Source organism: Castellaniella denitrificans (assembly GCF_027214045.1).
In the GTDB taxonomy this organism is placed as follows: Bacteria; Pseudomonadota; Gammaproteobacteria; order Burkholderiales; family Burkholderiaceae_B; genus Castellaniella; species Castellaniella denitrificans_A.
This window is the reverse complement of the sequence record NZ_JAPWHE010000008.1, coordinates 1-55,579: the sequence shown is the minus strand read 5'-3', so window position 1 is coordinate 55,579 and position 55,579 is coordinate 1. Positions and strand designations below refer to the sequence as shown.

Here is a 55,579-nt window from a genome sequence, read left to right as displayed (position 1 = left end):
CCGACGTGCTGCGCGAGGACCCGGACGTCGCCGCCTTCGGCATGAGCAGCAATGCGCCGACCTTCAATACCGGGCGTTTCTTCATCAGCCTGAAGCCGCGCGAGGCCGGGCGGCGCGCCAGCGCCGACGAGGTCATCCGCCGGCTGCGGCCGCGGCTGGAGCACGTGCCCGGGGTGCGGCTGTTCATGCAGGCGGGCCAGGACATCAACGTCGGCGGGCGCCTGTCGCGCACCCAGTACCAGTACACCCTGACCAGCGCCAACCTGGAAGAGCTGAACACCTGGGCGCCACGGTTGCTGGAACGTTTCCGCGGCCTGCCGCAACTGGCCGATCTGGCGACCGACCAGCAGAACGGCGCCAACACCGCGATGGTCACGATCGACCGCGGCCGCGCAGCCATGTTCGGCATCACGCCGGCCATGATCGACGGCACGATCTACAACGCCCTGGGCCAGCGCCAGGTGGCGCAGTATTCCACCCAGATCAACAGCTACCAGGTCGTTCTGGAAATCACCCCTGAACTGCAGTCGGATCCGGCCGTGTTCTCGCACCTGTACGTCAAGTCGCCGCTGACCGGCGAGCAGGTGCCGCTATCCAGCCTGACCCGGGTGGACACGTCGAAACCGGGCTTTCTGTCGATCAACCACCAGGGCCAGTTTCCGGCGGTGACGATCTCGTTCAACCTGGCCGCCGGCTATTCGCTGGGTCAGGCGGTGGACGCCATCCACGCGGCGCAGGCCGCCATGGGCCTGCCGCTGTCGATCCAGGGGGCTTTCCAGGGCACGGCCAAGGTCTTCCAGGAATCCCTGGCGACCCAGCCCTACCTGATCGCCGCCGCCCTGGTGGCCGTGTACATCGTGCTGGGCCTGCTGTACGAAAGCTACATCCATCCCCTGACCATCCTGTCCACCCTGCCATCGGCGGGCGTGGGGGCGCTGCTGATCCTGATGGGCAGCGGCTTCGACCTGAGCGTGATCGCGATCATCGGCATCCTGCTGCTGATCGGTATCGTCAAGAAGAACGGCATCATGCTGATCGACTTCGCCCTGGTGGCCGAGCGCCAGCAGGGCCTGTCCCCGCGCGACGCCATCTACCAGGCCTGCCTGCTGCGTTTCCGGCCCATCATGATGACCACGATGTGCGCCCTGCTGGCGGGCCTGCCGCTGATGCTGGGCACAGGTGCCGGGTCCGAACTGCGCCAGCCGCTGGGCTACACGATGGTGGGCGGCCTGATCCTGTCGCAGGCGCTGACCCTGTTCACGACGCCGGTGGTGTATCTGTACCTGGACCGCCTGCATCACCGCTACGCGCGTGGCCGTGCGCTGAAAAAGGCACATAGGCTGCGGCGCGCGCGGGGAGGCAAGGCGGCTTAGCCGAGGACCGCTTGCCGCGACGTCGCTCGATGGGGTATGGCGGCGCCGTGTCCGGCTGCGGGCATGGGCGCCGGTGTCAGGCCGTTTCCAGCGCCCGCACGCATTCGGCGATCAGCGCCGGTCCCCGGTAGATCAGCCCGGTGTAGAGCTGCACCGCGTCGGCTCCGGCCCGGACCTTTTCCACGGCCTGACGGCCGGATTCGATGCCGCCTACGCCGATGATCGCCGTGTCCCGGCCCAGGTGTTCGCGCAGTCGGCTGATCACGGCCAGCGACATTTCGTGCACGGGCGGCCCGGACAGGCCGCCGGCCTCGTCCTCGTGGGGCAGGCCGCGCACGGCCTCGCGCGACAGGGTGGTGTTGGTGGCGATGATGCCGTCGATGCCGTGGCGCGGGACCAGTTCCGCGACGGCGTCGATTTCCCCGGTCTCCAGGTCGGGCGCGATCTTGATCACCAGCGGTGTGCGCCGGCCATGGCGGTCGGCCAGGATTTCGCGGCGTTCCCGCAGGGCGCCCAGCAGCGCGTCGAGCGCGTCGTGGCTCTGCAGGCTGCGCAGGTTGCGCGTGTTGGGCGAGGAAATGTTGACCGTGACGTAGTCCGCGTGGGGATACACGCCGTCCAGGCACCGCAGGTAGTCGTCCACGGCATGTTCGATCGGGGTGTCGGCGTTCTTGCCGATGTTCAGTCCCAGGATGCCGCCGTGCCGGCGCCACTGGCTGCGTCGGACATTGGCGACGAAGGTGTCCAGGCCGTCGTTGTTGAAGCCCATGCGGTTGATCAGGCAGCGCGCGCGCGGCAGGCGGAACATGCGCGGTTTCGGGTTGCCGGGCTGGGCGCGCGGAGTGACGGTGCCGACCTCGATGAAGCCGAAGCCCAGGGCGGCCAGGCCGTCGATGCAGGCGCCGTTCTTGTCCAGCCCCGCCGCCAGGCCGACGGGGTTGCGCAGCGGCAGGCCCATGACGGTGCGAGGCAGGATGGGCTGCCGCGCGGCCAGCAGTCGCGCCATGTCGCAACCCTGGGTGCGTTGCAGCGCCCGCAGGGTCCATTCGTGGGCCTGTTCGGGGTCCATGGAGAACAGGGCGGCGCGCGCCAGAGGGTAGGCTTGGAACAGCAAGGACATGGGTCGGAACGGATCGGTTGGGTGGGGAACGACGCGCGCCGGCCCGGGATCAGTCGCCGTCTGGCGGCGGTTCGGCCCAGACCCCGCCGCGCAGGATCTGATGCGGCCTGAAACGCGATTTATAGGCCATTTTACGGCTTTCCCCGATCCAGTAGCCCAGATACAGCCAGGGCAGGCCCAGGCGGTCGGCGTAGTCCAGTTGCCAGAGGATGCCGTAGGTGCCCAGGCTGCCGCGCCAGTCGGGATCGTAGAAGGTATAGACGGCCGACAGACCGTGGTCGATGCGGTCCATGATGGCCACCATGCGCAGCGCGCCTGCGTCATCGTGGAATTCGGCCATCTCGGAATGGACCCGGCTGGTCAGGAGGAACTGGGTGTATTGGGCCTGGTCGTCCTGGTCCATGCCGGCGCCGGGGTGACGCCGTTTCTGGTAGCGCAGATACAGGTCGAAATGCCGGGCGTCCCAGTGCAGTGGCGCCAGGCGGGTCGAAAGGGCAGGCCGCAGGCGTCGCCAGAGCTTGCCCTGGGTGCGGTCGCGCCGGAAGCGCTGGACGTCGATGCGAATGGGAATGCAGGCCTGGCATTGTTCGCAGGCGGGCTTGTAGGTGAACAGGCCGCTGCGGCGAAAGCCCTGTTCGATCAGGCGTGCGTAGGCGGATTCATCCACCAGATGGGTGGGCGCGGCGACCTCGGAACGCGCCATGCGGCCGGGCAGGTAGCTGCACGGGTAGGCGGCGGTGGTGTAGAACTGCAGGCGTCGGAAGACGGATTCGCTGGGATTGCTCATGAGTCGGGCCGAAGTGGCGACCGATTCATTGTGGCATCGGTCGCGCGGGAAGGCCAGACGGTGGCGCGTCCAGGCGGCCGTCGGCCCGCAGGCGCCCGCTCCCCCAGGCCGGAGCGGGGGCGTCCCGGCCCGCCGCCAGCATCGCCAGGAAATCCGGCCGGACCACGGGCCGCGCCCCCAGGCTGGCCAGATGGGGGGTTTCCTGCTGGCAGTCGATCCAGGGCGCGCCCCGCGCCTGCAGATGACGCACCAGGTAGGCCAGGGCGATCTTGCTGGCGTCGGCGGCCAGGCTGAACATGGATTCGCCGAAAAAGCATTGTCCCAGGCCGACGCCGTAGAGCCCGCCCGCCAGCCGGCCGCCGATCCAGGTCTCGACGCTGTGGGCATGGCCCATGCGGTGCCAGGCGGTGTAGACGGCCATGATGTCCGGGGTGATCCAGGTGCCGTCCCGACCCTGCGCCGCGCCGGTTTCCCGCCATGCCCGGCCGGCGCGGGCGGCGCCCAGGCCGATGTGCGGGGCGCCGCGCCGGGCGCATCGGGCGATCACCTCGGGAAAGGCCTGGTTCAGGGTGACGCACAGGTCGGGGGTCGAACCATCGGCGGCGGCCCGGTCGAACTGGCGGACGCGCTTGGCCAACGATCGACCGAGATGAAAATCCTCGCAGCGCAGCACCATGCGCGGATCGGGGCTCCACCACAGCACCGGCTCACCGGGGCTATACCAGGGAAACAGTCCCTTGCGGTAGGCTTCGCGCAGCCGGGCGGGCGAAAGATCCCGCCCAGCCGCCGCCAGACCGCTGGCGGGTATCGACGCGCGGGTCGGGTCGGGCAGGGGATCGTGGTCTTCGATCCAGACGATCGTCATGGCGGCGTCGCGGTTTCGGCTGATGTCACGTCCCGCCCGTTCAATCCGGAAAACGCAGATCGATGGCGTAGTGGTGGGTGGGAAAGCTTCCCTGGGCGCGGTCCCGCAGATAATGCTCCAGCGTCGTGCTGACCGTGCGGAAGGCCAGGTCGCGCCAGGGAATTTCGTCCAGACTGAAGAAGGCGGCCTCCAGGGTTTCCGGTCCCGGCGCCAGATGCGGTCCCAGCACGTCGGCCAGGTAGTACAGATGGACCTGGTTGACCGAGGGCACGTCGATCACCGTGAGCAGGGACCGGATCCGGATGCGCGCGCCGGATTCTTCCTGGTTCTCGCGCGCGGCGCCCTGTTCGGTGGTCTCGCCCAGTTCCATGAAGCCGGCCGGCAGTGTCCATTTGCCGTGGCGCGGCTCGATGGCGCGGCGGCACAGCAGCACCCGGTCGTCCAGGATCGGCACCACGCCGACCACGTTGCGCGGGTTCTGATAATGGACCGCGCCGCAGTGGGTGCACAGGTCGCGGATGCGATTGTCGTCCGGCGGGATTTCCCGGCTGAGCGCGTGTCCGCACTGCGAGCAGAATTGCTGGGAGCGGGGCGCGGGATGGTAGAAGGCGGGATCGGGCGAAGTCATAGGGGGATTTTAGCCTGCGGCGGTTTTTCTCATGGCCGGCGCACGAATCCCAGCGTGGCCTCGAGATCGTGGGTTGCCAGCAGGCCCAGCGGCGCATCCGTCGGGATGTCGCCCTCGCCGGCGCTGGCCAGACGCACGGTGATCCCGGCGGGCTCGGGCCGTTCCAGCCAGTCGTCCAGCGGCCGGCCGCCAGCCGTGCGCAGCGCGTCGATTACCCGGGCCAGGTCGCGGTCCGCCACCAGGCCGGCGCCCTGGCCGGAGCCGGAGTACAGGCGACCCTCGGGGTCCAGCCACCAGCGCGTCACGGGGCCATAGTCCCGGCCGGTGTGGGTCCGCAGTCTCGGGCGGCCCTGCGTGTCTGTGTCCAGATTCAGGATCCAGGGCGCGCCGTCCAGCCGCACATAGACGCGTTGCGGGCCATTTTGGAAAAACCAGCGGCCCGTGTCGTCCGCCTGGTAGTTGCGGCCGATGAAGGCCACGATCCGCGGGCTGGTGATGGCTTCGCCGGGCTCCTCGTCCGGCGCGCCCCAGCCCCGTCCGCAGGGGTGCAGACGCCATTGTCCGCGCACGGACAGTGACAGCCAGCCGCGCACGGCCGGCACATCCGGCCAGCGGGCCATGGCGGCGATGACTTGATCGTCCATCTCGGTGTTCCGGATTGCAGTCGATCCGGGCAGTGTATCCGAGCCGCGCCCGCGCGGCGCCAGGCCCGGTGGGGCGTAGAATGGCCTTTTGGACGCATCGCCTGAACATATCATGGATACCCCGCAGGCCTCCGCCCCTCCCCCCGGTCTGGATCCCGCCGCCCTCCGGGCCTTCGTCGACGACACCTGGGACCGGGAAATCGTGCCCGCCCTGGCGGACTACATCGCGGTTCCCGCCAAGAGTCCCGCCTTTGACGCCGAATGGGCGGCCCACGGCCACATCGACCGCGTAGTGGAAGAAGCCGCGCGCTGGGCGCGGACGCGGCGGATCCAGGGGCTGTCGATCGAGGTGGTCCGCCTGCCGGGCCGCACGCCGGTCCTGTGGTTCGAGGCCCCCGCGACGCGGCGGGACGATGGCGACGCGGTGCTGATGTATGGCCATCTGGACAAGCAGCCGGAATTTTCCGGCTGGCGCGCCGGCCTGGGGCCGTGGACGCCGGTGATGCGCGACGGCAGGCTCTACGGCCGGGGCGGCGCCGACGACGGCTACGCCGTCTACGCATCGCTCACCGCCATCGAGGCGCTGGACCGTCAGGGCGTCCCCCGTCCGCGTTGTGTCGGCCTGATCGAGACCTGCGAGGAATCCGGCAGCTACGATCTGCTGCCCTACATCGACGCCCTGCGCGACCGGTTGGGCCGCGTCGCCCTGGTGGTCTGCCTGGATTCGGGGGCCGGCAATTATGACCAGCTCTGGATGACGACCTCGCTGCGCGGCCTGGTGACCGGCACGCTGGAAGTCCAGGTGCTCGACGAAGGCGTGCATTCGGGCGATTCCAGCGGCGTGGTGCCGTCCAGCTTCCGCATCCTGCGTCATCTGCTGGACCGCCTGGAGGACAGCGGCACGGGCCGCATCCTGCCGGAAAGCTTCCATTGCGACATCCCGGCCGAGCGCGCCGAACAGGCCCGGGCGGCCGCCCGCATCCTGGGCGACGAGGTCTGGAAGCGCTTCCCCTGGAGCTGCGGCGCCGAGGGCGGCGTGGTCCTTCCCATGGCGACGGAGCCGCAGCAGGCGCTGCTGAACCGCACCTGGAGGCCGACCCTGTCCGTCACCGGGGCCGAGGGCCTGCCGCCACTGGCCAGCGCCGGCAACGTGCTGCGGCCGCGCACCGCTTTCAAACTGTCCCTGCGCCTGCCGCCACTGGTCGACGCCGGCGCGGCCGCCGTGGCACTGAAACAGTTGCTGGAACAGGACGCGCCCTACAGTGCCCGCGTCTTGTTCCAGCCCGACCCCGGAGTGGCCAGCGGCTGGAATGCGCCGCAGTCGGCCCCCTGGCTGAACGACGCGCTGGACGCGGCGTCCCGGCGGTATTTTGACGCCCCTTGTGGCTATATCGGACAGGGCGGCACGATTCCGCTGATGAGCCTGCTGCGCCAGGGCTTTCCGTCCGCGCAGTTCATGGTCTGCGGCGTTTTGGGGCCGCAGTCCAATGCGCACGGCCCCAACGAGTTCCTGCACGTGCCGTACGCCAGGCGTCTGACGGCGGCGGTGGCCCAGGCCATGGCGGTCCTGCCGGGAGCCCATGGCGATGCGTGACGCGCAGACCGTTGCGACGCCCTGGGCCCAGGCCTGGCGCCAACAGTTGCGCGCGCATCGGGTCGCGGCCCTGGGTCTGGGTGTGGCGCTGTTGGCCGTGCTTTGGCTGCTGCTTGCCAGCGGCGCCGAATCGTTCACGGAAGGCAACCGGGGTTTCGCGGGGTACGCGGCCCTGGGCGGTGTCGCCGGATTCGGCGCCACGACGCTGGGCGCGCTGCTGGCGCTGGGCCTTCGGTCCGTCGAGACGCGCGCCCAGGATTGCATGCTGGGATTCGCCGCCGGGATGATGCTGGCCGCCAGTTCGTTCTCGCTCATCCTGCCCGGCCTGGACGCGGCCCGCGAACTGCTGGACAGTGGCGCGGGTGCGGCGCTGACGGTCGCGATCGGGCTGGGCCTGGGGGTGCTGTTGATGCTGGGGCTGGATTACTTTACGCCCCATCAGCATGAAAGTTCCGGCGCCCATGGCCCGGCCGCCGCACGCATCGGCGGCGTCTGGCTGTTCGTGCTGGCCATCATTCTGCACAACTTGCCCGAAGGCATGGCGATCGGCGTGGGTTTCGCCCGAGGCGATCTTGCGGTCGGACTGCCCCTGACCACGGCCATCGCCATCCAGGACATTCCCGAGGGCCTGGCCGTGGCCTTGGCGTTGCGGGCCATCGGCTTGCCGCTGGGCAAGGCAGTCCTGATCGCCGTCGCCTCCGGCCTGATGGAACCCTTGGGCGCCCTGGTGGGCGTGGGCATCGCCAGCGGCCTGCCGATCGCCTATCCGGTCAGTCTGGGCCTGGCGGCGGGCGCGATGATCTTCGTGGTGTCCCACGAGGTCATCCCCGAGACCCACCGCAACGGCCATCAGACGGCGGCTACCGTCGGCCTGATGGCCGGTTTCGCCGTGATGATGTTCCTGGATACCGCGCTCGGGTAGGGCGCCGCGCCATGACGGCGCATAGGGCCGGTGTCGTGCCGGATGATTGGATATGTGCGTCGTATGTGTGTGTTATTCTGTTGGATGTCTGCCGCGACGTACAGAATGATTCCATCAAAAACGCGCGGCATACGACGATGATTTTCTTCCTTTTGCCAAGCGTTCCCGGTCTACGGGCTATTTGTTTCGGCATCCCCTCGTTCGCAGCGAACACCCCTGCGGACCAGCCCCAGGCAGATTTCAACCGCCCGCGCTTTGCGCACTCACTGTTTTTATTGGATGCCCGGCCACCGTCGCCGGCATCGAAAGGTTTTCATGTACCCATCCATACAGGTCGGCAAGTACCTGGTTTCTCCCCTGGTCCGCCGCGATCAGGCCGGGCGTTATATCGCCTCCGTCTCGATCCGCAGCGGCCATGCCAGCATGACCCAGGACCGCCTGATGCGGTTCACGCCGTTTTTCGAATCCGCCCAGGCGGCGGTCGAATTCGCCAAGACCGAGGCCTTCAGCTACATCCGGGCGCGTTCGCTGCCCGCCGTGCCCGCGTAACGACGCGGGTGGGCGGCGGGAACATCGCATCCGTCCGGCATTTTATTTGCGACAAATTGAAAGTGTGATTGTGTCGCATGCAGTAAACCCCCATAGTGGGGGTGGGGAAAGTTTCCCTATTACCTTTAGGAATGACATTGAATACAGAAATCGGCATCGTGAAATGGTTCAACAGCGAAAAAGGGTTCGGCTTCATCATGCCCGAATCCGGCGGCAAGGATCTTTTCGCGCACTACTCGGAGATCCAGGGCTCCGGCCACAAGTCCCTTGAAGAAAACCAACGCGTTTCCTTCGTGTCCGCAGTCGGACAGAAGGGCCCGCAGGCTACCAAGATCCAGATTCTTTGATGTCCGGCGGATTCCCGCCTCCGGGCGGTGATCCGCGGGAAATCATGAAGCGACCGGGCCTCCAGAAACAGGAGGCCCGGTTTTTTTCCGGGTGGACGTGGGGTCCGGGCGAGCGGTAGAGCAGGACTGACCGGATCCCCGGCGACGCAGAAATGAAAAAGAGCTTGCGCATGCAAGCCCTTTTTCATTTGAATCCTGGAGGCGCAAGCCGGAATCGAACCGACGTACACGGATTTGCAATCCGCTGCATCACCACTCTGCCATTGCGCCGATGATGTCAGAGACCAGGGGTGACCTGGCCAAGTCCGCCATTATACGATATTTCCCGTCACAGCATCGCCAGCGTCCCCGTCGCGCGGACGCGTCCGCCTGTCCCGGGCAATGCCGACCGCGCTCGGGTTCCCGGCGTTCCGGCGCGTCTTGGCCATGAGGGCATTGTTGTTAAGATGGCGCCTTTGACCGCATCCCGGGCCGACCCATGGGAAACATGCTGCCGCTCATCACCGGCGCCATCTGGCTTTATGTGCTGGGACGCTTCGTCCGGCCCTTGCCGTGGCGGGTCGGCGCGCGGGCCGCCTTGGCGTTCGTGATCTTCCTGGTGGCCCAGTACCACTGGTTCACCCGCCACTTCTTTGGCTCGCTGGCTTCGCCGGAGTTGCCCCGGCCCGTCCTCCTTGGCCTGGGCTGGGCCTTCGGCGCCTTTCTGCTGCTGGGAATGCTCCTGCTGCTGCGCGACGTGGCGGGCGGGCTCGTGTTCCTGGTATCGCGCCGCGCGGGCCGGGCCGTCCTGAGCGGGCGGACATTGCATCGATCGCTGGGCGCGCTGGCCCTGGTCCTGTCGGCCGTCGGTACCTGGCAGGCGGTCCGGGTGCCCGATGTCAAGACGGTGACGATCGCGATCCCGGGCCTGCCGCCCGCCTTCGACGGCTATCGCATCGCGCAATTGACCGATCTGCACGCCAGCCGGCTGCTGCCGGAATCCTGGATGGCGGCCGTGGTGGCCAGGACCAACGCCCTGGATGCCGACCTGATCGTGATCACCGGCGATCTGGCCGACGGCTTTCCCGAGGCGCGGGCGGCCGATGTGCGGCCCCTGGGCGACTTGCGGGCGCGCGACGGCGTGCTGGCGATTCCCGGGAATCATGAATACTACGCCGACTACCGAAGCTGGATGGCCGCCTATCGCGCGCTGGGGCTGGGCATGCTGGAAAACGACCACGTGCTCATCCGGCGCGGCGGCGCGACGCTGGCGGTGGCCGGTCTCACGGACCGCCAGGCTGGGCGGTTTGGTCAGCCTCGTCCCGACCTGGACGCGGCCCTCAAGGGCCTGGAACCGGGCGTGCCGGTGATCCTGCTGGCCCATCGCCCCGACAGGGCGGCGCGGCATGCCCGGGCCGGCATCGCGCTGCAGTTGTCCGGCCATACGCATGGCGGGCAGATCCTGGGGCCGCATCTATTGACGCAATGGGTCAACAAGGGCTTCGTCTCGGGCCTTTACCGCCTGGGCCCCATGCGGCTTTACGTCAGCAACGGCGCGGGTTTGTGGAACGGTCTGGCGCTCCGCCTGGGGCGGCCGTCCGAGATCACCCGGATCGTCTTGAGGGCGGAGGAATAGGTCCATGGACTCCCTTTGGGTGCTGGCTGGCGCCGGTTTTGCGGCCGGCGCCATGAACGCCCTGGCCGGCGGCGGTTCCTTCGTCAGTCTGCCGGCCCTGATCGCGGTCGGCGTGCCGCCGGTACTGGCCAATACGACCAGCACGGTGGCGCTCTACCCGGGCAGCATGGCCAGCGCCTGGGCCTATCGCGACAGTCTGTCCGGGGTGGGCGAGGTGCCTCTGCGGCCGCTGTTGATCGTGACGCTGCTCGGCGGTATCGCGGGCGCCCTGCTGCTGCTCAACATGCCGTCCCGTTCTTTCAACGCGGCGCTGCCCTGGCTGCTGCTGGCGGCCACGTGCGCCCTGGGGTTCGGGCGGCGGGTCGGGGAATGGGTACGGACCCGCTGCCGCCTGCGGCCCGCGGTGGTGCTGTGCCTGCAGTTCTGCCTGGGCGTCTACGGCGGCTATTTCGGCGGGGCGGTGGGCATCATGATGGTCGCGGTGTGGAGCCTGCTGGGCGCGCATGATCTCAAGCGCATGAGCGGGCCGCGCGTCCTGATGGTGACGGCGGCCAACACCATGGCGGTGCTGATCTTCATCGCCGCCGGCGCCGTGGACTGGCCGGCCGCCGCCGTCATGCTGGTGACCGCCAGTCTGGGCGGCTATGCGGGGGCGATCGCGGGCAAGCGGATCCCGGGGTCGGTGGTCCGCTACGGGACGCTGGCCTTGACCGCCTGCATCACCGTGGCGTTTTTCGTGCGCGCCCGGGGCTGAGTCCGTCGCGGGGTCACAAGGCCGGTTCGAGGGCGTCGTCCGTTTCCTGCGCGAGAAAACCGCCGCTCTGGTGGCGCCACAGGCGCGCGTACGTGCCGTCCAGCGCCAGCAGTTCCGCGTGGCTGCCTTGTTCGATGATGCGGCCTTCGTCCAGGACGACGAGCCGGTCCATGGCGGCGATGGTGGACAGGCGGTGGGCGATGGCGATCACGGTTTTGCCTTGCATCATCCCGTCCAGGCTTTCCTGGATGGCCGCCTCGACTTCCGAGTCGAGGGCGCTGGTGGCTTCGTCCAGCAGCAGGATCGGCGCGTTCTTGAGCATGACGCGGGCGATGGCGACGCGCTGGCGCTGGCCGCCGGACAGCTTCACGCCGCGTTCGCCCACCAGGGTGTCGTAGCCCCGGCGGCCCCCCGGGTCGCCCAGTTGACGGATGAATTCGTCGGCCTGGGCGCGCCGCGCCGCCGCCCGGATGTCCTCGTCGCTGGCGTCGGGGCGGCCGTAGGCGATGTTGTCGCGGATCGAGCGGTGCAGTAGCGAGGTGTCCTGCGTCACCATGCCGATGGCGCCGCGCAGACTGTCCTGCGTCACGCGGGCGATATCCTGGCCGTCGATCAGGATCCGGCCGCCGTCCACGTCGTAGAAGCGCAGCAGCAGATTGATCAGTGTGGACTTGCCGGCGCCCGAGCGTCCGACCAGGCCGATTTTCTCGCCGGGGCGCACGGTCAGGTCGAGTCCGTCGAACACCTGCCGTTCGCCGTTGTAGTTGAAGGACACCTGCTCGAAGACCACCTCGCCGCGTTCGACCTCCAGGGGCCGCGCGTCGGGCGCGTCCAGCACCTTGGGGGGGTGGGTCAGGGTGGCGATGCCGTCCTGCACGGTGCCGATGTTCTCGAACAGCGAGGCCATCTGCCACATGATCCAGTGCGACATGCCGTTGACCCGCAGGGCCATGGCCGTGACCGCGGCGACCGCGCCGGTGCCGATGAGCCCGTCCCGCCAGAGCCACAGCGCGTAACCGCCCGCCGACAGGATCAGGCACGCCACCAGTGTCTGGTTGACGATCTCGAACCGGCTGACCAGGCGCATCTGGCGGTAGCCCGTGTCCTGGAAATCCTCCATCGCGGCGCGGGCGAACCGCGCCTCGCGCCGGGTGTGCGAGAAGAGTTTGACGGTGGCGATGTTGGCGTAGGCGTCGGTCACGCGTCCCGTCATCGAGGAGCGGGCGTGGGCCTGTTCCTGGCCGACCTTGCCCAGACGCGGCACGAAATACGCCATGGCCAGCCCGTACAGCGCGAGCCAGCCGACGAAGGGCAGCGTCAGCCGGGCGTCGAAACCGCCCGCCACCGCGATCAGGGTGAAGAAGTACACGCCGATGCCGAGCACGATCTCGCTGAAGGTCAGCAGCACATCGCGCACCGCGAGGGCGGTCTGCATGACTTTGGTGGTGACCCGGCCGGCGAATTCGTTGGAGAAAAAGGACAGGCTCTGGCGCAGCATCAGCCGGTGGAAGTCCCAGCGCAGCCGCAGCGGCAGGTTGATGGCCAGCACCTGGTGCTGCATGGTGGTGCGCAGCGCCACCAGGCCGATGCTGGCGACCATCACGACGGCGATGCCCCACAGTACGCGCTGTGCGTGTTCGGCGGGCCCGGCCCCGGTTCGCCAGGCTTCGAGCAGGTCCACCACCTGGCCCAGGAAAGCGAACAGCCAGGCTTCGTAGATGGAGACGCTCGCGCTCAGTGCCGCCAGCGCGGCGATGTAGCGCCGCGTGCCGCGCGTGCAGGCCCAAAGGAAAGGAAACAGGCCTTTGGGCGGCAGCGGCGCGTCCTCGGGCGGGAACGGATCGAGCAGGCTTTCGAACCTGTGCAGCAAAGGGGACTCCAGAAACAGGCCCCCACGCCGCGCCTTCGGCTTGCCGCCCCTAGAGGGGGGCGCTGATTGCCTTGGGGCGGCCCGGCGGCAATCAGATCCTCGGAGACGGCCGGGGGGCGGTCAGACCGTCAGTTCGCCAGCAGCACCGGCACCGTCATGGTGGACAGCAGCGTACTGGTGGCGCCGCCCATGATCCACTGGCGCATGCGGCTATGGCCGTACGCGCCCATGACGATCAGGTCGCTGTCGGTGTCGGTGGCGGTGTTCAGGATGACGTTGCCGACACCGTAGCCCTTGCTGTCCTTCAGCAGGTGCCGGGGCTTGGGGTAGCCCAGGCTGGTGCAGTAGTCCGAGAAGTCGTCCTCGTGGATGTCGCGTTCGCGCATCAGTTGATCTTCGCGGTCGATTTCCAGCACCGTGAGCGCCTGGCAGTTCAGCAGAAGCGGTGCGGCGTCGGAGAAGGCCCGGGCGGCCTCGCGGCGCTGGTCCCAGCAGAACAGGATGCGCCGGCCGATGGTGTCGACGGGACCGAAGTTGGGGATGAGCAGCACGGGACGGCCGGACGCCATGACCACGGCTTCCGGCAAGTTGGGCCGCAGCGCCGACAGGCTGTCGGTCGGGTCCGCCTTGCTCATGACGAGCAGGTCGCAATAGCGGGCATGCAGGGTCAGGCCGTCCTCGGCGTCGCCATGAGGCGCGCGCCAATGGGCACGGACGCCCAGATCCTGCGCCTTGTCCAGAAACCGGACGCGGGTGGCCTCGCGGTGTTCGTCGCGGCGTTTGCGCAGAGTCGAGCGGACGTCCTGGGGCAGGATGTTTTCGTCTTGCTGGAGACCGGCGACACTGGCCGAGGGATAGACTCCGACGGCTTCCGCCCCGCGGTCCCTGGCCAGCCGCAGGCCGATGTCCATGCGGCGTTCGCAAACGGTGTCGTCATTCAGATGGATGGCAATACGGCCCGGCATGAGAAACCCCCTGGAGGTGTGGCGAATCCTGTCCTGCGTGTTGCCATCATCTTATCCCAGGCCAGGCTTCCTGTGCGGCCGGGTTGCGCGCCCCGGCTGACCTGGCGCAAGGCCGCGCATGCGGCGAATTCGTCTATAATCCCGCCCTCAAGGGGAGTAGCTCACTTTCCGCGGCATCGTCATGACGGCGTCTCGCGCTTGCGCGCATCGCCCGGTGCGCGGGCGGTCCCGGGGTCTTCGGACAGGCCCCCGCCGCGAGCAAGACCTTGCCGCCCAGGGCAAGGTTCGTCTTCCCGCCATGAAAATGGCCCGATCCTCCCGGCGGTGATTCCTGAAACCGACAACCCGCAACCGGGGGGGACCCATGCTCGAATTTCTCCAGACGCTCCATTGGGGGGCCGTTTTCCAGATCATCCTGATCGACATCCTGCTGGGCGGCGACAATGCCGTCGTCATTGCCCTGGCCTGCCGCAACCTGCCGCGCGCCCAGCGCATGCAGGGCATCCTGTGGGGAACCGCCGGCGCCATTTTCCTGCGCGTGGCGCTGATCGCCTTCGCCCTGACGCTGCTCGACATTCCTTTCCTGAAGATCGTCGGCGCGCTGCTGCTGCTGTGGGTCGGCGTCAAGCTGCTGTTGCCCGAGGACGGTGGGCATGACAAGATCGCCGGGGGCGCATCGGTCATGGCCGCGGTCAAGACGATTCTCGTCGCGGATTTCGTCATGAGTCTGGACAATGTCATCGCCATCGCGGGCGCGGCCCAGGGGGCTCATCTCGACCACCAGCTCGGCCTGGTGATCTTCGGGCTGCTGGTCAGCGTGCCCATCATCATCTGGGGCAGCACTCTGGTGCTGAAGCTGATCGACCGCTACCCGCTGGTGGTCACCTTCGGCGCCGGACTGCTGGGCTGGATCGCGGGCGGCATGCTCGTCACCGACGTCGTCGTCACGGACCGTCTTGGCCCGCCGTCCACGGCGCTGAAGCTCACCGTTGAAATCGTCGGCGCGCTGCTGGTGGTGGCGCTTGGCCGCTGGCTCGCCAGCCGCAAGGCGGCGGTCGCGGCCCGGAACGCCGGCTGATCGCCCGGGCGCCCCGCCGGATCGGGGGGGCACCCGGGCGCGGCGCGCTGCGGCCTCAGGGCAGGGCGCGCAGCCAGGCCACCGTGGCCATGCCCAGCAGCGTCATGGCGAGCGACCCGGCGACGTGCACGATCACCGCGACACTCAGCCACCCCAGCCGCCCCTGTTCCAGCATCAGCGCCAGTTCGGCCGAAAAGGTCGAGAACGTCGTCAGCCCGCCGCAAAAGCCTGTGATGACGAACAGCCTCATCTGCGGCGAAAGGCCCGCATGCCCGCCGAACACGGCGATGGCCGCGCCGATGAGGTAGCCGCCCAGGAGATTGGCCGCCAGCGTGCCCAGGGTCAGGTTGGGAAAGACGTCGTTCAGCGCGTGCCCGAGCACCCAGCGCAGGATGGCGCCCAGCGAGGCGCCGAGGGAGATGGCGAGCAGTGAACTGGGCATGAGGGCTCCTGTGGCGGGAATGAAAAATGCCTACGGACCGGCGGTGCGCCGGGGGCCGTAGGCATCATCAGCCGCGAAGAATGCGGCGGTTTCGTGGAGGAATGCCATCTCCAGGTCGGGCCAATGTTATCAGCGGTTTCGCTGGTTCGGCAAGGCGGTGTTCAGCGGCCGCGCGTTACACTGGGCCGGTCGTTTTCCTGAAATCTTGCGTAAGGAGTGCATCCATGCTCAAAGGTAAAAAAGCGGTCGTCACCGGTTCCACCAGCGGCATCGGCCTGGCCATCGCACGTGAACTGGCCCGCCAGGGCGCCGACGTGGTCATCAACGGTTTCGGCGACGCCGATGCCATCGAACGCGAGCGCGCCGGCCTGGAAAAAGATTTCGGGGTCAAGGCCGTGTACCTGAACGCCGACCTGATGGACGGGCAGGCCGCGCGCGATTTCATCGCGCAATCGATCCAGGCGCTGGGCGGCGTCGACATCCTGGTCAACAACGCCGGCATCCAGCACACCGCCCTGATCGAGGAATTCCCCGTCGACAAGTGGAACGCCATCATCGCGCTGAACCTGTCGGCTGTGTTCCATTGCACCGCCGCCGCGCTGCCGGCGATGAAGCAGCAGAAATTCGGCCGCGTCATCAACATCGCCTCGGCGCACGGCCTGGTGGCCTCGGTCCACAAATCGGCCTATGTCGCCGCCAAGCACGGCGTGGTGGGCCTGACCAAGGTCACCGCGCTGGAAAACGCCGGCACCGGCGTGACCTGCAATGCCATCTGCCCGGGCTGGGTGCGCACCCCCCTGGTGGAAAAGCAGATCCAGGCCCTGGCCAGGGAAAAAGGGCTGGACATCGAAGCCGCCGCCAAGGATCTGCTGGCCGAAAAGCAGCCGTCCCTGGAGTTCGTCACGCCCGAGCAGCTCGGCCAGGCCGCCGTGTTCATCGCCTCGGACGCCGCCGCGCAGATGACCGGCACCACGCTGTCCATCGACGGCGGCTGGACCGCCCGCTGAACCGGAGGATCGCCGCATGCTGATGGTGCTGTCCCCGGCCAAGAAGCTGGACTACGATTCACCGGTGCGCACGGCTCTGTGCTCGCAGCCGGTGTTCCCCGATCAGACACGCGAACTGATCGGGATTCTGCGCGGCTTGTCCGCGAACGACCTGGCGGGTCTGATGGGGCTGTCCGACGCGCTGGCGCGCCTGAACGCCGAGCGTTACGCCGCCTGGGTGGACGCGCCCGACGCCCGGCATGCGCGCCAGGCGGTCCTGGCCTTCAACGGCGACGTCTACGAGGGCCTGCGTGCGGCGGAACTGTCCGATGCCCGGCTGAACTGGGCGCAGGATCATCTGGCCATCCTCAGCGGGCTGTACGGCGCGCTGCGGCCGCTGGACCTGGTCCAGCCCCACCGGCTGGAGATGGGCACGCGGTTGCGCACCGCCCGGGGCGCCACCCTGTATGCCTGGTGGGGCGATCGTATCGCCCGCGAATTGAACCGGCGTCTGGACGCGCTGTCTGGCGAGCGCATCCTGCTGAACCTGGCATCGGGCGAATATTTCAAGTCCGTGGACCGCAAGGTTCTGGACGCGCGCGTGGTCGAATGCGTTTTTCAGGACGAAAAACACGGTGCCTGGAAGGTCATCAGCTTCCACGCCAAGCGGGCGCGCGGCCTGATGGCGCGCCACGTCATCGATCACCGCATCGACGCCGTCGCCGGCCTGCGGGATTTCTCGTCCGAAGGCTATGCCTACGCGCCGCGCGAATCCACGGCCGACCGGCTGGTGTTCCGGCGCTCCAGTCAGGGATAACGAGGGTTGCCGGGTCTTGCGGGGCCATGGCACGCTGTGCCTGTAATTATGAATTATTAATTTCAAGGTCCTGCACAGGAGGCCCCGATGGCGGCCAGGATTGTTCAGAAGATCCTCTACCAGGAAGTCGCCGATCGTCTGCGCGGCATGATCCAGGCCGGGGAACTGCGGGCGGGGGAATGGATCGACGAGGTCAGCCTGACCGCGTCGCTGGGTATTTCCCGCACGCCGCTGCGCGAGGCGCTCAAGGTCCTGGTGGCCGAAGGCCTGCTGCGCATCGAACCGCGCAGGGGCTGTTTCGTCAACGAACTGTCCAGCCGCGACCTGGAGCACATCTTTCCCCTGATGGCCATGCTCGAGGGCCGCTGCGCCTTCGAGGCCGCCCTCAAAGTCACGGACGCCGACCTGCGGCGGCTCGAACCGCTGCACAACGACCTGCGCCGTCACGCGGAACGGGGCTCGATCGACGACTACTACGCGGCCAACGCCTTGATCCATGTCGCCATCCAGGATCTGGCCGACAACCGCTGGCTGTCGGGCCTGATCGACAAGCTGCGCCAGGTGCTCAGCCTGTCGCGCCACCGCAGCCTCAGCTATCCGGGCCGGATCGATGAGTCCTGCGCCGAACACCTGGCGATCTTCGCCGCCCTGAAGGCGCGCGATCCGGAAGGCGCCGAGGCCGTGACGCGCAAGCATCTGATGCGCCAGCTCGACGCCCTGCGCGCGCTGGCGCGCAGGGATGAACCGGCCGCCGGAACGTCGGCGCGCCATGAGGCCGGGACGCTGGAGGAAGACCATGTCCAACGCTGACCTGAAACCGTCCGAGCGGGCGGCCGAGCCCGCCGAATCCTCGGGGAACCGGGCCGGCGGCCTGCTGGCGCGCCTGGGCCGCTGGCTGGATCGCGATCACCTGCCCGACCCGGATGTGTTGCGCGTGCTCTACGAGGCGTCCCTGACCGATGGCGGCGCCAACCAGTTGGCCCGCCAGTGGGCCGAGCGATACCGTGCCGCCGATGCCGACGAGCGCCGTTCCCTGCTGGCCTGCCTGGTGCGCGCCGGCGTGGGCGTCGAACCGCGCGGCGACCGGGGCGCGCGCCTGTTCCGCCGCCTGTACGCGCAAAGCGACCGGCTGGAACTGATGGTGGAGCTGCGTGCGGACATGCTGCGCTGGCGCAATCAGGTCGCCGGGCTGTCGGTCCTGGAACAGGAACTCGCCGCCCTGCTGTCGAACTGGTTCGACGTCGGCATGCTCGAATTGCGCCACATCAACTGGGATTCGCCCGCCTCGCTGCTGGAAAAACTGATCCGCTACGAAGCCGTCCATGAAATCCGGTCCTGGGACGACATGCGCCGCCGGGTGGCCGCCGATCGGCGCTGCTATGCCTTTTTCCACCCGCGCATGAGCGATGTGCCGCTGATCTTCGTGGAGGTCGCCTTCGATGGGCAGATGGCTGCGGACGTGCAGGCACTGATCGACCCTTCGCGGCCCGTCGACGGGCTGGACAAGGCGCGCTGGGCGATTTTCTATTCGATTTCCAATACCCAGCGCGGCCTGCGCGGCATCAGCTTCGGCAATTTTCTGCTGAAGCGGGTGATCGAGGAACTGCTGGACGAATTGCCGCAGCTCAAATCCTTCGCCACCTTGTCGCCGATTCCCGGTTTCGCCGACTGGCTGGGCCGCCGGTCCGGCGAGGACATCCAGGCCCTGCTGAAGGACAAAGCCGAGCGCCAGGCCGCGGCCGACGACGCGGCGGCTGGCGCCCGCTGGCTGGAACGCTTGCGCGCCGCCGCCCAGGGCGGGGCGCCGGACACCGTGCGCCGCAGCGGACTGCGGCTGGCGGCGCATTACCTGACGCAGCTTCGCGACGGCGAGCCGCTCGACCCCGTGGCCCGCTTCCATCTGGGCAACGGGGCGCGCATCGAGCGCCTGAACTGGGCCGCCGACGCCTCGGCCCGCGGACTGGAGCAGTCTTGCGGCATGATGGTGAATTATCTGTACGAGCCCGAGCAGCTCGACGAGAACCGGGCGCGCCTGGCCGCCGGCAAGCTGCGTGTGTCCCGGAGTGTGCAATGGCTGTGAGTCCCGGGTCGGGCGAGGGGCGCGTGCGCACGCGTGTCGACGGCGCGGTGGCGACCGTCACGCTCGATCATCCCGGAAGGCTGAACGCCATCACGGTTGCCATGTGGGGTGAACTGGCGGAGGCCTTCGGGCGCTTGTCGGCCGATCGCGGCCTGCGCTGCGTGGTCGTGCGCGGCGCGGGCGGGCATTTCGCCGCCGGGGCCGACATCCGCGAATTTCCCCGGGTACGGGCCGATCTGGAAGGCGTGATGGCCTACCACAGGGATCTTCTCGCCCCGGCCCTGCGGGCGGTGTCGGACTGTGTTCATCCGGTCGTTGCCGCGATCGAAGGCGTCTGCGTGGGCGGCGGGCTTGAAATCGCCAGCCGCTGCGATTTGCGGCTGGCGGCCCGGGGCGCGCGCTTCGGCGCGCCCATCAACCGCCTGGGTTTTCCCATGGCGCCCGACGAGATGCGCGGGCTGCTGGAATTGGCGGGCCGCGCCGTCACGTTGGAAATCCTGCTCGAAGGGCGGGTGTTCGACGCCGACGAGGCCCTGTCGAAGGGCTTGCTGACGCGGGTCGTGGCGGCCGAGGCCCTGGAATCCGAACTGACGGCGACGGTGGCGCGCCTGTGCGCGGGCGCTCCGTTGGCCGCGCGTCTGAACAAATCGACCGCCGCACGTCTGGCCGGCGATCCGGCGCCCCTGAGCGACGCCGAATGGCGGGCCTGCTTCGCCTATGCCGACGGTCCCGACCACCGGCGAGGGGTGCAGGCCTTTCTGCAGGGCACCGACCCCGTTTTCACAGGAGAATGACTTGGAACGCGATGCGAATCTCTACACCGTGCTGCGGGGTGGCTTTCCGGCCGACCTGGGCGCCGTGGCGATCGAAACCCCGGAGCGCACCTACAGTTGGGCGGACATCGACGCCATCAGCGGGCGCATGGCCGCGCTGCTGCGCTCGTTCGGCGCCCCGGCGGGCGCGCGCGTCGCCGTCCAGGTCGAAAAATCCCCAGAGGCCTTGATGCTCTATCTGGCGACCCTGCGCGCCGGTCTGGTCTACCTGCCGCTGAATACCGCCTACCGCGAGGCCGAGGTGGCCTATTTCCTGGGGGACGCCGAGCCCGCCGTGGTGGTCTGCGGGGATGGCGCGAAGCATTGGTGCGAACCCCTGGCGCGGGCCAAGGGCGCCGCCCGGGTGCTGACCCTGAATGCCGATGGCGGCGGTTCGCTGGTCGAGGCCGCCGCCGGCATGGATCCGGTCTTCGAGACCGCGCGCAGCGCCCCCGGGGATCTGGCCGCGATCCTGTATACCTCCGGTACGACGGGGCGCAGCAAGGGCGCGATGCTGACGCACGCCAATCTGGCCGCCAACGCGCTCACTCTGCGGGATTTCTGGGGGTGGCGCGGCGACGACGTGCTGCTGCACATGCTGCCGATCTTCCACGTCCACGGATTGTTCGTGGCGTCCCACGGGGCGCTGCTGGCGGGCGCGCGCATGATCTGGCTGCCGAAGCTGGACGTGGAACAGGCCCTGCGCTACCTGCCGCGCTGCACGCTGATGATGGGGGTGCCCACGTACTACGTCCGCCTGCTGGCCGATCCCCGCTTCGGCCGCGAGACATGCGCCAATATGCGGCTGTTCATCTCCGGCTCCGCGCCGCTGCTGGTGGATACCTTCCGCGAATTCCAGGCGCGCTCCGGCATGACCATCCTGGAGCGCTACGGCATGAGCGAGACCGGCATGATCACGTCCAACCCCTGGGATCCGGCGCGTGGCGAGCGCATCCCCGGCACCGTGGGGCCGGCCTTGCCCGGCGAGACGGTCCGGGTGGTGGACGACGCCGACCGGCCCGTCGCGGTCGGCGAGCCGGGCCATGTCCAGGTGCGTGGACCCAACGTGTTCGCCGGCTACTGGCGCATGCCTGAAAAAACCCGCGAGGAGTTCACCGCGGATGGCTGGTTCCGCACCGGCGACATCGGCATGCTGGGCGGGGCGGGCATCCCGGACGACTACCTGAGCATCGTGGGCCGCAGCAAGGATCTGATCATCTCCGGGGGCTACAACGTCTACCCCAAGGAAATCGAGATGGTCATCGACGCCATGCCCGGCGTCCAGGAGTCGGCCGTCATCGGCGTGCCGCACGCGGACTTTGGCGAGGCCGTGGTGGCCGTGGTGGTGCCGCGCGCCGGGACCGCGGTGGATCCCGCCGCCATCCAGGCCGGCCTGAAATCGGGCCTGGCCAATTTCAAAGTGCCGAAAAAAATACACGTGATCGATGCGCTGCCGCGCAATGCCATGGGCAAGGTCCAGAAGAACGTGCTGCGGCAGCAGTACGCGGACCTGGAATGAGAAGGGGCGTTCGATAGGCCCCGCCGGGGCCATGGCCGCGCCCGGACCCGGGCCGGCGACTCATATAAAAAATCATCAGGAGACAACCATGAAGCGACACATGCTATGCGCCATGCTGGGACTGGCCCTGGCGGCCGGATCGGGCGCCGCCCCGGCTGAAACCACCTTGCGGGCCTCGCACCAGTTTCCGGGAGGCCAGGGCGACCCGCGCGATGAAATGGTGCAGCTCATCGCCCGCGAGGTCGAGGCGGCCAACGTCGGGCTGAAGATCCAGGTCTTCCCGGGTTCTTCGCTTTACAAGGCCAAAGAACAGTGGGGCGCGCTCACGCGCGGGCAACTGGACATGACGGCCTTTCCGCTGGACTACGCCTCGGGCCGGGTGCCGCAGTTCTCCGCCACCCTGATGCCGGGCCTGGTGCGCAACTACGAGCATGCCCAGCGCCTGAACCAGTCCAACTTCATGAAGGACATCAAGGCACTGGTCGAGAAACAGGGCGCCGTGGTCATCGCCGACGCCTGGCTGGCGGGCGGCTTCGCTTCGAAGAAGCATTGCATCACGTCGCCGGACACCATCAAGGGGCAGGTCATCCGGGCGGCCGGTCCGGCCTTCGAGCAGATGCTGGCGGCGGCGGGCGCATCGATCTCGTCCATGCCGTCTTCCGAAGTCTATTCGGCCATGCAGACGGGGGTCCTGGACGCGGCCAACACATCCAACGACAGCTTCGTGTCCTATCGCCTGTACGAACAGGCCAAGTGCCTGACCGCGCCGGGAGACAACGCGCTGTGGTTCATGTACGAGCCGGTGCTGATGTCCAAGAAGGTCTTCGACGGCCTGGAGCCCAGGCAGCGTGAGGCCATCCTGGCGGCGGCGAAGAAGGCGGAGGCCTACTTCTTCGAGGAGGCGAAGAAAGGCGAGCAGAAAATGCGCGACGTCTATACCAAGGCCGGGGTGGAGGTCGTGACCATGACGCCTGAGGACTACCAGGCCTGGATGGCGGTGGCCAAGCACTCTTCCTACCGCCTGTTCGCCGAGAAGGTGAAGGGGGGCGACGAACTGCTGAGGAAGGCGCTGGCCGTCCAGTAGCGCCCGTGCGCGGGCGCCGCCCGCCAAGGGCGGTGCCCGCATGGCCCATCCGGGGGGGACGCCTGTTTTCCCCGCCTTGCGCGACGCACAGGGAGGTCGCATGAATCGAGTCTTTACGCGCTGGGTGGAAGGCCTGACGCGCGCCTGTGGCGTGCTGTCGGCCCTGCTGCTGGTGTTCGCGATGCTGGTGGTCTGCCAGATGATCATGATGCGCTACGTGTTCCGCGCGCCCACGATCTGGCAGACCGAGGCCGTGGTGTTCGGCGCCACGGCGGCCATCTTCCTGGGCGCGCCCTACGTGCTCATGACCAAGGGCCATGTCGGCGTGGATTTCATCCAGATGCTGGTGGGAGCCAGGACCCGTCGCTGGCTGGACCGCGTGGGCGCCTGGCTGGGGCTGGCGTTCTGCGTCCTGATGACTGCGGCCACCGGGGTGCACCTGTTCGAGGCGCTGGACGGTGGCTGGACCACCTCCAGCGTGGCCGCCGTGCCGCTGTGGATGCCGCTGGCGCCGGTGGTGTTCGGGTTCGCCCTGCTGAGCCTGCAGTACGTCGTCGAAATCATGAAACTGTCGGGAGAGCCGTCATGACGCCCACCCTCGCGGGGATCTGCATCGTCCTGGGCCTGTGCCTGATGCTGGCGACCGGCATGCCCATCGCCTTCGCCCTGGGGCTGGCCGCCGTGGTCGGCCTGTTTCTGGACATGGGGCCGGGCGTGATCTACGTGCTGGCCGAGACCATGTTCGCGGGGATCGCCAACCTGGGCTATGTCGCCATTCCGATGTTCGTGCTGATGGGGGCCATCGTGGCCGGAACGCCGGCCGGCGGCGACTTGTACAAAGCTCTGGATCGCTGGCTGCACAAGGTGCCCGGCGGCCTGGTCCTCTCGAACATCGGTGCCTGCGCGATCTTTTCCGGCATGACCGGATCCAGCCCGGCCACCTGCGCGGCCATCGGCAAGATGGGCATCCCGGAAATGCTCGGTCGCGGCTATCCGGCCTCGGTGGCCACCGGCTCGATCGCGGCCGGCGGCACGCTGGGCATTCTGATACCGCCCTCGGTCACCATGATCGTCTACGGCATTTCGACGCAGACGTCGATCGGCCGGCTCTTTCTCGCCGGGGTGATGCCCGGGATCCTGCTGACTTGCATGTTCATGGCCTGGGCCCTGTACGACGCCCGGCGGAAAGGCTTCCGCTTCGGCGGCGGGACCCTGAATTATTCCTGGCGCGACAAGCTGGAAGCCCTGCCCAAAGTGCTTCCCCTGCTGCTGATCATCCTGGGCATGCTCTTCGTGCTGTACGGCGGCGTGGCGACGCCGTCCGAGGCCGCCGGCGCCGGCGCCCTGCTGACGCTGGTGGTGGTCGTGCTCATTTACCGCCTGTTCCGTCTGAAGACCTACGTCGACGTGTTCGGTTCGGCGATGCGCGAAAGCGTCATGATCATGATGATCATGGCTTCGGCCGAACTGTTCGCTTTCGCCCTGTCGTCCCTGTTCATCACCCAGTCCCTGGCGGCGGCCATCGCCGCGTTGGAGATCAACCGCTGGCTGCTGATGGGGCTGATCAACGTCTTCCTGCTGGTGGCGGGGATGTTCCTGCCGCCGGTGGCCATCATCGTCATGGCGGCGCCGCTGCTGCTGCCCATCATCACCCAGGCGGGCTTCGATCCCTACTGGTTCGCCGTGGTGCTGACGATCAACATGGAGATTGGTCTGATCACGCCGCCCGTGGGCTTGAACCTGTTCGTTCTCAACTCCATCGCGCCGGACGTTCCGACCCAGGAAATCCTCAAGGGGGCGCTGCCCTACGTGCTGGTGATGATGACGGCCATCGTGCTGCTGTGCGTGTTTCCGGGGATCGTCACCTGGTTGCCCGAACTGGTCATGGGCGCGGCGGTCTCGTAGGATGACCGGGGCCGGCTTCAGCCGGCCGTCGCCGGCCGCGCCCGCGCAGCCGGTCCGTCCGGCGGGGCCTGCAGCGCCCGCATTTCCTCGTCGATGCGCTGCGCGGCCTTGATCATCTGGCGCAGGGGATAGGCGAGGGCGGCGTAGTCGCCTTCGGTCTCGATCACGTTGGGCGGCGAGGCATCCCGGCCCGCCAGCGCGTCCTGCGTGGCGGCCAGCGCTTGCCGGATGCCCGCGGGCTCGTCATCGATCAGCGCCAGGTGCGGAATCACGGCGGCGATCTGCGAGGCCAGCGTATGGTTCTGGATCAGCAGACGGTTCAGTTCCGGCACGTGGCGCTGGCGGCTGACGGGTTCGTCCATCATGCGGTAGAAAGCCGAGGCGAAATTGCTGAAGGCGATGTGTACGTGCTTGCGGGCCAGCCGCCAGCGCACGTCGGCCTCGCTGGTTTCCGGGGCGTCGGTCGCGCCAGCCGCCCGTGCGGCGCGGCAGGCGCGGACGTGGTCCAGGCCCGTTTGCAGAAAAGCCTGGTTGGCGGCGCGCAGCGCCCGGGCCAGTTCGCCGAGGGTGTTTCGTTCCCAGGACGGCAGGATGTAGCTGCAGGTGAGCGCCAGGATGCTGCCGATCACGGTATCCGCCAGGCGTTCGCCCACGACCGCGTTGGACCCCGGCGCGAGGAAATGGAACACCAGCAGCACGAACAAGGTATTGAACATCGCCGACAGGGTGTAGTTGACCTGGACCAGGCTGTAGCCCAGCACGCTGCTGGCCACCAGGATGAAGAGGAGTGCGGGTGGGCTTTTCACCAGGCCGAACAGCAGCAGCGACAGGCCGCAGCCGATCAGCGTGCCCGTCAGGCGCCAGCCGTTGCGCTGGCGGGTCAGCGCGAAGCCGGGCTTCATGATGATCAGCACCGTCAGCACGATCCAGTAGCCATGGCCCGCCATGCCCGGATCCAGCGCGCTCACCAGCGGGGCATGCGCCAGCAAGGCGCCCACCACCATGGCCAGCAGCGCCGCGACCGCCACGCGCAGCGCATAGCGGAAATGCGCCGACCGGCGGTTCAGGTTGCGCGTCAGCAGATCCGCGCGCCACTTCTGTCGCGTCAGGAACCGGTTCAGGGTCTGATTCGCGCGCAGCGGATCGGTCTGGGGCGGGACCGGGTTCACGGAATGGTCCGCCATGCGGTCGACCTGCCGCGTCATGTTGCGCAGCCGCCGCAGTACCTGCACCAGCAGGGCGTAGAGTTCGGGATCGGATTGCGGCATGCCGCTTTCGCGCAGTTGCTGCAGTTCGAATTCCAGGGCGCGCAGTTCGGCCTTGACGCTGTTGCGCACCCGGTGGCGGCGGTTGCGCGCCACGTTCAGGGCCAGGCCGCCCACGTTGGCGGCCAGTTTGATCATGGCGTCTCGCACGAACAGCAGGATGTCGCTGTCGGGCAGCGCGCGCCGCAGGGTGGCGTAATCCGTGTGGGTGGCCACCATGCTGTCGAGCAGGTTGATCATGTCGACGAACAGGTTCAGCAGTCCTTGGCGCAGCCGATCGGCATGGGTGGTGGTGCCGCGCGGCTGTTCGCGCAGCACCATGTCGCGCGCGGCCTGGTGCGCCTCGGTCATGAGGGCCTGGCGGCGGATCAGATGGCGGTAGCTGTCGTCCAGGTCCTGGTGGATATCGTAGAAGCGGGCCCGCGCGGCGATGTAATCGGCCGTGGCGAACAGCGCCACGGACAGGGCCTGCTGCTCCTCGCGGTGCCACATCAGCCTGTGGGCGGCGGCGCTGTAGAGCAGATAGAAGGCCCCGCCCAGGAACGAGGTCAGCGTGTGCTGCAGCACGTCGGCCGGCGTCAGCGGCGTGCGCAGGGTCAGGGTCATGATCAGCAGGCAGGCGAAGCCCAGCAGGCCGCCGTGCTTGCCGTAGACGGTCAGCATCGAGAAGCCGAAGCACAGGGCCGGCACGACCAGCCAGATGGCCAGGACGTGGCTGGAGGCCAGTCCGGTCAGCGCCGTGGTGGCCGAGCCCAGGCACAGGGCGGCGAACATGCCGTTGATGCCATAGCGCCGGGGGCCGCCGGGCTGGTCCAGGATCGCCACGCAGGCGGCGCCGACCGCCGCCACGAAGCCGGCGGCGTGCCAGCCGAAGACGCCCGACAGCACCAGGGCCGGCAGCAGCACGCCTGTGGCCTGGCGCAGCCCGCCGAAAAAATAGTGGCTGTAGAAGAAGCGCTGCAACTGCGAAGTGGGCAGGATCATGCGGCCGGCATCCGGGATGGAAGTGCGATGGCGCCAGTATAGGCAAATCCGCCGGTCCTCCGCGCACGGTCGAGGCATGGCGCCGCCGGCCACTCGCTTGCACCCCTTGTTGCAACGCGGTAAATTAGCCCCTCGGTCGGCCCTATCGCGGCCACCCGATGCGGCGAACGCTCCCGGGTCACACACCCGGTTTTTTTCGTCTTCCGTCTTTATGTCCCAGGATGTGCCACAAGCGCGGTCCGGGGCGTCCATTTCCACCACGTTGCGCCGCAGGGCGCGTGTGTCTTGTGCCAAGGGGCGCAGACTGGTCCCGCAATGTGTCCGGGCAAAGCGATTCCGTGAATCGCCCAGCGTCGGATCATGTCGCGGATCGCCGGGACTGGCCCGGGCCGCCGAAAGGCCGCTTGGTGCTCGATACGGGTCAAGAAAGGAATCATCATGGAACTCAATGGCGCCGACATCGTCGTGCGTTGTCTGATCGAGGAAGGCGTAGACCATGTGTTTGGCTACCCCGGCGGGGCGGTCCTCTACATCTACGACGCGATCTACAAGCAGGACAAATTCCAGCACGTGCTCGTGCGGCACGAACAGGCGGCCGTCCACGCCGCCGATGCCTACTCCCGATCCTCCCAGAAAACCGGTGTCTGCCTGGTGACCAGCGGCCCGGGCGTGACCAATGCCGTCACCGGCATCGCCACGGCCTACATGGATTCGATCCCCATGGTCATCCTCAGCGGCCAGGTGCCCACGCACGCCATCGGCCAGGATGCCTTCCAGGAATGCGACACGGTCGGCATCACCCGTCCCTGCGTCAAGCACAACTTCCTGGTGCGCGACGTCAAGGATCTGGCCGACACCCTGCGCCGCGCCTTCTACATCGCGCGTTCCGGCCGTCCCGGTCCGGTGCTGGTGGACATCCCCAAGGATGTCTCCGTGGCCATGTGCAAATACACGCCGCCGCGCGCCCCGGTCCAGTTGCGTTCGTATGCGCCGGTCACCAAGGGCCACCAGGGCCAGATCAAGAAAGCCGTGCAGATGCTGCTGGCCGCCGAGCGCCCGATGATCTACGCCGGCGGCGGGGTCGTGCTGGCCGACGCCGCCGACGAACTGCGCAAGCTGGTCCGCCTGACCGGCGCGCCCTGCACCACGACCCTGATGGGCCTGGGCGCCTATCCGGGCACGGACGAGCGTTTCGTCGGCATGCCCGGCATGCATGGCACCTACGAGGCCAATATGGCGATGCAGCACTGCGACGTGCTGATCGGCATCGGCGCGCGCTTCGACGACCGCGTCATCGGCAATCCCAAGCATTTCGCCCAGGTGCCGCGCAAGATCGTGCACGTGGACATCGACCCGTCCTCGATCTCCAAGCGGGTCCGCGTGGACGTGCCCATTGTGGGCGATGTCAAGGAAGTCCTGCAGGACCTGATCGGCCTGTACGCCCAGTCGATGGCCGAACAGGGCCTGTCCGAGCGCCGCCTGGACGCCTGGTGGAAGCAGGTCGACACCTGGCGCGACCGCAAGTGTCTGGACTACGAAAACTCCGACACGGTGATCAAGCCGCAGTTCGTGATCCAGAAACTGTGGGAAATCACGCGCGGCCAGGCCTTCGTCACATCCGACGTGGGCCAGCACCAGATGTGGGCGGCCCAGTACTATCCTTTCCCTGAGCCGCGCCGGTGGGTCAATTCCGGCGGTCTGGGCACCATGGGCGTGGGCCTGCCCTACGCCATGGGGGTGCAGATGGCCAATCCGGACCGCGACGTCGCCGTCATTACCGGCGAGGGCTCGATCCAGATGAACATCCAGGAACTGTCCACCTGCAAGCAGTATCACCTGACGCCCAAGGTCTTGTGCCTGAACAACCGCTATCTGGGCATGGTGCGCCAGTGGCAGCAGATCGAATACGGTTCGCGCTATTCGGAATCGTATGTCGACGCCCTGCCGGATTTCGTCAAGCTGGTCGAGAGCTATGGCCATGTCGGCATGCGCATCGACAAGCCCGCCGACGTCGAGCCCGCCCTGCGCGAGGCGTTCACGAAATACAAGGACCGTCTGGTGTTCATGGATTTCATCACCGATCAGACCGAGAACGTCTGGCCCATGGTGAAGGCAGGCCGCGGCCTGACCGAGATGCTGCTGGGTTCCGAGGATCTGTGAGGGGATAAGACCATGAAACACGTGATTTCCATCTTGCTGGAAAACGAGCCCGGCGCCCTGTCGCGCGTGGTGGGGCTGTTCTCGGCGCGCGGCTACAACATCGAAACGCTGACCGTCGCGCCGACGGAAGACGCCACCCTGTCGCGCATGACCATCGTCACGATCGGTTCCGACGAGATCATCGAACAGATCACCAAGCACCTGAACCGCCTGGTGGACGTGGTCAAGGTCGTCGACCTGTCCGAGGGCCCCCATGTCGAACGCGAGCTGATGCTGATCAAGGTGCGCGCGGTCGGCAAGGAGCGCGAGGAAATGAAGCGCATGGCGGAAATCTTCCGCGGGCGCATCATCGACGTCACCGACAAGACCTACACCATCGAACTGACCGGGGTGCAGGACAAGATCGCCGCTTTCATCGGGGCGCTGGACCGCAGCGCCATCCTTGAAACCGTCCGCACCGGCGTGTCCGGCGTGGGCCGCGGCGAACGCGTACTGAAGTTGTGAGCCCCCACGCTGTACCCGCCCCGCAGCTTGCAAGCTGCCCGGATTCGTCAGACATGAAATAGTCCGCAGGGACTATTTCATGTCCTGCCTCATCCCAACCTCTCGTTTCAGAATTAAAAAATCGGAGTTTCCAACATGAAAGTTTTCTACGACAAAGACTGCGACCTGTCCCTGATCAAGGGCAAGACCGTCGCCATCATCGGCTATGGTTCCCAGGGCCATGCGCATGCGCAGAATCTGAATGATTCCGGCGTCAAGGTCGTCGTCGGCCTGCGCAAGAACGGCGCATCCTGGAAGAAGGCCGAGAACGCCGGCCTGACCGTGAAGGAAGTCGCCGAAGCCGTCAAGAGCGCCGATCTGGTCATGATGCTGCTGCCTGACGAGAACATCGCCCAGGTCTATCGCAGCGAAGTCGCCGCCAACCTCAAGGCGGGCGCCGCGCTGGCCTTCGCCCACGGCTTCAACGTGCACTACGGCCAGGTCGTGCCGCGCGCCGACGTGGACGTCATCATGATCGCCCCCAAGGCCCCGGGCCACACCGTGCGCAACACCTACGCCCAGGGCGGCGGCGTCCCGCACCTGGTGGCCGTGCACCAGGACGTCTCGGGCAAGGCCCGCGATCTGGCCCTGTCCTACGCCATGGCCAACGGCGGCGGCCGCGCCGGCATCATCGAGACCAACTTCCGCGAGGAAACGGAAACCGACCTGTTCGGCGAACAGGCCGTGCTGTGCGGCGGCACCGTCGAGCTGATCAAGGCCGGCTTCGAGACCCTGGTGGACGCGGGCTATGCCCCCGAAATGGCTTACTTCGAGTGCCTGCACGAACTGAAGCTGATCGTGGACCTGATCTACGAAGGCGGCATCGCCAACATGAACTACTCGATCTCCAACAACGCGGAATACGGCGAATACGTTACCGGCCCGCGCGTGGTGACCGATGCGACGCGCGCCGCGATGCGCCAGTGCCTGGCCGATATCCAGTCCGGCGTCTACGCCAAGAACTTCATCCTGGAAAACGCCGCCGGCGCGCCGGAACTGACCTCGCGCCGCCGCCTGAACGCGGAATCGCAGATCGAGCAGGTCGGTGCCAAACTGCGCGCCATGATGCCGTGGATCGCGGCCAACAAGCTGGTGGACCAGTCCAAGAACTGATCCCGCCCATGCCGTGGACAGCCGGCGCCTCGTCGAGGCGCCGGCTGTTTTGCTTTGTCCGCCACCGGGCCGCGCATGGCCCGCCAGGTGGACGGCAAGCGGACGAAGTCACGCGCGCGGCGTAGGGGCATCGCACATTTTGAGTTATTCTTGCGCCTACCATGAAAATCCCCCCTTACCCTCATCCCCCGATCGCCCGCGAAGGCTGGCCCATTCTGGCCGGCGCGCTGGTCGTGTCCCTGCTGGCGACCTGGTGGTCGCCGTGGGTCTCCGTTCCGTTCTGGGCGTTCACGCTGTTCGCCCTGCAGTTCTTTCGTGATCCCGCGCGTGAAGCGCCGGAGGGCGAGGGCCTGGTGTTGTGCCCGGCCGACGGCCGTATCGTCTGCGTCGAGGACGCGGCCGACCCCTACGCGGGGGGGCGCCCGGCGCTGAAGATCAGCGTCTTCATGAATGTCTTCAACGTCCACTCGAACCGGTCGCCGGTCGATGGCCAGGTGCGATCGATCGAGTATTTCCCGGGCAAGTTCTTCAATGCGGCCCTGGACAAGGCGTCGCTGGAAAACGAGCGCAATGCCATGGTGCTGGACACGGCCGACGGACAGACGGTGACGGCCGTCCAGGTCGCCGGCCTGGTGGCCAAGCGCATCCTGTGCCATGCCCGGCCCGGGCAGGCGCTGTATGCGGGGCAGCGTTACGGCTTCATCCGCTTCGGTTCGCGGGTGGACGTATACTTACCCGTGGGGACCCGGCCCCGGGTCGCCCTGGGCGACAAGGTCAAGGCCACCCGCACGGTCCTGGCCGAGCTTCCCGCTTCGCCTCGCGATGACGCTTCCGCAGTCTGAATCCATGCCTGACGAACCTCAGCGCCGACGCAGCATCTACCTGCTGCCCAACGCCTTCACCACTGCCAACCTGTTCGCCGGTTTCTACGCCGTCGTCCAGGCCATGAACCAGCACTTCGAGGTGGCCGCCATCGCGGTGTTCCTGGCGATGGTGTTCGACAGCATGGACGGGCGCGTGGCGCGGCTGACCAATACCCAGTCCGCCTTCGGCGAGCAGTACGACTCCCTGGCCGACATGATGTCGTTCGGCATGGCGCCCGCGCTGGTGATGTATGAATGGTCGCTGCATGGCCTGGGCCGCTGGGGCTGGCTGGCCGCGTTCGTCTACGTGGTGGGCGCCGCCCTGCGCCTGGCGCGTTTCAATGCCAACATCGGCAAGGTCGACAAGCAGTATTTCCAGGGTCTGCCCAGTCCGGCGGCGGCGGCGCTGGTCGCCGGCTTCGTCTGGTTGTCGGTGGACAACAAGCTGTCCCTGTCCGACGGCGTCATCCCCTGGGCCGCTTTCACGCTCACGGTCTACGCGGGTGTGGCGATGGTGTCGAGCGCGCCGTTCTTCAGCGGCAAGTCTTTCGCGCTCGGCCGCAGCGTCCCGTTCTGGGTCATGCTGGTGGTGGTGGCGGTCTTCGTCTTCGTATCCAGCGATCCGCCGGTGGTGCTGTTCCTCCTGTTCGTGCTCTACAGTCTGTCGGGCTGGGTGCTCTGGCTGTGGCGCGTGCGCCGCGCCCGCCGCCTGGGACAGCGCATGCGCGGCGCGGACGACGCGGACGACGGCGGACTGTCCTGACCGGATTCGCGCGTGCCGGCCCGGAATCCGTTATAATTTTCCCGCGCCACGGTTTGCGTGGCGTTTTCATTTGATCCCACGGCAGCGCGCCTCGGTGCTGCCGCTTGTCCACTGAGGAATAAAAATGTCTGTTGCAGATATCGTCAAATCCGACATCGTCGCGCAATTCCAGCGCGCCGCCAGCGATACCGGTTCCCCCGAAGTCCAGGTCGCCCTGCTCACGGCCCGCATCAACGAGTTGACCGGTCACTTCAAGACCCACAAGAAAGACCACCACTCGCGTCGCGGCCTGCTGCGCATGGTCAGCCGCCGCCGCAAGCTGCTGGACTACCTGAAGGGCCGCAACCCCGATTCGTACCGCGCGCTGATCGAAAAACTCGGCCTGCGCAAGTAATGCCCGGGAGCTTCGCTCCCCTCGCACGAGCCGTGCACGCTGCATCGTTTTGCGCAGCGTGTGCGGCTTTTTGTCATGGGTCGCCGCAATCGGCCCCGCCTCCGGTGGGCGGGTCGCGGGCAGGAGCCCCGCAGGCGTCCCTTTTATAGGATCAGAAAATGTTCAACAAAGTGAGCAAGTCGTTCCAGTACGGCCCGCACACCGTCGTCCTGGAAACCGGCGAATTCGCCCGCCAGGCCTCCGGCGCGGTGCTGGTGTCCGTCGATGACACGGTGGTGCTGGCCACGGTGGTGGCGTCCAAGACGGCCAAGGCCGGCCAGGACTTCTTTCCGCTGACCGTCGATTACGTCGAGAAGACCTACGCGGCCGGCAAGATCCCCGGCGGTTTCTTCAAGCGCGAAGGCAAGCCCTCCGAAAAGGAAGTCCTGACCTCCCGCCTGATCGACCGTCCGCTGCGCCCGTTGTTCCCGGAAGGCTTCTACAACGACGTCCAGATCATCATCCATACGGTGTCGGTCAATCCGGAAGTCGATCCCGACATCCCCGCCCTGATCGGCGCCTCGGCCGCCCTGGCGATTTCCGGCATCCCCTTCAACGGTCCGGTGGGCGCCGCCCGCGTGGGCTACGTCGACGGCCAGTACGTCCTGAACCCCAGCGCCTCGCAGGTGCGCGGCGAGTCCCAGCTGGACCTGGTGGTGGCCGGGACCGAATCCGCCGTGCTGATGGTCGAATCCGAAGCCAAGCAGTTGTCCGAGGACGTGATGCTGGGCGCCGTGGTGTTCGGGCATGAACAGATGCAGGCCTGCATCAACGCCATCCACGAACTGGTGGCCGAGGCCGGAAAGCCCGAATGGGACTGGCAGCCTGCGCCGCGCAACGAGGTTCTGGCCACCGCCGTGCGCGCGGCCGCATTCGAGCCCCTGCAGGCCGTCTATCAACTGCGCGACAAGCAGGAACGCACCACGCGCCTGCGCCAGGTCTACGCCGACGTCAAGGCCAAGCTGGCCGAGCACGCGGCGGCCCGGGGCGACGCGGCCCCCGATCATGTCGAAGTCGAAAACATGCTGTTCGCCCTGGAATCGGAAATCGTCCGCGGCCAGATCCTGAATGGCGAGCCGCGCATCGACGGGCGCGACACGCGCACCGTACGTCCGATCAGCATCCGCCTGGGCGTGCTGCCTCGCGCCCACGGTTCCGCACTGTTCACGCGTGGCGAAACCCAGGCGCTCGTGGTCACCACCCTGGGCACCAAGCAGGACGAGCAGATCATCGACTCGATCATGGGCGAGTACCGCGACCGCTTCATGATGCACTACAACATGCCGCCGTTCGCCACGGGCGAGACCGGCCGCTTCGGCGTGCCCAAGCGCCGCGAGATCGGCCATGGCCGACTGGCCAAGCGCGCCCTGTCGCCGCTGCTCCCGGCCGCGGAGGATTTCCAGTACACCCTGCGCCTGGTGTCGGAAATCACTGAATCCAACGGCTCCTCGTCCATGGCCTCGGTCTGCGGCGGCAGCCTGTCCATGATGGATGCCGGCGTGCCGGTCAAGGACCACGTGGCGGGTGTCGCCATGGGTCTGATCAAGGAAGGCGGCAAGTTCGCCGTCCTGACCGACATCCTGGGCGACGAAGACCACCTGGGCGACATGGATTTCAAGGTGGCCGGCACCGTCGGCGGCGTCACCGCCCTGCAGATGGATATCAAGATCCAGGGCATCACCAAGGAAATCATGCAAGTCGCGCTGGCCCAGGCCCGCGAAGGCCGCATGCATATCCTGGGCAAGATGCGCGAGGCCATCGACGGTTCCCGTCAGGAACTGTCCGACTTCGCGCCGCGCATGCTCAGCATCAAGATCAACCCGGAAAAGATCCGTGACGTGATCGGCAAGGGCGGCGCCACCATCCGTGCGCTGACCGAGGAAACCGGGTGCCAGATCGACATCGGCGACGATGGCAGCATCACCATCGCCAGCGCCGACCTGGACCGCGCCCACGAAGCCGAGCGCCGCATCAAGGAACTGACCGCCGACGTCGAAGTGGGCCAGGAATACCAGGGCACCGTTCAGCGCCTGCTGGATTTCGGCGCCATCGTCCAGGTCCTGCCCGGCCGCGACGGCCTGCTGCACATCTCGGAGATCGCCAACTACCGCATCGCCGACATCAACGACGTGCTGAAGGTCGGCCAGTCGGTGCGCGTCAAGATCCTCGAGGCCGACGAACGCGGCCGCCTGCGCCTGTCGGTCAAGGCGATCGGCGGTATCGAAGCCCAGGGTGGCCCCGCCGCCCCCGAAGCGCAGTAACACCGGCCGTACCCGCCGGCGCGGCCCCCGGGCCGCGCTCCGGAGCAAAAAACGGGCGTCCTTCGGGACGCCCGTTTGCCTTGATGCGGCAGGCCGCCAGACGGGTCAGTAGACGGTCGTCTCGGTCAGGCGGGGGTGCGACGGCGGATGTTTGCCCAGATAGTCGTGCTGGAATAGACGCATCCGCAGCACGCTGCGGTATTCGCCATTGATGAAGAACTCGTCTTTCAGCTCGCCCTCGGTCTGGAAACCCATCCGGGTATAGATGCGGATCGCCTTCTTGTTTTCGGTGTCCACGATCAGGTAGAGCTTGTAGAGGTTCAGCACCTTGAAGCCATATTCCATCGCCAGGTGCGTCGCGTGCGTGGCCAGGCCGCGGCCCTGGTGATCCGGGGCGATAATGATCTGGAATTCCGCCCGCCGGTGGACATGGTCGATTTCCACCAGCTCCACCAGGCCCGCCCGCTGGCCGTCGCACTCGACGATGAAACGCCGTTCGCTCTGATCGTGGACGTGCTGGTCGTACAGGGATTGCAGTTCAGTGAACGTGGCGAACGGTTCTTCGAACCAGTAGCGCATCACGCTGGCATTGTTGTCCAATTGATGCACGAATTGCAGGTCCACCCGCTCCAGCGGGCGCAGTTTGATGGGTTCGGCGCGCATGATCGATTTCCTTATTCTTTGACAATACAAGAGGCCAAGTGCATTATCTTTCTTGTTTGCAGATTTATAAAGATGGAATCCATCTGATCCATAGATGAGTGACTCACGATCCATGCGCTGGGATCTCGATCAGTTACGTCAGTTCATCGCCACCGCGGACAGCGGCTCGATCAGCGCCGCCGCTCGCGTCCTGGGCAAGGCCCAATCGGCCGTCAGCACGGCGATCGCGCTGCTGGAGGCCGATCTCGGCGTGATGCTGTTCGATCGTTCCGGCCATCGGGCGCGTCCCACCGACGCCGGCCGGGTGCTGCTGCGGGAGGCCCGGGAACTCCTGCGGCAGGCGTCCGAACTCGACCAGCGCGCCCTGGCTCTGGCGGCCGGCGGCGATGCCAGGCTGGCGCTGGCGCTCGACGAGGCGCTGCCCTACATGGCGATCAGCGCCCTGGTGCGGGAACTGTCGGACCGCTTTCCCCATCTGGAACTGACCCTGCTCAATGGCACGGCCGCAGAGGTCGTGGACTATGTGGATGGCCGGCGGGCCGACATGGCGTTCCATTTCGACAGGGGGCCGGCCTATGCGCATTTCGACCAGCGCCGGATCGGCGCCGTGCCGCAAGGCGTCTTCGTGTCCAGCGGCCATCCGTTGCTGGAGGCCGAGCCTGCCGGGCGCAAGGAACTGGCCCGCCATCGACAGATCCTGATGCATGCGGACGATGCGCCGGAGCAGGCCTACAGTCCCCGCGTGTGGCGTTCGGACAGTTTTTACAGCATCGCCGACATGGCGTCCGATGGCCTGGGCTGGGCGATCCTGCCGGTCAACATCGCACGCGAGGAAAGCTACCCGAAGTCGCTCAGGCAACTGGAGTGTCCGTCGCTGACCTTGCCCCCGCTGCCGGTGCGCGTGCTGTGGCGCCGGGGCTCCCGCCCCGGTCCGGCGGCGCAGTGGGTGGAGACCCGTTTCACAGAATTGCTGCGCAGCGCCGGGTGAGCGGGGGCGGCGCCTCAGCGCACCGCCAGCACGATCTTCCCGATCTGCTCGCCCGCGTCCATCATCGCGTGCGCGCGCGCGGCCTCGGCCAATGGAAAGGTCGCGTGGATCGAGGGTCGCACGGCGCCGGATTCGAGCAGCGGCCAGACGCGCTCGCGCAGCGCCGCGGCGATGCGGGCCTTGAAGGCCACGGGACGCGCCCGCAGCGTCGAGCCCGTCACCGTCAGGCGGCGGCGCATCACCTGGCCGCAATTCAGCGTCCCGCGCGAGCCGCCCAGCAAGGCGATCATCACCAGCCGGCCGTCGTCGGCCAGCGCCTCGATGTTGCGTTCCAGGTAATCGCCCGCGACCATGTCCAGGATCACGTCCACGCCGCGCCCGCCGGTCAGCGCCTTGATCTCCGCGACGAAGTCCTGCGCGCGGTAGTCGATGCCTCGCGCGCAGCCCAGGGCCTCGACGGCCCGCGCGCGCGCGGGGCCGCCGGCCGTGGCATAGACCGTGTGGCCGAAGGCGCGCGCCAGCGCGATGGCCGTCGTGCCGATGCCGCTGGCGCCGCCGTGGACCAGCAGCGTCTCGCCGGGCGCCAGGGCGCCCCGGTCGAAGACGTTGCTCCAGACCGTGAAATAGGTTTCCGGCAGGGCGGCGGCCTCGATCATGGACAGTCCCGCCGGCACGGGCAGGCACTGTGCCGCAGGCGCCGTACAGAATTGCGCATAGCCGCCGCCGGTCACCAGGGCGCAGACGGCGTCGCCCAGCTTGAATCCCGCGGATTCGGGGGCGCCGCCGACGATGCGGCCGGCGACTTCCAGGCCGGGCAGGTCGGATGCGCCGGCGGGGGGCGGATAGCTGCCCTGGCGCTGGAAGACGTCGGGCCGGTTGACGCCGGCGGCCTCGACCTCGATCAGGACTTCGCCGGGACCGGGCACGGGGGTGGGGCGGTTCGTCGGTCGAAGGACGTCGGGCCCGCCCGGCGCGGTAATTTCAATGGCTTGCATGTGGCGCTCCTTCGAATGTGCAGGGGGCATTATGCGCTACACTTTCGATCTTCAATGCGGAAGCGTGCCAGAGCGGTTGAATGGACCGGTCTTGAAAACCGGCGATGGGGCGACCCATCCGTGAGTTCGAATCTCACCGCTTCCGCCAATCGCGCCCGAACAGCCCCGTCGCGATCGGGCCATGGGACCGATCGCATGGATCACTGCATCAAAGGGCGCAGCGCGCTGACCCCCGAGGACCGGGACTGGACGCATCGCGCCATCCGCATCCTCGAAGCCGATGGCCGGCGTTCCGCCGACACGCACCTGGTGAAACCCGATTTCCCGGGGTTGCGCGGCATCGACATTTATTTCAAGGACGAGAGCACGCACCCGACCGGCAGCCTCAAGCATCGCCTGGCGCGTTCCCTGTTCCTCTACGGCATCTGCAACGGCCGCATCCGTGAAGACACCTTGCTGGTCGAGGCCTCGTCCGGTTCGACGGCGGTGTCGGAAGCCTATTTCGCCCGCCTGCTGGGCCTGTCCTTCGTCGCCGTGATGACGCGCTCGACCAGCCAGCAGAAGATCGAGGCGATCGAGCGGTTCGGCGGGCGCTGCCATTTCGTGGACCATGCGCGCGAAGTCTACGGCGCGGCCCAGGCCATCGCCGACGAGGCGGGGGGCTATTACCTGGACCAGTTCACCCATGCCGAGCGCGCCACGGACTGGCGCGGCAACAACAATATCGCCGAAAGCATCTTCCGCCAGATGTCGGGCGAATTCCATGCCGTTCCCGAATGGGTGGTCATGAGCGCCGGCACCGGCGGCACCTCGGCCACCATCGGGCGCTTCATCCGCTACCGCAATCTGGACACCCGGCTCTGCGTGGTCGACGTCGAGGGCTCGGCCTTCTACGAAGCCTGGCAAAGCGGCGACATGAACATCAAGGCGGCGGGTTCCCGCATCGAAGGGATCGGCCGTCCGCGCGTCGAACCCTCTTTCATCCCCACCGTCATCGACGAGATGATCCGCATTCCCGACGAGGCCTCGATCGCGGCGGCGCACGTGCTGTCCGAGCGCCTGTTCCGCCGCGTGGGCGGTTCGACGGGGACGAACTTCATGGGCGTGCTGTGCATGGCCTCGCTCATGCGGCGGCAGGGGCGGGCCGGATCCCTGGTCACCCTGATCTGCGACAGCGGCGACCGGTACGCGACGAGTTATTACGACGAGGCCTGGTTGCGCGCGCAGAAGCTGGACATCAGCGGCTGGCGTGCGCGGATCGAGCGGTTCCTGGATACCGGAGAGGAAGGCCTGTTGTAGGCCTGTCGGCGGCCTCGATGGCCGCCGCGCGGAGCGTCCCGGGCGCTCAGTCCGCGAAAATGGCCTCGAAATCCGGCGCGGCCTGGAGTTCGCCCTCCAGGGCGAGCGTGCGTTCGATGTGCAGAAGGTGGTCGAGCATGTGCTGTCTGGCCCCTTCGGCATCGCCGGCCTCGATCAGATCGACGAGGTCGGTGTGTTCGCTCTGGGGGCAGGCGGGTGCGGTCGGCTTGTCGTATAGCGTGATGATGAGGCAGGTCAGTGAAGTCAGTTCACGGATCACACGCGTCAAAATGCCGGTGGACACCATGTCGACCAGATGAATGTGGAATTCTCCCGATAGCCGGATGATGCTGCGCAGGTCGTCCTTTTGACGGGCGAGCTGTTCTTTGGCGATGTGTTCGCGCAGCACCGCGATGTTTTCCGGCGTGGCCTGAAGGCATAGCTTGGCGACCAGCGCCGGTTCGATCAGGCGCCGGGTCTCGAACATTTCGCGGGCCTCCTCGACCGAGGGCCTGGCGACGTAGGCACCACGGTTGGGAATGAGCGTGACGACCCGTTCGTGGGCGAGACGCGCCAGCACCTGCCGGATCTTGGTCCGGCTGACCCCGGTGACCTCGGCCAGGCGTTCTTCCGCCAGCTTGGCGCCCGGCAGCAGCCTGCGTTCGAGAATGCCGGTCTGGATACGCTGGTAGATGGCTTCGCCATCCATGCCGGATTTCGCCGTCTTTCGGCGAAGCGTGGTCTTTGCGCTTTGTGGGAGCATAGGAATGAAGGTCGCGGAAGGCTTCGGATCGGGGATACACCGTGCACTCAGGATTGTACGGCTATTTTGCGATTCTGACTTGATTATTGTCCACAATCATTAAAATAAAAACGTACAAACTGGTTCAAGCATGCATGTTTCCGTAGGGGTCGGCAGCCTGCTCTGCAGACCGGGGCGGTGCGACGGACCAGGATGCCAAGAGACTGCCTTGGTCTTGCTGATTTTGACAAGGCTTGGACAAGACGGTATTATTTATTGTATGCAAAATAATATATGATTGGAGACAATATCTCGGTTCCATGCGTCGCATGCCGGGAATTCAGTTCGCGCTTCGATCAGTGCCCAAGCCCGTCACATCACAGGAGACCGACATGTCTGAAGGCAAGAAACTGCGCCTGGTGGATCTGAGCCTGCCCATTCGCAACGCTTCGTTCGATACGCAGGAACAGCACATCGAATATACCGATCATCTCGAAATGGGCCGGCTGCGCGCCAAGGCTTATGGCATCCAGCCCGACGATCTGCCCCTGCCCGGCGTGCATGCCGCCATGGAGCGGGTCACGCTTTCGACGCATGCGGGGACGCACATGGACGCGCCGATCCATTATGGTCCGACTTCCGAAGGCAAGCCGGCCAAGACGATCGATCAGATCCCCCTGGACTGGTGCTACGGGGACGGGGTCGTGCTGGATTTCTCGTGGATGGAGGCCGGCAGGGTCATCGGCGTGGACGATCTGAAGGAAGCGCTCAAGAAGATCGACTACCAGCTCAAGCCGGGCGACATCGTCCTCATCCGTACCGACCGCTGGCGCGATTTCGACAAGGTGGACTGGGTGATGCGCCATCCCGGGATGGGCCGCGAATCGACACTGTGGCTCATCGAGCAGGGCATCCGCATGATGGGCACGGATGGATGGGGCTGGGACATTCCCATTCCGACCATGGCCGAAGCCCTCAAGAATGGCGACAAGGCAGCCTTTTTCCCGGGGCATTACGCCGGGCGTGACAAGGAATACTGCCACGTCGAAAAAATGGCCCGCCTCAACGAATTGCCCACGCACGGCTTCAAGGTCGGCATTTTCCCGATCCTGATCGAGCGCGCTTCGGGGGGCTGGTGCCGTCCCGTGGCGTTCGTCGAGGAATAAGACCGGCCTGATCGGGCAGGCACGCCACGCAAACCGGAGGACCCCATGCCTATCGACAAGCGCGCTTTCGACGCGGAAGCTCTTTGCCATGCCGATGCGACGACATTGGCCGAGGCCATCCGGAAGCGGAGCATCCGTTCGCGCGATCTGGTCGAGGCCTGTCTGGAACGGATCGAGCACCGCGATGATCGCCTGCAAGCCTTCATCACGGTGTGCGGCGACCAGGCGCTGGCCCAGGCGGATGCCGCCGACCGCGCCCTGGCCCGCGGCGAAATCCTCGGGCCATTGCACGGGATCCCGGTGGGAGTCAAGGACAACACCGCGACCGCCGGGATCCGCACGACCTACGGGTCGCGCATCCGCGAGCACTTCGTGCCCGATACGGACGAGCTCGTCGTCGCGCGGCTCAGACAGGCGGGCGCCATCATCCTGGGCAAGACCAACACGCCGGAATTCGCTTGCGGCGCGGTCTGCACGAACCCCCTGCGCGGCCCCACGGCCAACCCCTGGAATCTGGACTATTCCAGCGGCGGCTCCAGCGGCGGCTCGGCGGCGGCCGTCGCCGATGGCATGATCCCGCTCGCCCAAGGCACCGATCTGGGGGGCTCCGTGCGCACGCCGGCAAGCTTTTGCGGCATCGTGGGCTTCCGGCCCACGCCGGGCGGCATCCCGAGCGTGCCCAAGGCGTTGCCGTGGAACGGGATCAGTGCTCACGGCATTCTCGCGCGGACCGTGCGCGACGCGAGGCTCGCATTCACGGCGCTGTCCGGTCCGGATCCGCGCGATCCGCTCTCCATGGGCATGCCGATCGCCGCCGGCGGAGATCCGGTTGCCGGCCTGCGGATCGCGCATTGCGCGGACATGGGATTCGCGGTGATCCATTCCGAGGTGCGCGGCGTGTTCGATGCCGCCATCGAACGCATGCGCGCGCTGGGCCTGGACCTGACGGCCGGTGCGCCGGAGACCGCTGGCGCGCAACAGGCCTTCGAAACCGTGCGCGCGGCCAATCTGCATTTTTCGTTCTCCGGAATGTGTCGTGAGCACCGCGATCTGTGCACACCGTCCTTTGCGTGGAATGTGGAGCGCGGCGCGGGCATCACGGCCCACGATCTGTTGCGGGCGGAGGCGCTGCGCGGCAAGGTCTACCAGTCCTTCGTGCGGTTCTTCCAGGACTACGACATTCTCGCCGCCGTCAGCGCTTCGGTGCCGCCCTTCCTGAACACGCAGGAGGACGTCCTCGAGATCGAAGGCACCCCGATGGCCAACATCATCGACTATCTGCGGGTGACGTACCTGATTTCGCTGGTCGGTTTTCCCTCGATCTCGATCCCTTGCGGTTTCACCCGGGATGGCCTGCCGGTCGGGCTGCAACTGATCGCCCGCCCCCACTGCGAAGACATGCTGCTGACGCTGGCCGCCGAGCTGGAACGGCACGGTTTCGCCTACCGGGTTCCCGAGGCCGGCGCGCGTCCCTGAGCCGCCGCGCGTCCCTGAGCCGCCGCGCGGCCCGTCGCGTCCCGCGGGGCCGGCCAAGGGCGCTGTGCGCCCGGGCCGGCACCCGGCACTTCAGGATACGTTCTGGAAAAGGCCGCCCCAGCCCTTGACCTTGCGCACGTCGAAGCCGGCGAGCAGCAGGGATTTCCAGACCACGGTGGAGACGGAGTCGTACAGGGGAATCCCGGTCTCTTCCTCGATACGCGCCGCCAGCTGCGCGCCTTTCAGATTCGTGCACATGACGGTCATGGCGTCGGGGCGATGGCTGGCCACGGAGCCGGCCATCTCCAGGATCTGTGTTTCGGTCACTTCCGCGAACGAATAATTGACGTGCAGATCCAGGTGCCGCTCGGCCGGGATCCGGATGCCCGCCCGCGCATAGTTCTCGATGATTTTGTCCTGGACGGACTTGAGGTAGGGGCTGATCAGGCCCAGTTCCCTGACGCCGGTCTTATCGAGGATTTCGTTCAGCGCCAGCACGGAGGTGGTCGCGGGGATGCCGGTGGCCTCGGTGATGCGCCGGCAAAGTGTTTCATCGGTGTCGAAGCCCATCCAGCTCGCGGCGGTGCCGCTCCAGCCGATCACGTCGACCCGCGCGTCGGCCAGCAACCTCGCGGCTTCGAGGATCTTGCTGTCGTCGAATTGTCCCAGGGCCTGGTCCTGGAGCGAGATCTCGGTGACCGTGAAGCGCGAGAAGTGCGCCGAGACACCCGGCAGTTCGCTGACGATCGCGCTGGTCAGCGGTTCGAGCGACGTGTTGGAGGAAGGCGTCAGCATGCCGAGGAGAATGCGTTGTTTCATGATGAATGGCCTTTTGGAAAGCGGTGTCCCGCGCGTGCGCGCGGGACGGATGAAGGACGGGTAGGGGGAGGCGGATTCGCTATGCGATCTTTCCGGGCAGCCACAAGACGATGTCCGGGAAGAAGATGATCAGCGCCGTCATCAGCAGCATGATCAGCACGAAGGGCATGGATCCGCGGATGACGTCGATGACCGAGCCCTTGCCGCGGATGCCTTGCACCACGTAAAGATTCATCCCCACCGGCGGGGTGATCAGGGACAGCTCCATCATGAGGACGAGGAAGATGCCGAACCAGACCGGGTCGTATCCCAGGGAGACGACCAGGGGCACGATCACCGGCACCGTCGCGATCATCATGGACAGGGTTTCGAGGAAGCTGCCCAGGATCAGGTAGAAGATGACCAGGATCCAGAGCGTCTCGAGTGGCGAGGTGCCCAGCGCCGCCACATAGGACGAGACGGCCTGCGGGACGCCCAGCATGCCGATCACATAGTTCAGGAAAAAGGCCCCGATGATGATCAGCAGCACCATCGCGGTGGTGCGCATGGTCGACAGGAAGGCCTCGTGCAGCATCCGGACGGTGAGCTTGCGGTACCAGGCCGCGATCAGCATCGACATGACGACGCCCAGCGCGGCCGCCTCGGTGGGGGTGGCCCAGCCCAGGTAGATGCCGCCCATGACGATGAAGAACACAAGGCCCGGGGGAATGAAACCCACCAGGTTCCGGAGTCGTTCGCGCAGGGGGGGCAGTTGCTCCTTGTCGCCGGCCAGCGAGGGCTTGAGGACGCACATCACCATGATCAGCACCATGAACAGACCGGCCAGCAGCAGGCCCGGCACGATCCCGGCGATGAACAGCTTGCCGATCGAGGTATTGGTGATCGCGCCGTAGACGATCATGTTGATGCTGGGAGGAATGAGGATGCCCAGGGTACCGCCCGCGGCCACGGTGCCGAGCACCAGGCGCTCGTTGTAGCGACGCGCCTGCATGGCCGGCAGCGCCACCGTGCCCATGGTGGCGGCGGTGGCGACCGAGGACCCGGAGATCGCGGCGAAAATCGAACACGCTCCGATGTTGGAATGCAGCAGGCCGCCCGGCAAAGGGGCCAGCCAATCGGACAAGGTCCGGTACATCCGGTCCGTGACCCCGGCGCGCACCAGGATTTCCCCGAGCAGGATGAACAAGGGGATGCAGGTCAGGATGAAGTCATTGAGCACGCCCCACATCGTGTTGCCGAAGGACATGAGTGTGGGCAGGCCCAGGTAGAGCAGGGCGCCCAGCGAGGCGGTCAGGAAGAGGGATGCGGCAATGCTGATGCCCGTGAGCATCAGGCCGAGCATGATCAGAAAGCCGATGGCGGCGCTTCCGAAGTCGATCATCGTGTTTCTCCAGGCAGAGGCGTGGGCGGGACGCGGTCGTCGAGCCCTTCGACGTCCATGCGCTCCAGGGCGATCTCTTCTTCCAGTGTCTGCGGGCCGTAAAGCAGCAGGGCGATCCGCGACTGGCCGCGCAGGGTCAGCCATAGCGCATGGAGAAACAACAGCAGGGAGACCGCCGCGAAGAGCGCCAGTCCCGCGAACCAGAGAGATTGCGGCATCCATTGCGGCGTGCGCAGCGGCGTGCTGGCGGTGCTGCCGAATTCGATGCTTTCCATCAGCGTGCCCCAGCCGCGCCAGGCGATGAAGCCCGCGAACAGGAACAGGCCACCCATGGCCGTCAGATTGGCCACCGTGCGCAGGGGGGCGGGCATCCACTGGTAAAAGACGTCGATCCGGGTATGCGCGTGCTGCAGCAGGGCATGGGTGAAGCCGAAGGCCGCCATGGCGGCCACGATGTAGCCGCCGATTTCATCGGAGCCGATCGATGGCGCGTCGAACGCCTTGCGGGCGATCACATCGTATGTGATGAGTACCGAGAGAAAGAGCAGCGCGTATCCCGAGAGGATCGCGGCTCCTTGCGCCACGGGCGCGCACGCCCGGGCGACAGGATTGAGTCTGGCCATGAGAGTTCTCCTGGGAGGGCGGCGCGCGGCTTATTTGACGGCGATGTCGTAGCCCATGGCTTTGCCGACCGTTGCGTTCCAGCGTGCGGTGCAGTCCGGGATGACGGCATTGCAATTCCGTCCCCACTCGGGCAGCACGTCACGGTTGACGACCGTCTTGAGGCGCGCCTGCTCGGCGTCGGAGATCGTGCCCAGGGTCATCTTGTACTTCGTATGCTCCTTGCACGAGTCCTTGCCGGTGTTGCAGGCGGTGGCGTCCGCATCGATGTTGGCCGCCAGCGCCCACATGTCGTCTTCCATCTTCTTGAACGCCGCCGTCAGCTTCGCCTGTTGTTCGGGCGTGAACTGTTTCCAGGTATCCAGGTTGATGAAATGGCCCTGCATCGCGTTGGAGACCGCCAGCGGCAGCAGATGGCTGGTCACTTCGGGCCACTTGCCGCCGTTGCCCGCCGAGGAGGCGGTCACGCCGCAATCGACCACGCCGCGCTGCAGGGCGAGATAGACCTCGCCGTATTGCAGGGTGACCGGCGAACCGCCCAGGCCCTCGATCATGCTCGCCATCGAGGTCGTGAAGGTGCGCACTTTCGTGCCCTTGAAATCATCCATGTTGTCGATCGCCTTCTTGCAGAACAGGATCTGCGGCCCGAAGGGCCAGAGGGTCATGACTTTGGAGTTGAAGCGGGTCTGGACCTCGCGATCGAATTCCTCGCGGATCGCGTCCACGACCTTGCGCTGGTCGGCGAGGTTCGTTGCGATCCCGGCGAGGTCGATGCCTTCCAGGAAGGGGTCGTCGCGCGCCGCCAGCCCGATCTGCACCGAGGCGACGTCGAAAGCACCCGATTTCAGCAGGCGCAGCGCGTCGGCGGCCTTGACGTTGACCAGGTCCATCGGGCTGTAGCCGATTTTCGACGAGATGCCGGTTTCCTTGGGCAGCCCCATGAAAAAGGGTTGTTCGACCAGTTCGACCTGTTTCTTGTTGCCTGTGAAGTTGCCCAGCACCTTGAGGGTTGCGGGCTCGGCCCACGCCGTCGTGGATGCCACGCACGCGAAAGCGAGCGCCGTTGCCTGGAATAGCTGTTTCATGCTTGTCTCCTTGCCGGATTGGCTCATGGGTGATCCGTGACTTTGGTGTTGTCCGCATGGTTGAGCCGTTGGGCCGCCTGCGCACCGTCACTCTTTGGTAGTGAGAGCATATCTAGATTGTGTACAATAAGTCAAAGAATTTCTTTGCAATTATGTTGGTTATGGAAATTTCGCATATCTTGTCCATGTGACAAAAATATTTTTTTGATCTGTGTGATAATCTCAATTCATTGAAAACAAAGCATAAAAATAACAAATTTAATGTTCGCCAAGTGTTTGTAATTTGTTCGTATTAGTGAAAACACTTATGTGGACAATCTTTTCTTAAAAATATCATTGAAGCACTTGGATTCCAGGCTTGACCCGATGTGCCCCCGGCCTTCTCGCCCGGCCCCCACCCCGTGCCTTCAGGAGTATTCATGGCTTCCCCCTTCGATTTGCTCATCACGAACGCCGATGTCGTCACCGCGTCTGACCGCTTCAGCACCGATATCGGTATCCGCGACGGCAAGATCGTCGCGCTTGGCCGTCACCTGGGCGAGGCCGGGCGGACCGTGGACGCCAGCGGCCTGCTCACGCTGCCGGGCGGCGTCGATGCCCATTGCCACCTGGATCAGCCGATGGAGTTCGGCTTGCGCATGGCGGATGATTTCACCAGCGGAACCCGCTCGGCGGCCTGCGGCGGCACCACGACGGTCATCCCCTTCGCGGCGCAGATGAAAGGGCAGTCCCTGAGGGCCGCGGTCGAGGATTACCACCGTCGCGCCGAGGGCAAGGCCTGCGTGGACTATGCCTTCCACATGATCGTGTCCGACCCGACGCCCCGGGTCCTGAGCGAGGAATTGCCCGCGCTGATCCGCGAGGGCTACACCTCGTTCAAGATCTACATGACCTATGACGACCTGAAACTCAATGACCGCCAGATCCTCGAGGTGCTCGACGTGGCGCGTCGCGAAGGGGCGCTGGTCATGGTGCATGCGGAGAATTCCGATTGCATTTCCTGGCTGACCGACCGGCTGGTCGCCGAGGGCAATACCGCGCCCCGGTACCATGCCGTCTCCCGGCCGCAGGCGGTCGAGCGAGAGGCCACGCACCGCGCCATTACTTTTTCGGAACTGGTCGATGTCCCGATTCTGATCGTGCATGTATCGGGCAGCGAAGCCATCGAGCAGATCCGCTGGGCCCATGGTCGCGGGCAGAGGATCTATGCCGAGACTTGCCCGCAATACCTGTATCTCACGGCCGAGGATCTGGGGCATGAGGGCTATGAGGGCGCCAAGTGCGTGTGCAGTCCCCCGCCCCGCGATCAGCAGAACCAGGAGGCCGTCTGGCGGGCGCTCGCCCACAATGTGTTCTCCGTTTTTTCGTCGGACCATGCGCCGTTCTCGTACGACGATGCCCAGGGCAAGAAGCTCAATGGCAAAGAGCAGAAATTCCAGTACATCCCCAATGGCATTCCCGGGCTCGAAACCCGGCTGCCGCTGCTGTTCTCGGGCGGGGTCGCATCCGGGCGCATCAGCCTTCACCAGTTCGTGGCCCTGACATCCACGCAGCCCGCCAAACTGTACGGGCTCTATCCCCGGAAAGGTTCGATCATGATCGGCGCGGATGCCGATATCGCCTTGTGGGACCGGGACCTGGAAGTCCGGATCAGCAACGACCGCCTGCATCATGCCGTCGACTACACGCCCTATGAAGGCCGCACGGTCACCGGCTGGCCTGTCATGACGTTTTCGCGTGGACGGCTCGTCAGCCAGGACTTCGAGTTTCTGGGCCGGGCGGGCGAGGGCGAATTCATGCCCTGCGGCCAGCCCATTCTCTGAGGGGCTTCGCCATGAAACTCTTCCGACACGGTGCGCCGGGGCGCGAGCGGCCGGGCGTGCTCGACGGCCAGGGCGCCTATCGGGACCTCTCGGACATCGTGGACGACATCCACGGTGCGCTGCTGACCGGGGATGCGTTGCGGCGCCTGCGCGACCTGGACCCGTCCACCTTGCCCGCGCTCGATCCGGGGGTACGCATCGGGCCTTGCGTCGGCGGTGTGGGGCATTTCATCGGCATCGGCCTGAATTTCGCCGATCATGCCGCCGAGGCCGGCATGCCGCTGCCCGAGTATCCGCTGGCTTTCAGCAAGGCGCCCAGCTGTATTTCCGGGCCCTGCGATGCCCTGAGCCTGGCGCCGGGCAGCCGCGAAGTGGATTACGAGGTCGAGCTCGCGGTGGTCCTGTGCCGCGACGCCTGGCGGGTCGAGGCGGACCGGGCGCTGGATCATGTGGGCGGATATTGCCTGTCGAACGATTTCACCGACCGGTATTGGCAAAGCCATTATGCCGGGCAATGGGTGCTCGCCAAGAGCGCGCCCGGCTTCGGCCCGCTGGGGCCATGGCTGGTGACGCCCGACGAAATTCCCGAACTCGGAGACATCCCGCTTGAACTGCACGTCAATGGCCGTGTCCGGCAGCGCGCGCGCGTGTCGGGCATGGTCTTCAAGGTGCCGGAGCTGATCGCCTACCTGTCCTCGTTTTTCCACTTGCGGGCGGGCGATGTGATCACGACAGGCACGCCGGCGGGTGTCGGCCTGGCCACCGGCGAGTACCTCAAGCCCGGAGACCGTGTCGTCGCGAGCGCGGGCGTGCTGGGCGTTCAGCGGATCGACGTCGTCGCGGCTTAGCGGCCCCGCATCCGATCATGGGCGGATCGGCTCCGTCGCGAGGTGCGCCCGGAGCGCCGTCACGGCGTCCGTCCTCGGCGCGTCCGGCGGGACGGGCCGCAGCCTGGTTTCGATCAGCGACAGGTGCGCCACCACGGCCTCGTGCACGTCCGCGATGTCCCGGCGCGCCAGGGAATCAACGATCCGCCGGTGCTCGCGGCACGAGCAGGCCGAGCCGTGCTCCGGGTCGTGGAACGCGGAGAACAGCGCCGACTTTGCCAGCAGTTCATCGAGTTGCGCCGATACCAGGGGGTTGTCCAGCAAGCCCGCCAGCGTCTGGTGAAACCGGGACGAGGCCAGGATGAAGCGGGGCCGGTCCCCCGCCGCGGCGATGTCTTCTTCCTCGTCCACGTGGCGTTCGAGCCTCCGGATGTCGTCATCCGTGATTCTTTCGCACAGGCAGGCGCCGATGCCGGCCTCGAGGACGCGCCGCGCATCGAACAATTCCCGTGCCCGGTCCAGCGAAGGCGCCGGCACGACCGCGCCGACATTGGGCACGATCCGGAGCAGGTGCTCGTGGCCCAGCCGGTGCAGGACCTTGCGCAATCGCTCACGCGTGACGCCGAACAGGGGGGCGATCCGTGTCTCGGGCAAGCGTGTGCCCGGCGACAGCCGCCCCGACAGGATGACCGCCTTGATCGAACGGTAGATGTTTTCCTCGATCGCCCGGGGTGCCGGGGTGTCGGGGTACGGACGCGGCGTCATCGCGGATCGGCCCGCATGTCCAGCCGCGCCAGCAGATCGGCGACCGGATCGATGATCGGCAACGCGTCTTCGTTCCGCAGGGTCTGGGCGATCGTCAGGCCCACCGCGCCGACGATGAAGAGGGGCGTCTCGGGCGTGGCGTGCGAGTCCCGGCACAGGGCGCGCACCGCCTCCATGGCCTGTCTGTTCGACCCGGTCACCGAGGCCGGAGACATCGGTACGGTGGAAATGCTCCGCACCACGCCGGCGCATCCGGGAGATTCGAACAAGGCCTGGTAGAGCGGTGTCATCGCCGCGTCGAAGGTTACTGCGTGCAGGCGCCGTCCCTGGCGCCGGTTCCATTCCAGGACGCTGCGCGTGAAACCGTGTACGCGCAGCGGCGTCCGGGTCTGCGCGACTTCGTAGCCGGTATCCAGGGACGACATCAGCACCAGACGCTGGAAACCGCCGGCCACGCCCGCTTCGAGGCTGTCGAGCAAGACCGCCTGCGCTTGGAGATTGTCCTCCGGCGAGGCGATGATGCGGGGGGATCCTGGCAGCCGTGCGACCTCGTAGGCCTCGCCGGTCCGCGCCAGCGCGTCGATGCGCTGGCGGAACGTCGCGGTGATCGACGCGTCCGAATTGGGATTCAGGAACAGCGTTCTCATGCGGCCTCCGTGGAGGGCGGATGCCGCGCGTGCCAGAATTCGGCGATGTCGCGCCGGCGGCAGAACCACACGTCCGGCAGCCTGGCCGCTTCGAGCAGGAACTCGCGCAAGGCTTCGGCGCGCGCGGGTCGTCCGGCCAGACGCAGGTGCAGGCCGATCGACATCATCTTGGCCCCCCGCTGGGACTCCCGGCGCAGCCCGTCGAGCGCCCGCCGCAAATGGCCGGTGAAATCGTCCGGCGTATTGAATCCGGGCGCCGAGGCGAAACGCATGTCGTTGCAGTCGAAACTGTATGGGACGACCAGGTGCGGCGCCTGGTTGGCGGACGTCCAATAGGGCAGATCGTCGTTGTAGGCGTCGGAGTCGTACAGCAGGCCGTTGCGTTGCACCAGACTGCGCGTGTTCAGGCTGACCCGCCCGGTGTACCAGCCCACCGGCCGTACGCCGCACAAGGCCTCGATCGCGTCCAGGGAGTCCACGATGTGGGCGTTTTCCGTTTCGGCGTCGAAGGACTCGTAGTCGATCCACCGTTTGCCGTGGGAGACCACTTCGTGGCCGGCCTCGACGATGGCGCGCGCCGCCTGCGGGTTCTTTTCCAGCGCGCTGGAAACGGCGAAATAGGTCGCCGGGATGCCGCATTCCTCCAGGAGGTCCAGGATGCGCCAATGACCCACCCGGCTGCCGTATTCATAGTGGGACTCCATGACCAGATTGCGCCGGCCGTGCCGGGCCGCCGCGGCCGGCATGTCGCTGTTCAAGGTCTCGGAGTGCGCGTCTCCTTCGAGGATGCAGCTTTCCCCGCCTTCTTCGTAGTTGACCACCACGCTGACCGCCAGCCGGCGGTCGCCCGGCCAGGTGAAGACCGGGGGCTTGCGTCCATAGCCCACGTAATCCCGCAGCGGTCCTTCCATGGCGTCTCGTCCCTCAATCTCAGTATTGTGCCGAATGATTGTAATTATGTGCACAATATTGCAAAGTGTCCAGGGACGCCGTTTTGGGGCGGGGGCTGCCGGTGGCTCGCGCGCGGGCGATCCCGCCTTATTCAGTACAATGCCGCATCACATCGTGCCCGAGTGGTGAAATCGGTAGACACAAGGGACTTAAAATCCCTCGCCGCAAGGCATGCCGGTTCGATTCCGGCCTCGGGCACCAATCCGACGCTTGCCCTCCGGGGCGGGGAGCGCGCCGATGCGGGATCGGCCGATACCGCGCGAATTCACATCGCCAGGGGGCTGGGCGATCCTGGCCTGGGGCCTGTCGCTGCTGCTGGCGGCCGGCGCGATGGCGCTGTGGCAGCAGCGGTCGCTGACTCAGGAACTGGAACGCGAAAGCGGCGTCCTCAACCGGCTCGTATCCCAGCGGGCGGGCCAGCACGACGCGCACCTGACGGCTCTTTCGGCCATCGCCTCGGCGTCCGCCGGGCCTGAGCGCGAACTCTTCCTGGATGTCGCCTCGACGATCACGCATTTCTACCCGCGCATCGACGATGTGCAGCTCGTCCCGCTCGATCCACGCGATCCGGTGATCGGCACCGGTCCCCTGGCGCCGGAGGTCGCGGACCTGATCCGCGATGCCGCCCGCGCGTCCACGGGGGGCATCGCTTTGATGCCCTATCCCGGGCGGGCGCATCATTACATGATGGTCAAGCGCAGCCCCAATGTGCCCGAGGCGCGCTTTGGCCTGATGCTGGGGATCGACGCCGAAAAGCTGCTCGACGAGGCGGGCGTCTTCTGGCGCCGGCCGGGTGTCGTCCTGGCCCTGGCCATGCCCGATGGCCGGCTGCTGGCTGGTCAGGACCGCCCTTCCGGCGCCGTGCGGTCCGGCCGCGTCATCGGCAGCGCGTCCCAGACGCTGATCCTGGAAACCGGCCTGGACGTGGGCTGGGCGGACCGGCTGCCGCTGGCGCCGGCCGCGCTGCTGTTCGCCTTCGTCAGCCTCGCCTATTGGACTGCGCTCGGCGCCTGGCGGCAGCGGACGCGCACCCGCGCGGTGGCTGAACAGGCACGGATCAACGCGCTGGAGTCGCGCCTGGCCCACGCCTCGCGGGTCAACGCGCTGGGCGAGATGGCCAGCGGCCTGACGCATGAACTGACGCAGCCGCTCACGGCGATCCTGGCGCAGGCGCAGGCCGGCAAGCGTCTGGCGGCGCAAGGGCGGGGCGCCGCGCTCGAATCCGTGCTGGACGGCACGATCGCCCAGGCCCGCCGCGCATCGGCCATCCTGGAGCGGTTCCGCGACTGGTCGCGTCCCCGGCCCGCGTCGGCCGCTGCCTTCGATCTGCGGGACGCGGTGCGCAACGTCCAGGCGCTGCTGGCGCCCGAGGCGGCATCCGGCGGGGCCCGGATCGACTGTTCCGTGCCCGGGGACCCCGTCCCCGTGCGGGCCGATCCGGTCGAAATGGAGCAGGCGGCGTTCAATCTCGTGCGCAACGCGATCGAAGCCGTGGCGGGGCGGCCGGACGCCCGGATCGCCATCGATCTGCGCTCCGCGGCGGGCCGCGCCGTGCTCGACGTCTCGGACAATGGTCCCGGCGTCCCGCCCGGTATCCGCACGGTCCTGTTCACGCCGTTCGCCACCACGCGGGAGGGCGGGATGGGGCTGGGCCTGGCGCTGAGCAGGCGGCTGGTCGAGCGCGGCGGCGGCGACCTGGATCTGGCCGACGGGGCGGGCACGGGCGCGACCTTCCGGATATCGATTCCGCTGGCGGGGGACACAGAAGAGGATGGATCATGACGCATCCCGTGTATCTGGTGGATGACGACGAGGCGGTGCGCGAGGCCCTGTGCCTGCTGCTGTCCACGGTCGGCGTCGTGGTCCGGGGTTTCGCCGACCCGGGCCTGTTTCTGGCCCAGGTCGCCCGCCTGGCGCCCGGCTGCCTGATCCTGGACATCCGCATGCCGGTCGTCTCCGGGCTCAAGCTGCAGGAGCGCCTGGTCGGGCAGGGCGTGGATTGGCCCATCATCGTCATTTCCGGGCATGGCGACATCGACGCGTGCCGGCGCGCCTTTCGCAACGGCGCGATCGACTTCCTGTCCAAGCCGATCGACGAACAGGACCTCATCGACGCCATCCAGCGCGGGCAGGCCGCGCTGGACGATCAGTTGCGGCGCAGCGCGCAGCGTGCCGAGACCCTGGAGCTGCTGGCGGCGCTGACGCCGCGCGAGCGCCAGGTGCTCGATCGCGTCGCCCAAGGCTACACCACGCGCCAGATCGCCGACGCGCTGGAGCTGTCGCCGCGCACTGTCGAGACCCATCGCGCCGCCATCGGCGCCAAGCTGGGCACGACCTCGCAGGCCGAGTTGACGCGCCTGTGGATCGAGGGGCAGGCGGGGACTCCGTAGAACTACGGACCTGCGCGCGAAGGCCACGAATATTCGGGCGGGCGGCCGGCCCGTAACCTTTCATCGTTCACTCGTTCAGTCCTGAACGCCACCGAGCAACCCTGAAAGGAACCGATATGATGCGCAAACTCTCCCTCGCCGCCCTCCTGTGCCTGCCGGGCCTGGCGTCCGCCGCGACCCAGTTGCCCTCCGCCCCGTACCTGCCGCTGGATCTGGCGACCCAGGCCGCCGACGCCGCTCTGAAGGCCTGCGTCGCCCAGGGCCACAACGTCAGCGTCGCCATCGTGGCGCGCGACGGCGGCGTCAAAGTGCTGCTGAAGGCCGACAACGCCGGCCCCCACACTGCCGGCAGCGCCCAGGGCAAAGCCTTTACCTCGGCCGCCTTGGGCCGCGACACCGCCGGCCTGGCCGATTTCATCGCCTCCAAGCCGGCCAACGACGGCCTGCGCGACATGGATGCCCGCATGGTCATCCAGGCGGGCGGCCTGCCGGTCAAGTTCGGCAAGGCGCTGGTGGCGGGCATTGGCGTGGGTGGCGCGCCTTCCGGCGATATCGACGCCGGCTGCGCGGCCGCCGGCCTGAAGGCGATCGGCGCGGAATAAGACGCTTTCCCTGAACACAGGATGGCCCGCCCGGACGGCGCATGCGCGCCAGTCCGGGCGGGCCGATGCCTATCGCAAAACGGCATAACAGAAAGAATCAGATACAGGGTGGCCCGGCGCGGGCTTGCCTTTAAGATCAGAGCCTTCAGGCCGGGTCGGCGGCAGGGTTTTTCGATCGGGCTCCAGGCATTCCCATCGAAAACGAGACCACACCATGCGCAACCTGAACATCGGCACCCGGCTGGCCCTGGGATTCGGCTTTGTGATCGTCCTGTTGCTGGTGATGTCCGGCATCGGCGCCTGGCGCATGCTGGCCACGCAGCAAGACAACCAGGCGCTGGACCAGCGGTTGCGCACCACGGCGCTGATCCAGCGGATGGCGCGGCAGATCAACAAAAGCGCCAACCTGACGCAGGCGACCCTGGCGGCCGACCCCGACACGCTCCGGCGCCTGAAGCAGGATATCGAGACCACCGACCGGCAGGCGGGCGAACTGGCCGGTCAGTTGACAGAATCGCTGTTCCAGCCCCAGGCCGTCGGGTTGCTGCGCGACATCGGCCAGGCGCGCGATGCCTTCATCAAGCAGCGGAGCCAGGCGTTCAAGGACCTGGACAGCGGCAACTATGGCGAGACCGACGCTTTCTTCAACCAGGAAATGCCCAGGCGGACGGCCGGGCTGATGGACAAGCTCGATCAATTGTCGCGGCTGCAGTCCGATTCCGTGCAGCGCCTGTTCGACGCCAGCGCGCGAACCAGCCGGCTGGGCCTGACCGTGCTGGCGGTGGCCACGCTGCTGGCCCTGATCCTGGGACCCTTGTTCGCCTGGCGGGTGACGCGGTCCGTCACCCATCCGCTGCGGCGCGCCGTGGACCAGGCGGAAGCCGTCGCGCGCCGGGACCTCGGTACCGACATCGTCGTCCGCGGCCGGGACGAAATCGCTCAGTTGCTGAACGCCCTGGCCACCATGACCCGCAACCTGCGCGGCGCCCTGGGCGAAGTGCGCGAGGGCTCGGACGCGATCGCCTCGGCCTCGGCGCAGATCAGCGCCGGCAACCTGGACCTGTCCTCGCGCACCGAACAGCAGGCCAGTTCCCTGGCCGAGACCGCCGCCACGACGGAACAGATCACCGCCACCGTGCGCCAGAACGCCGACAACGCGCAGCAGGCCAACACCCTGGCCGCCTCGGCCGCCAAGACC

Annotated in this window: 53 protein-coding genes, 3 tRNA genes and 1 riboswitch (1 of these 57 cut by a window edge); of the genes, 36 read left to right on the top strand and 20 right to left on the bottom strand. The window is 66.9% G+C overall.

The window, feature by feature from the left end; all coding sequences use genetic code 11:
- On the top strand, positions 1–1,373 hold the 3' end of the coding sequence (locus tag O4H32_RS11340; RefSeq protein WP_269359253.1) for an efflux RND transporter permease subunit. Its footprint begins 1,786 nt before the window's first position; only the last 1,373 of its 3,159 coding nucleotides appear in the window; its start codon lies beyond the left edge, outside the window; its stop codon occupies positions 1,371–1,373.
- A 76-nt stretch (positions 1,374–1,449) separates the two neighbouring features.
- Here the strand turns inward: O4H32_RS11340 and O4H32_RS11335 are convergent, their stop codons facing one another.
- Genes O4H32_RS11335 through O4H32_RS11315 form a run of 5 tightly spaced genes read right to left on the bottom strand, consistent with a single transcriptional unit; the run spans position 1,450 to position 5,417 of the window.
- Positions 1,450–2,493, bottom strand: coding sequence for a quinone-dependent dihydroorotate dehydrogenase (locus tag O4H32_RS11335; RefSeq protein WP_269359251.1), 1,044 nt, complete (start codon positions 2,491–2,493; stop codon positions 1,450–1,452).
- Between the two features lie 49 nt (positions 2,494–2,542).
- Positions 2,543–3,280 (bottom strand): arginyltransferase, encoded by a 738-nt coding sequence (locus tag O4H32_RS11330; protein WP_269359250.1) that lies wholly within the window; start codon positions 3,278–3,280, stop codon positions 2,543–2,545.
- A gap of 25 nt (positions 3,281–3,305) precedes the next feature.
- Positions 3,306–4,145, bottom strand: a complete 840-nt coding sequence (gene aat, locus O4H32_RS11325) for a leucyl/phenylalanyl-tRNA--protein transferase (protein ID WP_269359247.1) — start codon at positions 4,143–4,145, stop codon at positions 3,306–3,308.
- A gap of 40 nt (positions 4,146–4,185) precedes the next feature.
- Positions 4,186–4,773: an NUDIX hydrolase gene (locus O4H32_RS11320; RefSeq protein ID WP_269359245.1), complete on the bottom strand. Its 588-nt coding sequence runs from the start codon at positions 4,771–4,773 to the stop codon at positions 4,186–4,188.
- Between the two features lie 29 nt (positions 4,774–4,802).
- A complete protein-coding gene (locus tag O4H32_RS11315) occupies positions 4,803–5,417 on the bottom strand; it encodes a DUF2946 family protein (RefSeq protein WP_269359243.1) in 615 nt (204 codons plus the stop codon).
- A gap of 112 nt (positions 5,418–5,529) precedes the next feature.
- Here O4H32_RS11315 and O4H32_RS11310 point away from each other — a divergent pair, with 112 nt between their 5' ends.
- From O4H32_RS11310 to O4H32_RS11295, 4 genes are all read left to right on the top strand, one after another.
- Positions 5,530–7,011 (top strand): M20 family metallopeptidase, encoded by a 1,482-nt coding sequence (locus O4H32_RS11310; RefSeq protein ID WP_269359242.1) that lies wholly within the window; start codon positions 5,530–5,532, stop codon positions 7,009–7,011.
- Positions 7,004–7,933, top strand: coding sequence for a ZIP family metal transporter (locus O4H32_RS11305; protein ID WP_331284292.1), 930 nt, complete (start codon positions 7,004–7,006; stop codon positions 7,931–7,933). The genes O4H32_RS11310 and O4H32_RS11305 overlap by 8 nt, the downstream gene beginning before the upstream one ends.
- A 315-nt stretch (positions 7,934–8,248) precedes the next feature.
- Entirely contained in the window at positions 8,249–8,482 is a 234-nt protein-coding gene (locus tag O4H32_RS11300; RefSeq protein ID WP_269359239.1) for a hypothetical protein, read from the top strand.
- A 137-nt stretch (positions 8,483–8,619) separates the two neighbouring features.
- On the top strand, positions 8,620–8,829 hold the full coding sequence (locus O4H32_RS11295; protein WP_407932649.1) for a cold-shock protein: 210 nt from the start codon (positions 8,620–8,622) through the stop codon (positions 8,827–8,829).
- A 196-nt stretch (positions 8,830–9,025) separates the two neighbouring features.
- Here the strand turns inward: O4H32_RS11295 and O4H32_RS11290 are convergent.
- Positions 9,026–9,099: transfer RNA gene (locus tag O4H32_RS11290), tRNA-Cys, on the bottom strand.
- A gap of 217 nt (positions 9,100–9,316) precedes the next feature.
- On the opposite strand from O4H32_RS11290, the gene O4H32_RS11285 reads away from it, so the two are divergent.
- Together O4H32_RS11285 and O4H32_RS11280 are read left to right on the top strand one after the other, a co-directional pair.
- Entirely contained in the window at positions 9,317–10,444 is a 1,128-nt protein-coding gene (locus tag O4H32_RS11285; RefSeq protein ID WP_269359238.1) for a metallophosphoesterase, read from the top strand.
- Positions 10,445–10,448: 4 nt separating this feature from the next.
- On the top strand, positions 10,449–11,198 hold the full coding sequence (locus O4H32_RS11280; protein ID WP_269359236.1) for a sulfite exporter TauE/SafE family protein: 750 nt from the start codon (positions 10,449–10,451) through the stop codon (positions 11,196–11,198).
- A gap of 13 nt (positions 11,199–11,211) precedes the next feature.
- On the opposite strand, the gene O4H32_RS11275 is transcribed toward O4H32_RS11280, so the two are convergent.
- Positions 11,212–13,068 carry an ABC transporter ATP-binding protein gene (locus O4H32_RS11275; protein ID WP_269359234.1) on the bottom strand — a complete coding sequence of 619 codons (1,857 nt, stop codon included), beginning with the start codon at positions 13,066–13,068 and terminating at the stop codon, positions 11,212–11,214.
- A gap of 128 nt (positions 13,069–13,196) precedes the next feature.
- Positions 13,197–14,033, bottom strand: a complete 837-nt coding sequence (locus O4H32_RS11270; protein WP_269359232.1) for a universal stress protein — start codon at positions 14,031–14,033, stop codon at positions 13,197–13,199.
- Between the two features lie 364 nt (positions 14,034–14,397).
- On the opposite strand from O4H32_RS11270, the gene O4H32_RS11265 reads away from it, so the two are divergent.
- Positions 14,398–15,111, top strand: a complete 714-nt coding sequence (locus tag O4H32_RS11265; protein ID WP_269359231.1) for a TerC family protein — start codon at positions 14,398–14,400, stop codon at positions 15,109–15,111.
- 55 nt (positions 15,112–15,166) lie between these two features.
- On the opposite strand, the gene crcB is transcribed toward O4H32_RS11265, so the two are convergent.
- Positions 15,167–15,553, bottom strand: a complete 387-nt coding sequence (crcB, locus tag O4H32_RS11260) for a fluoride efflux transporter CrcB (protein ID WP_269359229.1) — start codon at positions 15,551–15,553, stop codon at positions 15,167–15,169.
- A 51-nt stretch (positions 15,554–15,604) separates the two neighbouring features.
- A riboswitch (Fluoride riboswitch) is annotated at positions 15,605–15,674 on the bottom strand.
- Between the two features lie 103 nt (positions 15,675–15,777).
- Here crcB and O4H32_RS11255 point away from each other — a divergent pair.
- The 9 genes from O4H32_RS11255 to O4H32_RS11215 all read left to right on the top strand — a co-directional run bounded on the left by O4H32_RS11255 (position 15,778) and on the right by O4H32_RS11215 (position 24,756).
- Positions 15,778–16,560 carry a 3-hydroxybutyrate dehydrogenase gene (locus O4H32_RS11255; protein ID WP_269359227.1) on the top strand — a complete coding sequence of 261 codons (783 nt, stop codon included), beginning with the start codon at positions 15,778–15,780 and terminating at the stop codon, positions 16,558–16,560.
- Positions 16,561–16,576: 16 nt separating this feature from the next.
- Entirely contained in the window at positions 16,577–17,356 is a 780-nt protein-coding gene (gene yaaA / locus O4H32_RS11250) for a peroxide stress protein YaaA (RefSeq protein WP_269359225.1), read from the top strand.
- An 87-nt stretch (positions 17,357–17,443) separates the two neighbouring features.
- Positions 17,444–18,166, top strand: a complete 723-nt coding sequence (locus tag O4H32_RS11245) for a GntR family transcriptional regulator (RefSeq protein WP_269359223.1) — start codon at positions 17,444–17,446, stop codon at positions 18,164–18,166.
- Positions 18,153–19,436 carry a malonyl-CoA decarboxylase domain-containing protein gene (locus tag O4H32_RS11240; protein WP_269359221.1) on the top strand — a complete coding sequence of 428 codons (1,284 nt, stop codon included), beginning with the start codon at positions 18,153–18,155 and terminating at the stop codon, positions 19,434–19,436. Before O4H32_RS11245 ends, O4H32_RS11240 begins: the two co-directional genes overlap by 14 nt.
- The gene (locus O4H32_RS11235) at positions 19,427–20,230 is read left to right on the top strand and encodes an enoyl-CoA hydratase/isomerase family protein (RefSeq protein WP_269359219.1); all 804 of its coding nucleotides are present in this window, start codon (positions 19,427–19,429) and stop codon (positions 20,228–20,230) included. The genes O4H32_RS11240 and O4H32_RS11235 overlap by 10 nt, the downstream gene beginning before the upstream one ends.
- A 1-nt stretch (position 20,231) precedes the next feature.
- The gene (locus tag O4H32_RS11230) at positions 20,232–21,767 is read left to right on the top strand and encodes a malonate--CoA ligase (protein ID WP_269359217.1); all 1,536 of its coding nucleotides are present in this window, start codon (positions 20,232–20,234) and stop codon (positions 21,765–21,767) included.
- Between the two features lie 88 nt (positions 21,768–21,855).
- Complete coding sequence (locus tag O4H32_RS11225) at positions 21,856–22,851, top strand: TRAP transporter substrate-binding protein (protein WP_269359215.1); 996 nt, start codon at positions 21,856–21,858, stop codon at positions 22,849–22,851.
- A gap of 100 nt (positions 22,852–22,951) precedes the next feature.
- Positions 22,952–23,440: a TRAP transporter small permease subunit gene (locus tag O4H32_RS11220; protein WP_269359213.1), complete on the top strand. Its 489-nt coding sequence runs from the start codon at positions 22,952–22,954 to the stop codon at positions 23,438–23,440.
- A complete protein-coding gene (locus tag O4H32_RS11215) occupies positions 23,437–24,756 on the top strand; it encodes a TRAP transporter large permease (protein ID WP_269359211.1) in 1,320 nt (439 codons plus the stop codon). The genes O4H32_RS11220 and O4H32_RS11215 overlap by 4 nt, the downstream gene beginning before the upstream one ends.
- Positions 24,757–24,773: 17 nt before the next feature.
- On the opposite strand, the gene O4H32_RS11210 is transcribed toward O4H32_RS11215, so the two are convergent.
- On the bottom strand, positions 24,774–27,005 hold the full coding sequence (locus O4H32_RS11210) for an FUSC family protein (protein WP_269359210.1): 2,232 nt from the start codon (positions 27,003–27,005) through the stop codon (positions 24,774–24,776).
- A 438-nt stretch (positions 27,006–27,443) separates the two neighbouring features.
- Here O4H32_RS11210 and O4H32_RS11205 point away from each other — a divergent pair, with 438 nt between their 5' ends.
- The 7 genes from O4H32_RS11205 (at position 27,444) to pnp (ending at position 35,141) form a co-directional block, all read left to right on the top strand.
- Positions 27,444–29,165: an acetolactate synthase 3 catalytic subunit gene (locus tag O4H32_RS11205; RefSeq protein ID WP_269359208.1), complete on the top strand. Its 1,722-nt coding sequence runs from the start codon at positions 27,444–27,446 to the stop codon at positions 29,163–29,165.
- Between the two features lie 12 nt (positions 29,166–29,177).
- Entirely contained in the window at positions 29,178–29,669 is a 492-nt protein-coding gene (gene ilvN / locus O4H32_RS11200; protein ID WP_269359206.1) for an acetolactate synthase small subunit, read from the top strand.
- 135 nt (positions 29,670–29,804) lie between these two features.
- Entirely contained in the window at positions 29,805–30,821 is a 1,017-nt protein-coding gene (ilvC, locus tag O4H32_RS11195) for a ketol-acid reductoisomerase (RefSeq protein ID WP_269359204.1), read from the top strand.
- A gap of 161 nt (positions 30,822–30,982) precedes the next feature.
- Positions 30,983–31,663, top strand: coding sequence for a phosphatidylserine decarboxylase (locus tag O4H32_RS11190; RefSeq protein ID WP_269359203.1), 681 nt, complete (start codon positions 30,983–30,985; stop codon positions 31,661–31,663).
- Positions 31,664–31,667: 4 nt separating this feature from the next.
- The gene (gene pssA / locus O4H32_RS11185) at positions 31,668–32,447 is read left to right on the top strand and encodes a CDP-diacylglycerol--serine O-phosphatidyltransferase (protein WP_269359202.1); all 780 of its coding nucleotides are present in this window, start codon (positions 31,668–31,670) and stop codon (positions 32,445–32,447) included.
- Between the two features lie 124 nt (positions 32,448–32,571).
- Complete coding sequence (gene rpsO / locus O4H32_RS11180; protein WP_043683847.1) at positions 32,572–32,841, top strand: 30S ribosomal protein S15; 270 nt, start codon at positions 32,572–32,574, stop codon at positions 32,839–32,841.
- 158 nt (positions 32,842–32,999) lie between these two features.
- Entirely contained in the window at positions 33,000–35,141 is a 2,142-nt protein-coding gene (pnp, locus tag O4H32_RS11175) for a polyribonucleotide nucleotidyltransferase (protein WP_269359199.1), read from the top strand.
- Between the two features lie 105 nt (positions 35,142–35,246).
- Here the strand turns inward: pnp and speG are convergent, their stop codons facing one another.
- The gene (speG, locus tag O4H32_RS11170) at positions 35,247–35,804 is read right to left on the bottom strand and encodes a spermidine N1-acetyltransferase (RefSeq protein ID WP_269359197.1); all 558 of its coding nucleotides are present in this window, start codon (positions 35,802–35,804) and stop codon (positions 35,247–35,249) included.
- Positions 35,805–35,916: 112 nt separating this feature from the next.
- Between speG and O4H32_RS11165 the strand changes: the two genes are divergently transcribed.
- Entirely contained in the window at positions 35,917–36,792 is an 876-nt protein-coding gene (locus O4H32_RS11165; RefSeq protein WP_407932651.1) for a LysR family transcriptional regulator, read from the top strand.
- Positions 36,793–36,806: 14 nt separating this feature from the next.
- Here O4H32_RS11165 and O4H32_RS11160 read toward each other — a convergent pair whose 3' ends face one another.
- A complete protein-coding gene (locus O4H32_RS11160; RefSeq protein WP_269359194.1) occupies positions 36,807–37,787 on the bottom strand; it encodes an NAD(P)H-quinone oxidoreductase in 981 nt (326 codons plus the stop codon).
- A 58-nt stretch (positions 37,788–37,845) separates the two neighbouring features.
- Between O4H32_RS11160 and O4H32_RS11155 the strand changes: the two genes are divergently transcribed.
- Positions 37,846–37,935: transfer RNA gene (locus tag O4H32_RS11155), tRNA-Ser, on the top strand.
- Between the two features lie 47 nt (positions 37,936–37,982).
- A complete protein-coding gene (locus O4H32_RS11150) occupies positions 37,983–39,086 on the top strand; it encodes a PLP-dependent cysteine synthase family protein (protein WP_269359193.1) in 1,104 nt (367 codons plus the stop codon).
- A gap of 46 nt (positions 39,087–39,132) precedes the next feature.
- On the opposite strand, the gene O4H32_RS11145 is transcribed toward O4H32_RS11150, so the two are convergent.
- A complete protein-coding gene (locus O4H32_RS11145; RefSeq protein WP_269359192.1) occupies positions 39,133–39,795 on the bottom strand; it encodes a GntR family transcriptional regulator in 663 nt (220 codons plus the stop codon).
- A 425-nt stretch (positions 39,796–40,220) separates the two neighbouring features.
- Here O4H32_RS11145 and O4H32_RS11140 point away from each other — a divergent pair, with 425 nt between their 5' ends.
- The gene (locus O4H32_RS11140) at positions 40,221–40,994 is read left to right on the top strand and encodes a cyclase family protein (RefSeq protein WP_269359190.1); all 774 of its coding nucleotides are present in this window, start codon (positions 40,221–40,223) and stop codon (positions 40,992–40,994) included.
- A 45-nt stretch (positions 40,995–41,039) separates the two neighbouring features.
- Positions 41,040–42,470 carry an amidase gene (locus O4H32_RS11135; RefSeq protein ID WP_269359188.1) on the top strand — a complete coding sequence of 477 codons (1,431 nt, stop codon included), beginning with the start codon at positions 41,040–41,042 and terminating at the stop codon, positions 42,468–42,470.
- A gap of 90 nt (positions 42,471–42,560) precedes the next feature.
- Here the strand turns inward: O4H32_RS11135 and O4H32_RS11130 are convergent, their stop codons facing one another.
- The 4 genes from O4H32_RS11130 to O4H32_RS11115 all read right to left on the bottom strand — a co-directional run bounded on the left by O4H32_RS11130 (position 42,561) and on the right by O4H32_RS11115 (position 46,376).
- Entirely contained in the window at positions 42,561–43,289 is a 729-nt protein-coding gene (locus O4H32_RS11130) for a maleate cis-trans isomerase family protein (RefSeq protein ID WP_269359187.1), read from the bottom strand.
- A 79-nt stretch (positions 43,290–43,368) separates the two neighbouring features.
- Positions 43,369–44,670: a TRAP transporter large permease gene (locus tag O4H32_RS11125; RefSeq protein ID WP_269359186.1), complete on the bottom strand. Its 1,302-nt coding sequence runs from the start codon at positions 44,668–44,670 to the stop codon at positions 43,369–43,371.
- The gene (locus O4H32_RS11120; protein WP_269359185.1) at positions 44,667–45,293 is read right to left on the bottom strand and encodes a TRAP transporter small permease subunit; all 627 of its coding nucleotides are present in this window, start codon (positions 45,291–45,293) and stop codon (positions 44,667–44,669) included. The genes O4H32_RS11125 and O4H32_RS11120 overlap by 4 nt, the downstream gene beginning before the upstream one ends.
- A 30-nt stretch (positions 45,294–45,323) precedes the next feature.
- A complete protein-coding gene (locus O4H32_RS11115) occupies positions 45,324–46,376 on the bottom strand; it encodes a TRAP transporter substrate-binding protein (protein ID WP_269359183.1) in 1,053 nt (350 codons plus the stop codon).
- 419 nt (positions 46,377–46,795) lie between these two features.
- On the opposite strand from O4H32_RS11115, the gene hydA reads away from it, so the two are divergent.
- Together hydA and O4H32_RS11105 are read left to right on the top strand one after the other, a co-directional pair.
- On the top strand, positions 46,796–48,199 hold the full coding sequence (hydA, locus tag O4H32_RS11110) for a dihydropyrimidinase (RefSeq protein ID WP_269359181.1): 1,404 nt from the start codon (positions 46,796–46,798) through the stop codon (positions 48,197–48,199).
- Between the two features lie 11 nt (positions 48,200–48,210).
- Positions 48,211–49,047, top strand: coding sequence for a fumarylacetoacetate hydrolase family protein (locus tag O4H32_RS11105; protein WP_269359179.1), 837 nt, complete (start codon positions 48,211–48,213; stop codon positions 49,045–49,047).
- A gap of 15 nt (positions 49,048–49,062) precedes the next feature.
- On the opposite strand, the gene O4H32_RS11100 is transcribed toward O4H32_RS11105, so the two are convergent.
- Genes O4H32_RS11100 through O4H32_RS11090 form a run of 3 tightly spaced genes read right to left on the bottom strand, consistent with a single transcriptional unit; the run spans position 49,063 to position 51,349 of the window.
- The gene (locus tag O4H32_RS11100; RefSeq protein ID WP_269359177.1) at positions 49,063–49,791 is read right to left on the bottom strand and encodes a GntR family transcriptional regulator; all 729 of its coding nucleotides are present in this window, start codon (positions 49,789–49,791) and stop codon (positions 49,063–49,065) included.
- Positions 49,788–50,438, bottom strand: coding sequence for an aspartate/glutamate racemase family protein (locus O4H32_RS11095; RefSeq protein WP_269359175.1), 651 nt, complete (start codon positions 50,436–50,438; stop codon positions 49,788–49,790). The genes O4H32_RS11100 and O4H32_RS11095 overlap by 4 nt, the downstream gene beginning before the upstream one ends.
- A complete protein-coding gene (locus O4H32_RS11090) occupies positions 50,435–51,349 on the bottom strand; it encodes a polysaccharide deacetylase family protein (RefSeq protein WP_269359173.1) in 915 nt (304 codons plus the stop codon). Before O4H32_RS11090 ends, O4H32_RS11095 begins: the two co-directional genes overlap by 4 nt.
- Before the next feature lie 156 nt (positions 51,350–51,505).
- On the opposite strand from O4H32_RS11090, the gene O4H32_RS11085 reads away from it, so the two are divergent.
- The 5 genes from O4H32_RS11085 to O4H32_RS11065 all read left to right on the top strand — a co-directional run.
- Positions 51,506–51,590: transfer RNA gene (locus tag O4H32_RS11085), tRNA-Leu, on the top strand.
- A 36-nt stretch (positions 51,591–51,626) separates the two neighbouring features.
- Positions 51,627–53,171, top strand: coding sequence for a sensor histidine kinase (locus O4H32_RS11080; protein WP_269359171.1), 1,545 nt, complete (start codon positions 51,627–51,629; stop codon positions 53,169–53,171).
- On the top strand, positions 53,168–53,779 hold the full coding sequence (locus O4H32_RS11075) for a response regulator transcription factor (protein WP_269359169.1): 612 nt from the start codon (positions 53,168–53,170) through the stop codon (positions 53,777–53,779). The genes O4H32_RS11080 and O4H32_RS11075 overlap by 4 nt, the downstream gene beginning before the upstream one ends.
- A gap of 116 nt (positions 53,780–53,895) precedes the next feature.
- Positions 53,896–54,381: a GlcG/HbpS family heme-binding protein gene (locus O4H32_RS11070; protein WP_269359167.1), complete on the top strand. Its 486-nt coding sequence runs from the start codon at positions 53,896–53,898 to the stop codon at positions 54,379–54,381.
- A 214-nt stretch (positions 54,382–54,595) separates the two neighbouring features.
- Positions 54,596–55,579 (top strand): MCP four helix bundle domain-containing protein (locus O4H32_RS11065; protein ID WP_269359165.1); only part of this gene is annotated, 984 nt, incomplete at its 3' end.

Excerpts from the sequence above, each read along its gene's own strand:
- O4H32_RS11335 (WP_269359251.1), bottom strand. The coding sequence starts at position 2,493 with ATGTCCTTGCTGTTCCAAGCCTACCCTCTGGCGCGCGCCGCCCTGTTC.
- O4H32_RS11330 (WP_269359250.1), bottom strand. The coding sequence starts at position 3,280 with ATGAGCAATCCCAGCGAATCCGTCTTCCGACGCCTGCAGTTCTACACC.
- aat (WP_269359247.1), bottom strand. The coding sequence starts at position 4,145 with ATGACGATCGTCTGGATCGAAGACCACGATCCCCTGCCCGACCCGACC.
- O4H32_RS11320 (WP_269359245.1), bottom strand. The coding sequence starts at position 4,773 with ATGACTTCGCCCGATCCCGCCTTCTACCATCCCGCGCCCCGCTCCCAG.
- O4H32_RS11315 (WP_269359243.1), bottom strand. The coding sequence starts at position 5,417 with ATGGACGATCAAGTCATCGCCGCCATGGCCCGCTGGCCGGATGTGCCG.
- O4H32_RS11310 (WP_269359242.1), top strand. The coding sequence starts at position 5,530 with ATGGATACCCCGCAGGCCTCCGCCCCTCCCCCCGGTCTGGATCCCGCC.
- O4H32_RS11305 (WP_331284292.1), top strand. The coding sequence starts at position 7,004 with ATGCGTGACGCGCAGACCGTTGCGACGCCCTGGGCCCAGGCCTGGCGC.
- O4H32_RS11300 (WP_269359239.1), top strand. The coding sequence starts at position 8,249 with ATGTACCCATCCATACAGGTCGGCAAGTACCTGGTTTCTCCCCTGGTC.
- O4H32_RS11285 (WP_269359238.1), top strand. The coding sequence starts at position 9,317 with ATGCTGCCGCTCATCACCGGCGCCATCTGGCTTTATGTGCTGGGACGC.
- O4H32_RS11280 (WP_269359236.1), top strand. The coding sequence starts at position 10,449 with ATGGACTCCCTTTGGGTGCTGGCTGGCGCCGGTTTTGCGGCCGGCGCC.
- O4H32_RS11270 (WP_269359232.1), bottom strand. The coding sequence starts at position 14,033 with ATGCCGGGCCGTATTGCCATCCATCTGAATGACGACACCGTTTGCGAA.
- O4H32_RS11265 (WP_269359231.1), top strand. The coding sequence starts at position 14,398 with ATGCTCGAATTTCTCCAGACGCTCCATTGGGGGGCCGTTTTCCAGATC.
- crcB (WP_269359229.1), bottom strand. The coding sequence starts at position 15,553 with ATGCCCAGTTCACTGCTCGCCATCTCCCTCGGCGCCTCGCTGGGCGCC.
- O4H32_RS11255 (WP_269359227.1), top strand. The coding sequence starts at position 15,778 with ATGCTCAAAGGTAAAAAAGCGGTCGTCACCGGTTCCACCAGCGGCATC.
- yaaA (WP_269359225.1), top strand. The coding sequence starts at position 16,577 with ATGCTGATGGTGCTGTCCCCGGCCAAGAAGCTGGACTACGATTCACCG.
- O4H32_RS11245 (WP_269359223.1), top strand. The coding sequence starts at position 17,444 with ATGGCGGCCAGGATTGTTCAGAAGATCCTCTACCAGGAAGTCGCCGAT.
- O4H32_RS11240 (WP_269359221.1), top strand. The coding sequence starts at position 18,153 with ATGTCCAACGCTGACCTGAAACCGTCCGAGCGGGCGGCCGAGCCCGCC.
- O4H32_RS11235 (WP_269359219.1), top strand. The coding sequence starts at position 19,427 with ATGGCTGTGAGTCCCGGGTCGGGCGAGGGGCGCGTGCGCACGCGTGTC.
- O4H32_RS11225 (WP_269359215.1), top strand. The coding sequence starts at position 21,856 with ATGAAGCGACACATGCTATGCGCCATGCTGGGACTGGCCCTGGCGGCC.
- O4H32_RS11220 (WP_269359213.1), top strand. The coding sequence starts at position 22,952 with ATGAATCGAGTCTTTACGCGCTGGGTGGAAGGCCTGACGCGCGCCTGT.
- O4H32_RS11215 (WP_269359211.1), top strand. The coding sequence starts at position 23,437 with ATGACGCCCACCCTCGCGGGGATCTGCATCGTCCTGGGCCTGTGCCTG.
- O4H32_RS11210 (WP_269359210.1), bottom strand. The coding sequence starts at position 27,005 with ATGATCCTGCCCACTTCGCAGTTGCAGCGCTTCTTCTACAGCCACTAT.
- O4H32_RS11205 (WP_269359208.1), top strand. The coding sequence starts at position 27,444 with ATGGAACTCAATGGCGCCGACATCGTCGTGCGTTGTCTGATCGAGGAA.
- ilvN (WP_269359206.1), top strand. The coding sequence starts at position 29,178 with ATGAAACACGTGATTTCCATCTTGCTGGAAAACGAGCCCGGCGCCCTG.
- ilvC (WP_269359204.1), top strand. The coding sequence starts at position 29,805 with ATGAAAGTTTTCTACGACAAAGACTGCGACCTGTCCCTGATCAAGGGC.
- O4H32_RS11190 (WP_269359203.1), top strand. The coding sequence starts at position 30,983 with ATGAAAATCCCCCCTTACCCTCATCCCCCGATCGCCCGCGAAGGCTGG.
- pssA (WP_269359202.1), top strand. The coding sequence starts at position 31,668 with ATGCCTGACGAACCTCAGCGCCGACGCAGCATCTACCTGCTGCCCAAC.
- rpsO (WP_043683847.1), top strand. The coding sequence starts at position 32,572 with ATGTCTGTTGCAGATATCGTCAAATCCGACATCGTCGCGCAATTCCAG.
- pnp (WP_269359199.1), top strand. The coding sequence starts at position 33,000 with ATGTTCAACAAAGTGAGCAAGTCGTTCCAGTACGGCCCGCACACCGTC.
- speG (WP_269359197.1), bottom strand. The coding sequence starts at position 35,804 with ATGCGCGCCGAACCCATCAAACTGCGCCCGCTGGAGCGGGTGGACCTG.
- O4H32_RS11165 (WP_407932651.1), top strand. The coding sequence starts at position 35,917 with ATGCGCTGGGATCTCGATCAGTTACGTCAGTTCATCGCCACCGCGGAC.
- O4H32_RS11160 (WP_269359194.1), bottom strand. The coding sequence starts at position 37,787 with ATGCAAGCCATTGAAATTACCGCGCCGGGCGGGCCCGACGTCCTTCGA.
- O4H32_RS11150 (WP_269359193.1), top strand. The coding sequence starts at position 37,983 with ATGGATCACTGCATCAAAGGGCGCAGCGCGCTGACCCCCGAGGACCGG.
- O4H32_RS11145 (WP_269359192.1), bottom strand. The coding sequence starts at position 39,795 with ATGGATGGCGAAGCCATCTACCAGCGTATCCAGACCGGCATTCTCGAA.
- O4H32_RS11140 (WP_269359190.1), top strand. The coding sequence starts at position 40,221 with ATGTCTGAAGGCAAGAAACTGCGCCTGGTGGATCTGAGCCTGCCCATT.
- O4H32_RS11135 (WP_269359188.1), top strand. The coding sequence starts at position 41,040 with ATGCCTATCGACAAGCGCGCTTTCGACGCGGAAGCTCTTTGCCATGCC.
- O4H32_RS11130 (WP_269359187.1), bottom strand. The coding sequence starts at position 43,289 with ATGAAACAACGCATTCTCCTCGGCATGCTGACGCCTTCCTCCAACACG.
- O4H32_RS11125 (WP_269359186.1), bottom strand. The coding sequence starts at position 44,670 with ATGATCGACTTCGGAAGCGCCGCCATCGGCTTTCTGATCATGCTCGGC.
- O4H32_RS11120 (WP_269359185.1), bottom strand. The coding sequence starts at position 45,293 with ATGGCCAGACTCAATCCTGTCGCCCGGGCGTGCGCGCCCGTGGCGCAA.
- O4H32_RS11115 (WP_269359183.1), bottom strand. The coding sequence starts at position 46,376 with ATGAAACAGCTATTCCAGGCAACGGCGCTCGCTTTCGCGTGCGTGGCA.
- hydA (WP_269359181.1), top strand. The coding sequence starts at position 46,796 with ATGGCTTCCCCCTTCGATTTGCTCATCACGAACGCCGATGTCGTCACC.
- O4H32_RS11105 (WP_269359179.1), top strand. The coding sequence starts at position 48,211 with ATGAAACTCTTCCGACACGGTGCGCCGGGGCGCGAGCGGCCGGGCGTG.
- O4H32_RS11100 (WP_269359177.1), bottom strand. The coding sequence starts at position 49,791 with ATGACGCCGCGTCCGTACCCCGACACCCCGGCACCCCGGGCGATCGAG.
- O4H32_RS11095 (WP_269359175.1), bottom strand. The coding sequence starts at position 50,438 with ATGAGAACGCTGTTCCTGAATCCCAATTCGGACGCGTCGATCACCGCG.
- O4H32_RS11090 (WP_269359173.1), bottom strand. The coding sequence starts at position 51,349 with ATGGAAGGACCGCTGCGGGATTACGTGGGCTATGGACGCAAGCCCCCG.
- O4H32_RS11080 (WP_269359171.1), top strand. The coding sequence starts at position 51,627 with ATGCGGGATCGGCCGATACCGCGCGAATTCACATCGCCAGGGGGCTGG.
- O4H32_RS11075 (WP_269359169.1), top strand. The coding sequence starts at position 53,168 with ATGACGCATCCCGTGTATCTGGTGGATGACGACGAGGCGGTGCGCGAG.
- O4H32_RS11070 (WP_269359167.1), top strand. The coding sequence starts at position 53,896 with ATGATGCGCAAACTCTCCCTCGCCGCCCTCCTGTGCCTGCCGGGCCTG.